This is a genomic window from Burkholderia sp. BCC1208, assembly GCF_902833095.1.
In the GTDB taxonomy this organism is placed as follows: Bacteria; Pseudomonadota; Gammaproteobacteria; order Burkholderiales; family Burkholderiaceae; genus Burkholderia.
In genome coordinates, this window is record NZ_CADFDY010000003.1 from 1 (window position 1) to 57240 (window position 57240).

The following is a 57240-nucleotide window of genomic DNA, read 5'->3' on the forward strand; positions in this document are numbered from 1 at the left end:
CATCTGTATTTAGCTGGCGCTACGACATCTGAATCCGGGTATGACATTGGTTGTAGTGGCTAGATTGAAATGTCCGCTTTTGGCTACATAGAAATGTCCGCTTTTGTGCCGCGTAAGCTGTTCGGCCGCCGGGTGTCCGCCGCCGGAGGCTGCGATGGCTGCAACGGAGCGGATCACGATGACGATGCGCGAACTGGACCGGTTCAAGGTCATTCAGGACGTGGCGGATGGCAGGCTCAAGCCGTGGCGGGCGGCAGAACGGCTGGAATTGACGACGCGGCAGGTTCGTCGGCTGGTTGCCCGGCTTCGGGAGCATGGCGCGGCGGGATTGGTATCGGGACACCGATCGAAGCCCGGCAATCGTCGGCTGGATCCAGGAGCCGCCGACCGGGCGCTGACGATCATCCGCGATCGCTACGCCGATTTCGGGCCGACACTGGCCTGCGAGAAGCTTTGGGAATGCCACGGCATTCGGCTGGCCAAGGAGACGGTCAGGAAGCTGATGACGGAGGCTGGGCTGTGGATTCCGCGCCGGCAACGGCCGCCGAAGGTGTATCAGCCGCGAGCACGCCGGGCGTGTCTGGGCGAACTGATCCAGATCGACGGCAGCGACCATCGGTGGTTCGAGGAATCGACCTTCAGCTACTTCGAGGCGACGCGAATGTATATCGAGTGCCACGGCAAGCCGGGGGCGTTCTATAGCGACAAGTACAGCGTGTTCCGCAACGTAACGCCAGGCAAGACTACGTAGGAATACTTCGACTCAAATTTGACACTCAGTGTCGAATATGCTTGATCCCTGACGCCGGCGATCATTACTGGATCCCGTTGACGATATCAGGGGCTATATCGCTAACAAAGCCACTCGCAACCCGAGACAACATTTCCCAATTCCACGTTGGATTTTCCGATAATTTTTGGGTATAAACCGTTATGAGATCATCCAAAAATCCATCTGATTCGTTTGGGCTTGCGCCATAATACACGGCCGTTCCGTTGAATTTTGCCCCGACCATTGATGACAAAGTATTCCGATCATCGATGATATTTCCGGAATTATTCAAAATTCCATTGCTGTATACAATTTCATAAGGCGAGTCACACGTATCGTCCGTTTGCTGGGAAAATGCAACTGAAGAAAAGAGAGGCAGAATTACCAGAATTAATTTTTACATGGATCTCTCAATGTTTCCATGTAAATGTGCCCGGACATATTCTTCATTGCCACCGAATATGCTTGCCACCGCTCCTTTGTATTCAGCATCATCGAAAGAACGATTTGAGAATCGTCCATCCCGCTGCGCCCTATCAACTTGCTTATACAATCAAGAGATTTGAATACATTTGTCATATCCGCGACAGCTCGCTCACGGGTCCCGCCATTTATAATGAAATCTCGTTGAGACGCGGCGTAACGCATCATCGCGGCCCGTTGCGCCGGATCTTGATAATGGTTTTCGATATATTTTTCGACATCGTCACGGACGCCGGTGCCGGTCGAATCGATGCCGCCGACGGATGCCGAATGGTCAGTTGAGAGTTCAACCGGGGTAGTTCCTCTCACACTCGGATGTGGTGTGCGCGCTGCGGCTGTTTGTCCGAATGAGTGGAGGCGAGACGCCCCTTGCAAAGCAGATTCGGCGCTTGATGTCAGTAAAGCAGTCGATTGATTACTTCCACGCAAGTATGCGTAGGTGCATCCGATAACCAATCCCCCGACGGCTATCGCAATTACAAGATCCCTGGTTTTCATTTTTATCGGTCTCATGCTTATGATTGAGCTTTCAAGGCTATAGTTACTATCAATAGATTTGCAAGAGAATTGTGGGGCTATTCGAAGGTCGTCATTCTTCCCAGCGGGACGATGCAAACCGATTCGCCACGATGCAATCGACCCGTGCCCCTTCCCCGGACCATCGGTAACTGATGGCCGGGTTGTGCGGCAGTGGCCAGCCGGCACACTGTTGTTAAGATTGATCCCGACTTCGGAGGCAAATTGGGTGATGCCGCCCTGTTTACGTAACGATGCGTTATCGTCTGATGTGGTTGCAGTGGCTAGATTGACCGTCCGCTTTCGGGCCGCGTAAGCTGTCTGGCAGCTGTTGCTCCGATTGCCACAACCGTGAGCATCAATAGCGCGTACGCATGTCCGGCCTCGCGCCCCTGGCACAGTCGCGGTGTGCCGGCTGCTCCGAACGCATCGTTCGGCGACTCGTGCACAAATTTCAAAGTACGGAATACGTAAGCGTTAACCATTGATAGCGACCCGTGACGCCCGGAATAATCCGCCGTGACGGTCCCTCGGCGATGGTCTGCGACGGCTGCAATCGTTCGACATGCGCAGTTGGCGCCGCCGTCGTCTCTGGACGAAGACGCGCCGAACGATAGCCGATGACAGTTCGCGGCCGCCATTTGCGCCACGGCCACTTTCGCCGAAGCGTCAGCGTCCGCGACAGCCGGCGGCCAGCCGCCGAGCTACCGCGCCGCGCCAACTTGAACCTGTCCATGTAGCTCTGCGGCACGCCGGGTCATTACTTGCGGAAGCGACCGAGAGCACCAGGCCGCGGCTTCTCGCAGCCACACGCGCAGCCGTCATGAAAATCGCCACCTGGACCTTCAACCGGTGGCACCGTCAAAGATGGTTTCATCTGCTTTTCCAGCCCGGGTTTTTCATCCGATTCATTCCGGAGTCCAGGTGTCTCTTCACGTTCGTACCGGCGCCGCGCCCCACGCGCGCGCCCTTTCCCCCATCGTATCCGCGCGCGAGCAAATGCGCCCGACGCCGATGCCTGAGGCCGCGGCATCATGAAAATCACGCCCGCCCGCGCCCGCCTGTTCACGCTCAGGCATTTGCGCAGCGACCTACTGCCATGGGCGATCGCGCTATCGGTCGGTATCGACTACTTCGACAACACGATCTTTTCGTTCTTTACGAGCTATATCGCGGGCGGCCTCAATGCATCGCCGGACGAACTGGTGTGGTCGTCGACGGCCTATGCAACCGCTTCCGTGCTCGGCATCGTGCAACAGCAGTGGCTGATCGAGCGTCTCGGGTTCCGTCGCTACCTGAGCGGCTGTCTGCTGATGTTCGCGGCAGGATCGCTGGCCGCATCGCTTAGCGAATCGTCGCTTTCCCTCGCAATGGCGCGCGGCTTTCAGGGCTACTTCATCGGGCCGATGCTCGGCACCTGCCGCATCATGTTGCAAACCGGTTTCGCGCCACAAGATCGCGCAGGGGCCACGCGTATTTTCTTGATCATGATCCTGCTCGCGAGCGCGCTTGCGCCAATGGCGGGCGGTTATCTCGTTGCCTACTTCGACTGGCGCGCGCTATATACGTGTTCGACAGTCGGCGGCGCCGCGCTATCGGTATTTGCCTTCCTGGTGGTGCCGCACATCGGCAGGCGGCCGGTCGAGCGGCGCAGCGCCGCTCACCTATGGCCGTATCTCGTGTTCGCCATTGCACTGGGAGCGCTGCAGATTGTCGTACAGCAACTGCGTTTCGAAGTGTTCAGCACGACACCGCTGATGCCGCTGGTCACCGTTGCAGGGTTGACCGCGATCGGCTGGTTCGCCTGGCAACAGTGGCACCATCCGCGTCCGCTGGTGCGCCTGAATGCGCTGCGTGAGGGGCCTTTCCGCCAAGGGATGGTGCTCTATGCCTTCTACTACTTCATCAGCAATGCGATCAGCTTCCTGGTTTCGCGGTTGCTGCAAGGCGGCCTCGGCTATCCGGTCGAAAATGCCGGCCGTCTCGTCGGGATCACGTCGCTCGCAGCGATTCCGATGGCGATCGCGTATTTCCGGTACTCGCGTCTCATCAAGCGCAAATTGCTGATCGTCCCGGGCTTCATCATGGCGGCCGTGATCGGCATCTGGATGCTCAACCTGCCGCCTGACGTCAGCATGGGTTGGCTGCTGCCGCCGTTGGTCTTGCGCGGATTCCTGCTGATGTTCATCGCGCTGCCGACGGCGAGCGCCGCGTTTCAAATTTTCTCGAACGACGAATTCACGCACGGATACCGATTCAAGAATGTCGTCAAGCAGATGGCCTACTCGGTGTCGACCGCGACGTTCATCATCGTCGATCAGCATCGCACGGCCGTGCATCACACGCGTCTCGTCGAATTCGCAAACCCGTATAACGCGACGTTCCAGAACGCGCTTGAAACGATGACGCATGCGTTCGAGGCGCAAGGCCTCGACGAGAACGCGGCGCGAGGCCTGTCGCTCGGCCGACTGGCGATGATGGCCGCTCATCAGGCCAGTTTCCTGAGCGTGCTGGACGGCTTCGAGATGATAGTAGGCCTAGCGATCGTAGGCGGCGTAATCGCCTTGGTGCAGCGGCAAATCAGATGATCGATGCAGATCGCTTATACACATTGCCGGCGCGTTCTCAATCCCGCAGCATTTGAGCCGGCCGGAGCGTGACGGCGCAATCAACATCGAAAGCCGCCCGACATATGACGGCTTGCCGCTCAGTCCCACATCAAGCCATTGTCGACGTTGATTGACTGACCGGTAATGCTGCTCGACAAATCCGAGGCCAGAAACAGAACGGCGTCGGCTATGTCGCGCGGGCTGGCGAACCGGCCGAGCGCGGTTTCGTCCAGCATCTTGCGAAAACCGACCGGATTGGCTTTTTCCAGATCCTCCAGCAACGCGGTACGCGTGGCGCCAGGGCAAACCGCGTTCACCCGTATGCCGCTGCCGCCGAGTTCGTTCGCGGCCACACGCGACATCACGATGGCCGCGGCCTTGGAGGCAGCATAGGACGCATTCGAGGTGGCCTTCGCACCCTTGCCCGCAATCGACGCGATGTTGACGATCACGCCGCCACTCGCCTCGGCCATGTGACGCGCGAAACCCTGCATGGTGAAGAACAGTCCGCGCGTATTGACGTTCTGGATCCAGTCCCAATCCTCCGGCGTCAAGTCGAGCAGTTTGATCTTCCGCGTCACGCCTGCGTTGTTCACGAGCACATCGACCCGGCCATTTTCTGCAACGGCTCGGGCCGTCATCGCGGCGATCGATTCGAGGTTGCCGCTGTCGCAATGGAGGTAGCTCACCTTCCGGCCGCGGTCGATCAGTCGTGTTGTGAGTTCGTTGCCGCGCGCGTCGTCCACGTCGGTCAGGATCACATGCGCGCCCTCTTCCGCCAGACGTTCGGCGATGGCCGCGCCGATCCCGGACGCAGAGCCGGTCACCACTGCCGTTTTGTTCCTGATCAGCATCGTTTCTTCTCCCTTCGTTGAAACCGGGCGGTTTTTACGTGGATGGTGTTCTTGCACGAGATCGCTCGTCGTCATTCGATCGTTAGGGTGGGCGACCGTCTCGATCCGTCACACGGAATGAAATCCGCACAGTTTGTTGCCGTCCGGATCGCGCATATACGCCAGATAAAGCTGTCCTACCGGCGTGTCCCGGACTCCCGGGGGATCCTCGCAGGTCGTTCCACCGTTGGCCATGCCCGCTGCGTGCCATGCATCGACCTTCTCCCGGCTGTCGATACGAAATCCAATCGTTCCGCCATTGGCACCATGTGCCGGCTTGCCATTCAGCGGTATGGCGATGGTCAGTAACGTATCGCCGTGCGTATAGTAGATGCGAGGCGAATTGAAATTGATCGTTATCGCAGGTCCAATGCCGAGCACTCCCATCACGGCATCGTAGAATTTCCTCGAGCGCTCCAGATCGTTGCTGCCCAGGTTCACATGACTGAACATGTCACTTTCCTCAGTATCGATGGACCAGGTTCAAGAGATCATCTGATGGGCCTTCTTGATGCCAGCCCCGGCGGCAAGGAATCCACCATCGACAGCCAGGCATTGCCCAGTGATGTAAAGCGATTTTTCAGAGGCTAGATACGCGACTGCATTTGCAACTTCGTCGGGTTCGGCCATGCGATTGAATGGAATGTCCTCGAGGTACGCTTCGAAGTCTTCCATCGACAGCTGTTTGCGCACCATGTCGCTATTGACCGGACCCGGGGCGACTGCGTTGCAACGCACGCCCAACGGCGCATATTCCAACGCCGTTTGTCGCGTAAGCTGAATGAGGCCCGCCTTCGACGCGCCATAGGCAACCCGGCCGAAACCTGCCCGGAGTCCCGCGATGGATGCAATGTTGACGATGGCGCCGTGCCCGCTGCGCACCAAAAGGTCGGTTGCGAGTTGCGTCAGAACCAATGGTGCGGTCAGATTGAGTTCCAGTATCCGGTTCCAGTCCTCCAGCTGCATTTCACGCACCAAGGACAGCTTGGCCGTGCCTGCATTGTTGACCAGCACCGACAGTTCCGTCAGCCCGGCAAAATAGGCGCGACAGGCCGCGAAATCCGTCACGTCCAGCACATCGGTCCGTATCCCTTCGGGCGGGACGAAACCCTCAAGCGCCTCTTGTCGATCGAGGATGATCACGTTCCATTCGTCGTTCCTGAGACCTTTCGAAATTGCCAGACCGAGAACGCCGGCGCCTCCGGTCACGATTGCGGTTCCTTTGCTCATTGTCTGCCCTTCAGAGAATTCGTATATCGAGCCAGTCATGTCCGCCGGGTGAGTGGCATATATGCCGTTCATGGCAAGGATCGCTACCCCCTGCCGTCGCGATGCCACGTCTACGCGGGTAGTCAGGCAGGCGGGGAGCGTCGGTCAATAAATCGTGACGCCGCTATCCACGGGAATGATCTGCCCGGTCGTATGTCGTGACTCGTCGGAAGCCAGATAGACCGCCACATGGGCCATATCGATGGGCTCACACGGCCCCAGCAGGCACTGGTCCGCCAGCTTGCGCAACTCCTCCCGCTCATCCACCAGATGACGCACGCGCTCCGACAGCGTCAGTCCCGGTGCGATCGCATTCACGCGGATGCGATCGCGCGCATACTCCGGCGCCATTGAACGCGTCAGTGCATGAACGCCGCCCTTCGCCGCCGTATAGCAATCGCGATCGGTGAGCGCCATCAGTGCGACCATCGACGAGAAGTTGATGACCGAACCGCCACCCGCTCGTTGCAGATAGGGAATGCCGTATTTACAGACCAGGAACGTACCGAAGAGATCCAGTTTGATCGCCCGCCAGAACTCTTCCTCCGATGCATCGGTCACGCGCGCGTCATGCGGCGTAGATCCGCCAGCGGTATTGCACAGCACGTCGATCTTTCCGAACGCCTCTGCGGCACGCGCCAAGCCGGCGCGGACGCTCTCCTTGTCGGTGACGTCGAGCCTCAGCGGGATGGTCCGTTCCGCGCCACCGCTCGCTTCGGTGGCCGCTTGGGCAAGATCCAGATGAATATCGCCGGCCAGTACGCACGCGCCTTCGGCGATGAACTGCTTGCAGATGGCGGCGCCGATGCCACCGCCCGCACCGGTCACGAATGCAATCTTGCCGTCAAGCCTTCCCATTTCACGTCTCCTTCATGTTGTTCGGACGATTCCCGTCTGAGCGCCGATCGCGATAGCCGATCCGTTCGCGCACACGCATGTACCGTATGCAGCATCAATAGGTCGTCGAGTTCGTGATTCTCGACAGGCCGCCCTCGCGCTTGCGATACCCGGGCGGCCGTCGGACCGCTCAGCGATGATGTCGTTACGCCTGATGTTCGACCGTTGCGTTTAGCGACTCGGTATTGCGCTCTTCCGCGCCCGTCAGCACAAACCCTGTATAGCCGGACGCCGCGACTGCGTCGCATTTTTTCCGGTAGGTGCCGTGCCCGCCCAGATACGGCAGGAACACCTGCGGCTTGCCCGGCACGTTCGCGCCGACATACCAGGAGTTCGCCTTCAGATAGAGCGTCTTCGACACGACGTCCTGGACGTGCTGCATCCAGCCCTCTTCCGCCTCCGGGTCGGCGTCGATCCGCACGATGCCTGCGTCGCGCAAATCGGCCATGCAACGCGCGATCCAGTCGACGTGCTGCTCGATGCTCATCGACATGTTCGCGAGCGGCCCCGGGCTGCCGGGCCCGGTCACCGTGAACAGGTTCGGAAAGCCGCTTGTCATCAGGCCAAGATAGGTCTTCGCACCGGCCGCCCACTTGTCGTTCAGTCTGACGCCGCTCACGCCACGCACGTCGATATGCGTGAGTGCGCCCGTCAGTGCGTCGTAGCCGGTCGCGTAGATCAGCACATCGAGTTCGTGCAGGTCGTCGCTCGTCACGATGCCCTCCGGCACCACGCGCTCGATCGGCGTCGCCTTCAGGTCGACGAGCGTCACATCGTCGCGGTTGTAGACGCTGTAGTAGGTATCGCCGAGACACGGGCGTTTCGTGCCGAACGGGAACCCGCGCGGCATCAGTTTCTCGGCAGTCACCGGGTCCTTCACCGTCTCGCGGATCTTGCCGCGAATGAACTCGGCCACGGTTTCGTTGGCGGCCTCGTTCGACAGAATGTCGCCGTAGCACATACGAAAGCCGAGCAGCTGGCTGTTTTCCCACGCGTTTTCATATTTCCGCTTGCGCTCGTCGGGCGTGGCGTCGAGCGCGGACTCGACCGGGAACGGCACGGCGATGCCGAAGCGCGTGAGGCGGCTGATCTCGCGCCGTTCAGCGTAAGTCGCCCGCACGCGGGCGCGCATTTCGGGCGTCAGCGGATGATTCTTCGCCGGCACGACATAGACGGCCGTGCGCTGAAACACGGTCAGGTGTTTGCACTTGCCGGCAAGTGCCTGAATCACCTGGATACCCGACGAGCCGGTGCCGATGACGCCGACCCGCTTGTTGCTGAAATCGACTTCGTGGTGCGGCCAGCGGCCGGTGTGATGACTTTCGCCCGCGAACGTCTCGATTCCCGCAATCTCGGGCGGCTTCGGCACCGACAACACGCCGGTCGCCGGTACGAAGAAACGTGCACGCGTGACCTTTCCATCCGACGTCGTCACGTTCCAGAGATTCAGTTTTTCATCGAATACGGCGGACTCGACACGCGTATTGAAGCGTATGTGCCGACGCAGGTCGAAGCGATCGGCCACGTGATTCAGGTATCGCATGAGCTCCGCAGCGGTCGGATAGCGCTCGGGCCAGTCCCACTCGTCCTGAAGCTCCGCGGAAAACGAATAGGAGTAGTCCCAGCACTCGAGATCCACCCGCGCGCCTGGATAGCGATTCCAGTACCACGTTCCGCCGCCGCCGTCTCCCGATTCGAATGCCTGGATGCGAAAGCCGGCATCGGTGAGCCGCTTGATCGCATAGAGTCCGCCAAAGCCGGCGCCGACAATGACGGCGTCCAGCACTTCCGAGTTCTGGTTCATTGGGTTGTCTCCTGAAGATTGGTGCTTGTCAGGAACCTATTGAATGACCGCACGCCGGTCCGCATCAATTGCGGCAGCGATGCCTTCCCGTACATTGAAATCGGCGCCGACACCGCGTTCGTGCGTGCCGATGTCGGGACCGACGTGCTGTGCGTTCAGGCAGATCGGCATGTCGGGTCGCACGATCCGTGGGAGATTTCAAAGTACGGCAGACGCGCATCGCGCGAATTGACGCGAGACAGGCAGGCTCTTCATCGTTGAGGCAGGAAAACGAAAGGAGCGCAACGCCATGTCTGCCGCCATGCAACGCCTGATCGAGAAGGACCTGATCCGGGACGTGATGCTTCGTTACGCGCGCGGCGTCGACCGCCGCGACTGGGAGCTCGTCCGCTCCGCGTTCTTCGAGGATTGCCACGACGACCATGCCGACTTCAAGGGCACCCGCGACGCGTTCATCGCGTGGGTCAGGGAGCGGCACGATGCGCCGAGCCTGCTGACGTCCACGCACTTCCTCGGCAACTGTCTCGTGGAATTCGCGTCCGATAGCATCGCCGCCGTCGAAACGTATTTCGTCGCGCGGCTGGAGCTCGCGCCGCAGGCGAGCGAACATCGGTCGATGCTCGACGCGAAACACGCCGATAGCACGCACAACAGCCGGGTCCAGGTATTCGGCCGCTATGTCGACCGCTTCGAGAAGCGCAACGACGAGTGGCGCATCGCGCGTCGCCGAACGGTGTTCGATGCGATCGAGTCGCATCTCGTCGATGCCGCAGACAACAAGCTCAATCCGACATGGCTGCTCGGCAGCCGAGATCAGCGCGATCCGGTGTTCGCGCTACGAGCCGAGGTCGGGTTGAACTGACTCGTCGGGCGCACTGCCGAGCGCTTTTGCGGGCAGGCAATGCATCGGCAGACGCGCTCACTGAGACATCACATGCACTGCTCGACTGCGTCAAGGAGTCGACCGCTTACTCGTAACGGCGCCACGCCGCATCGCGCCGCTGAAAAGTCGCCATCATGAGCCTCGATACCGAAACCCGCGCCTTCATGGACAAGCTCGCCGCGACGGCGTCGAAACCCCGTCATTTGATGACACCGGAAGAGGCGCGCACCGCGTTTGCGCGAATCAGCACGATCCTGTCCGCGGGCGCCGACGTGCGTGCCACCATTCCGCTCGATGTCCCGGTCGACGGCGGCACGCTCCGCGCGCGCTTGTTTGTACCGGACGAACGGCCGCAAGCGTTGCTCGTGTATTTTCACGGCGGCGGCTGGGTCGTTGGCGGCATCGAGGAATTCACGCCGCTTTGCCGCGAAATCGCGGTCGGTGCAGATGTTGCGGTCGCGCTCGTCGAATACCGGAAAGCGCCGGAACATCCGTTTCCGCGGCCGGTGCTCGATGCATGGCAGGCCACGCAATGGCTGGTCGCCGAGCAGGCCGCCCTGCTTGGTACGACGCTGCCGGTGCTCGTTGGTGGGGATAGCGCGGGGGCGAACCTCGCGATTGCGGTGACGCTGCTCGCGCGACGCGAACGAGCTGTGTCGTTCGCCGGCCAGCTGCTCGTCTATCCGGTGACCGATTGCGTATTCGATCGGCCTTCATATGTCTCGCCCGACAATCAACTGCTGACCAACCGCGACGCGATGACGTGGTACTGGACGCACTATGCGCCGACCGATGAGGCTCGGCACTCCAGTCTCGCGTCGCCGCTCAGGGAAGCAGACCTGTCGGCCCTGCCGGAGGCGATCGTCGTCACCGCGGAGCACGACGTGTTGCGCGACGAAGGGGAAGCTTACGCGCTGCGTCTCGAGGAGGCCGGGGTGCCGGTTCATCATCTTCGCGCGCACGGGCAGATGCACGGCTTTCTTATGATGATTGGCATTCTGCCCGGAAGCCGTATCGGATTGGAATTCATCAGTGACCGGCTCCGCCGCGTCGTCGCGCACGCGTCGCGCTGATCCGCGACATTGCACCAGCCGTCTGATCTCGGGCACGTCCCGACTCCATGGTTCGCGCGATGGTAGTACGATCCGCATGGACGCGCGCACGCGCGTCGGACCAAATATGATCCGCCATCGAGAAAACAGACGGAGACACGCATGCAACCCGGTAGATCCTTGCCGACGCACGTCGACACGAGGTCCGGCAATGGCCCGCATGGCGTCGACACCGCGTGGCCGAAATTGCCTCGTGGCGAACGCGCGCCGAGCAACGCGATGGTGACCCCACTCGCGCGCGGGCTGGCGATCCTGTCGGCGTTCGCCCCGGACAAGGCCTGGCTCGGCAACCTGGAAATCGCGCAAGCAACCGGCATTCCGCCGCCGACGGTGCTGCGCCTGCTTCGCTCGCTCGTCGCACTGGGCTACCTGCACCACGACAAGAGCAGCCGGAAATATGCGCTCGCGGCCGCGTCGCTCGCGCTCGGCTACGCGGCCGTCATCGACCCGAACCTTCAGCGCCTCGCCAGCAGCGAAATGCGGAAAGTGGCCGAGGCGACCGATACCTACGTGCTGCTCGGCACGCGCGACCGTCTCGACATCCTGATCCTCGACACCCAGATCGGGAGTCGCACCGTGCTCGATCTGCGGCTGCGGCCCGGCATGCGCATGCATATCGCGTATTCGCTGATGGGATGGGCATTGCTGGCCGCCCTGCCCGAAGCGGAATGCAGCTACTTGCAGCGCGAGCTCGAGCAGCGTGCCGACGACAACTGGCCCACCATCGGACGCCGCATGGTCGAAAAAGTCGCGCAGGTGCGCGAACTGGGATTCGGCATGTTGCACGGCGACTGGGAACCGGAACTCGCGTGTGTCGCCGCGCCCGTATCGCTTCCCAATCGCCCGCCACTGGTGCTCGGCTGCGTCGGCCGCACAGCGCGCCTCGCGCAGGCGAGGCTCGAACGCGAACTCGGCCCGCGGCTCGTCGCGATCGCGCAGACGCTTCGCGAGCGCGCGCCGCTCGGTGTCTGAAAACAAGGGATCGCGATGGCGACGCAACCCGATCGTTCAGGAGCCCCAATGCCCGAAGCCACTCATGTCACGCTGACGCTCGATCGCGGCCTGCAGATATTGCGCGCGTTTCACGCGGAGCGGGCACCGCTGACCAATGGAGAACTGGCGCAGCGCGCGGGAATGTCCCGATCGGCCGTTTCGCGTTTGACCTCTACGCTGATCCATCTGGGATACATTCGTCGCGTCGCGGGCGGCGCGCGATTCGAGCTCGCGACGGGCGTGTTCGGCATCGGTTACGCCTACCTCGAAACCAATCCTGTCACGCGACTCGCGAACCCGCTGATGCAGCGGCTCGCCGATCAGTTGAACGTGTCGGTCGCACTCGCCGCACCCGATGGGCTCGACATGCTGTATATCGCCCATCGGACGAGCGCAGGCATCGCCACGCTGCGGCTCGGCGTCGGTTCGTTACTGCCGATGGGCTGCACGGCGATCGGGCGGGCGTGGCTCTGGACGCTGCCGCAACCGGAACGGCAACAGTACGTCGCGCGGCTGCTCGAAGCTGCCGGTCCGCAGCGAGAAGCGATGCGAACCGGCATCGACAACGCGTTCGATGATCTCGACACGAACGGCGTATGCATGTCATTCGGCGAGTTCCAGCGTCACGCGTATGGCATCGCGCTGCCGATCAGCATCGGCCACGCCGCCACACCGATGTCGCTGAGTTGCGGCGCGATCCGGTTCGAACCGGATATCGGCGCCGTCAGGCAGCGCATCGTGCCGGCGCTCAAACAAGCCGCACACGAACTCGAGATCGTGCTTCGCGACGTTCGCTTCGAACCGTGATGGCATGCAGGCGTCGCGCTACCGCGACTCAAGCGGTCCGCCCTCGCACGCGCGTGCCGCCCTGCTCCGCGACGAACGTCAGAATCGAAGTAAAGTCCTCCGCCTCGTGCCCCGCTTCGTATGCCGCATGCCAGACATCGCGCGCGCGGTCGATGGTCGGCGTCGCGATATTCAGCAGACGCGCTTCGTTGAATCCGAGCGACATGTCCTTTTCGATGATGGCCAGCGCTGCGCCATAGTCGAACCGACCCGACACGGCGCGGCTCAGCATCTTCGAGCCGGCAAAGCTCTGCGCCGTACCCGCATCCAGTAGTCGCATCATCATGTCCGCGTCCAGGCCGGCCTTCGCGCCCATCGCGAGCCCTTCCGAGCAGACGACGAGATTGGTCGCCATGATGATGTTGTTGACGATCTTCATGACCTGCGCCATGCCTGCGCGTTCACCCATCACGAACACGGCTTTCCCGATCAGCGACAGCAGCGGCATGACCTGCCCGACCGCGGCTGGTGCGCCGGCGGCGAGCATCGCGAGCGTGCCGGCCCGCGCAGCCGGGGCGCCTCCCGAGATCGGTGCATCGACGATGTCGATCCCTTTCTCGGCCAGCCCGGTGCCGATTCGTTCGATCATGTCTTGACCGATCGTCGACATCTCCGCGTACACGCGAATCGCTTTGCCATGCACGACGCCGTCCGCGCCGAGGCCGACCGCGAGCGACACATCGCGATTCGGCAGGCACGCAAAGACGATGCTGGCCGCATCGGCGACCTCGCGTGGCGAATTATGGATGACCGCGCCGCCTTCGATAAAGGGCTGGAGGGCCGCAGGCGACGGATCGTAGACATGCAGGCGGAACGATTGTCCGAGCAAGCGCTCGGCCATCGGGCCGCCCATCTGTCCGAGGCCCAAAAAGCCGATATGTTTCAAGGTTTCCATTCGAAATTCCGGATCGGTTCATCAAACAGGCGAGACGTGTCAACGCGCCATCGCATCGCTTATCCAGGCCGCAGCCGCCCTCAGCGCTTCCTGTGCGGCCGCGCATGCGAGGCCCATCCGAAAGAAGCCGTGGATCATGCCCTCGTAGTGCCGCAACGTGACGGGCACGCCGGCGTCGAACAGGCGATTCGCGTAGGCGTCGCCTTCGTCGCGCAGCGGATCGAAACCGGCCGTCACCACGAGGGCGCGCGGCAATCCCGCGAGCGACTTCGCGCGCAGCGGGCACGCATGCGGATGAAACGCGTCCTGCTCGTTCTCGACGTAGTGGCGCCAGAACCACACCATCGCCGCGCGCGTGAGCACATAGCCGGACTGGTTCTCGACGTAGGAACGCGTAGGCGGCGTGTGATAGTCGGTCACCGGGTAGACCAGCACCTGCGCGCATAGTGGAGGGCCGCCTTCGTCGCGGATTCGCAGCGCCGTCACGGCGGCGAGGTTGCCGCCCGCGCTGTCGCCGGCCACGACCAGGCGCGACGCGTCGAGCGACAGCAGGGGGGCGTGCTGCGCGATCCAGCACACGGCATCGAAGCAATCGTTGACCGCGGCGGGAAAGCGATGCTCGGGTGCAAGCCGGTAGTCGACCGCAATCACGGCGGCGCCGCTTCCCGCGCAGAGGTCGCGGCACACGTGATCGTGCGTATCGAGATTGCCGATCACGAAACCGCCGCCGTGAAAGAACACGGTCACGCCGTCACTTTTTCTCTCCACCGGCCGGTACAGGCGCGCCGCGAGCATTCGCCCTTCGAGCGGTATGTCGAAATCGACGGTCTCGCCCACGACCGTGCGCCGGTCGAGCGGCGGATACGCAAGCCCCTCGCGGAGCGCCTCGACGGACAGGCTCTCCATCGGCGGCGCCGATTCGAGGCTTTTCAGCATCGTCGCAATGTCGGGATCCAGCGCCATGCGCGTTACTCCGCGGCGCGCGAGGCCGTTACAGGGCCCGGCGTGACGCGATATTCGACATCGATGCCGAAATCGTCTCGACGATTCGATCGCAAGCTGTTGAAAAGGGGCATGAGTCGTCTCCATAGTGGTCTCCGTCGCGCGTCGATCGTGCGCATGGAACGATTGAGATTGCGCCAACCGCGCCGATCGGAACGACGCCGACAGGTGCGTGTAAAGCGTGCAGGCGTGTCGGGGGCCGGTCAATTTTGGCGAGCGGTCATTTCCGTACAACGGAACCCGGCTTCCGAGCGAGATCGGGCGCGCAACGGACGCAGCCGCTTCGTCCGCCCGCACCTCGGCAATCGTCGCATCCAAATAGTCAGGCTCGCGGCTGAATCGCGGCTGGGACAGCACTTCGTCTCGAACCGACCATGCGGATACAAGGAACAAGGTCCGCGCGCACCGCCGCATCGACGATCGCCGGAAGCCAGCCGGGCAATCGATACAGGAAGATTTTCAACGTACGGAAGGCTCGAACGAAACCGATTCACGCACGGCAAGTCGGCCCTTATCCTGCTTTCGCGGCCCATCTTCGGCGCCGAATCTCAGGTAGACGACCATCATGAGCGATCCCGTCTCACTCAAGGCCCGGTTCGAACGACTTCACGGCTTCTGGAACGACGCCCTCGATATCGGTCTGAACGAGGATCCCGCGTTCTTCGACCGTTATCTGTCCATGGCGGAAGTCGCGCTGGGCTCGCCGCACCTGGAGCCGAAGATCCAGCATTTCGTCCTGATCGCCGCGAACGCAAGCGTCACGCATCTGAACGCCGAGGCCGTCGGGCAGCACATCGACGCTGCCGTCAAACATGGCGCCACCCGAGCCGAACTGCGCGAGGTGCTACAGATCGCCTCCGTGCTCGGGATCCATGCGTACATGGTCGGTGTGCCGATCCTGCTCGACGAACTCGCCGCCGCCGGTGAATCGGTCGATGCCGCGTTCCCGCTCGACAGTGCGTTCGACAAAGTACGCACCGAGTTCTGCGAGCGTCGTGGCTACTGGAGCGACGAACTGCAAGGCATGGTACGCAGCTCGCCCGCATTCTTCGACGGCTATACGGCCTTTTCGTCGGCGCCGTGGCAGACCGCATCGCTACCGCCCGTCGTCAAGGAGCTGTTGTATGTGGCAATCGACGTATCGACGACGCACCTGTTCGAACCGGGCGTCCGCATTCATATGCGCAACGCGCTTCGCTACGGCGCGACGCCGGCACAAGTGCTGCAGGTCATGCAAATCGTCAGCTGTATCGGGATGCAGAGCTTTCTGCTCGGCGCACCGCATTTGAGATCGGCGACGCCCTGACCACGCGTTCATGGCCGTATGCACGGCCGCTTCCCTGCTTCGGCGCACGCGTCGCTCCTTACTCATTCGACACATCGTGAGATTTTCGACGAAACCCTCGCTCCGGTTTTTGAATGGGCACGTGCGCAGGGCTGGAAATGCCGAGGCGCGGAGTGCGGCCTGCGTCTGCATACTCATTGTCGGTACATGGGAGTCGAATTCGATCCCGTCGAATCGCGGCTTCATGAAAACTCAATTGGTTCGCCGGCGGCATGCTCTTACGCTCCCCATCACGGATTACAGCCGTGGCAAACGCGATACGCGTGCATCGGCACGAGGCTGCGGCAGCATCGAACTGCACGGCAGACATCGCGCTCGCCGGCCGGCCATCCCGGCGACCGGGAGGCGGTGTCCGTCATCACCGGCAAGGCGTGCACGCACACGCCCATTCCAACGTTCGAGCGGGATCCGACTCGACGTATAAGAAAAATCCGGGACGTTTCCGGAATAGGTCCTTCCGGCATTCATTGCGTGAAAGGAGGATCGCCATGCTTGGGAATCCGGAAGGATTCGTCAGGCAATACATTTACAACAAAGGTATGGAGACAACATGAATCAAGCAACGCCGCCGGTCCGCAGCAGTCTATTCGTCGTGCTTCTATGCTTCCTCACGATCGTGGCGGACGGCTACGATCTCATCGTCTACGGCGCAACCGTTCCGCATCTGCTGGCCGAGCCCGGCTGGCATCTGACGCCTGCCGCCGCCGGCATGATCGGCAGCTGGACGCTGGTCGGGCTGATGGTCGGCCTCGCGGTGGCCGGTCCGCTGACCGATCGTATCGGCCGACGCCGCCTGCTCATGGTGGGCGTGCTGTGGTTCTCGGTCGGCTCGTTCGTCTGCGCGTTCGCGACCTCCCCCACGTTTCTGGGCGCGGCCCGCTTCATCACGGGAATCGGCATGGGCGGCGTGGTGCCGTCCGCCGTGGCGCTGGCGGTGGAGTACGCGCCCAAGGGCCGTCGCCAGTTCTACAACGCGCTCACGCTGACCGGCTACTCGGTAGGCGGCATCGTCAGCGCGCTGCTGGCCATCGTGCTGCTTCACGAGCACGGCTGGCGCACGTTGTACGCGCTCGGTGCACTGTATGCGCTGATCCTGCCCGTCATGTACTTCCTGCTTCCCGAGTCGGCGGATTTCCTCGTCAATCGCGGCCGTATCGACGAGGCGCGCACGCTCGCGGCCCGCTATTCACTCGATCTCGACCAGATCCTGCGCGACAAGGATGACCAACGCGTATTGCATGGCACGGCGCGGCAGGCCGGCGGTTACCGGCTGGTGCTGTCGCGCCAGTTTCGCGCCACGGCGCTGCTGCTCGCGTTCATGACGTTCTGCGTGCAGCTGATCGTGTATGGGCTCAATGCGTGGCTGCCGCAGCTGATGCGAGCGGCCGGCTATCCGCTCGGCTCATCGCTGCAGTTCCTGCTGGTGATGCAGTTCGGGGCGGTCGTGGGCATGCTCGGCGGCGCGTGGCTGGCCGATCGTGTCGGCACGCGACGCGTCATGTTTGCGTTTCTCGTGCTCGGCTGCTTGTCGCTGATCGTGCTGAGCCAGAAGCTCGATTCCACCTGGCTGATGCTCGCCGTATTCGGCGCGGGACTCAGTTCGATCGGCACCAGCAGCCTGATCTACGGGTATATCGCCGCGCACTTCCCGACTTCGTGCCGCGGGTCGGCGCTGGGCGGCGCACAGGCCGTCGGGCGTTTCGGCTCGATCCTCGGGCCGATGATCGGCGGCTGGATCGTCGGTGCCAATCTCGGCCTGCACTGGAATTTCTATGCGTTTGCGATCCCCGCGATCGTCGCGGCGACGGTCGTGCCGCTGATCCCGAGATCGGCATGAGGTGTCGCACGTGATGGAAACGTACGACTACATCGTAGTGGGGGCAGGCTCGTCGGGCTGTGTGGTCGCGAGCCGCCTGTCCGAGGATCCCGCGGTGCGCGTGCTGCTCGTCGAAGCCGGCGCGGACATGAACAACTTCTGGGTGCGCACGCCCGCCGGTGCGGGCAAGCTGTTCATGGACAAACGGTTCAACTGGGCATTCGATACCGAGCCCGTGCCGACGCTTGGCGGCCGCACCGTGTACTGGCCGCGCGGCAAAGGCCTCGGCGGCAGCAGCGCGATCAACGGCATGATCTACATGCGCGGCCAGCCGAGCGATTTCGACCATTGGGCGGCGCTCGGCAACGACGGATGGAGCTGGGCCGACGTGCTGCCCTATTTCATCCGGTCGGAAGCGAACCAGCGCGGCGCAAGCGACCATCATGGTGCACAGGGCCCGCTGCATGTCAGCGACGCGGCCATCTCGCACCCGAGCGCCGACGATTTCATCGCCGCCGCGGAGCAGGCCGGCATTCCCCGCAGCGCGGATCTGAACGGGCCGCCGTACGAAGGCGTCGCCTATCGGCAATACACGATCCGCGACGGGCGCCGCCATTCGTCCTATGACGCGTTCATCGAACCTGTGCGTCATCGCCGCAACCTGTCCGTGCGCACCGGTGTGCGCGTGATGCGCGTCGTTCTCGAAGCCGCTCATGCCACGGGCATCGAGGTGCTGGACCGCGGCGTGCGGCGGCACATCGCTGCCGCGCGCGAAGTGATCCTGTCGGGCGGCGCACTGGCTTCGCCGCAATTGCTGATGCTATCGGGAATCGGCGACGCCGCGGCCCTGCATCGCCACGGGATCGCGGCGACGGTGGAGTCGCCCGATGTGGGCCGCAACCTTCAGGATCACTGGTTCGGCTCGTTGGCATGGCATGTCACGCCGGACAGCTCCTATAACCACCGGCTGCGCGGGCTACGCAAGTATCTGGAAGGCGTGCGCTATCTGCTGACTCGCCGCGGGTATCTTGCACTAGGCGCGGCGCCCGTGACGGCTTATGCGCGCAGCGAGCCGGGGCGACCGGAAGCCGACCTGCAACTGACGGTGAGCCCGATGACGTTCAAATTTTCGGCGTCCGGCGAGCCGGTCGTCGACGATTTCCCGGCCATCGGTGCGGCGGTCGTTCTGTTGACGCCCGACTCGCGCGGCCATATGGAGCTGAAGTCGCCGGACCCTTTGGATGCGCCCGCGTTTCATCCGAATTACCTGAGCGATCCCGGCGACATCCGGCGTTCGATCGCGGGTTTGCGGCTGATGCGGCGCATCGCGAACACTGCCCCGCTCGCGTCGCGGATCGTCGAGGAACGCGTGCCGGGCGCGGCCGTCACGACGGACGAACAGTGGCTCGCCCATCTCAAGACCTACGGCAACAGCGGCTGGCACCAGGTCGGCACCTGCCGGATGGGTGTCGATGCGCAGGCTGTCGTCGATCCGCGGCTGCGCGTGCGCGGCGTCGCGCGGTTGCGCGTCGCCGACGCGTCGATCATGCCGAAGATTGTCGCGGGCAATACCAACGCGGCCTGCATCATGATCGGCGAAAAGGCCGCGGACCTGATCCGCGCGGACGCGACACCCGCCCGTGCGGTACCCGCGTGATTACAGGTGCTTGCCGAAGAACGGCGCCAGCGTCGACACCGCTTCGCGCATCTGCTCCGGCGTGTCGTAAAGCGACATGTGCGTGCCGCCCCGGATCACGTGAAGGTGCTTGTCGGTGCTGGCCGCTTTTTCAAGGAGGTCCTGGCTGTGCCAGAGCGAGCCGGCTTCGCTGCCGGCGACCAACTGGAGCGGTTGCGTCAGCAGCACGTCGGCCAACGCGAAGGCGTCGTAGGTCACGAGTTGCGGCAGGCTGCTCGTCGTGAACTGGCTCGGCGTGTTGGGGTGCTGCGCACGCGGCGTACGGTAGTAGTCGTACGCTTCGCGCATGTCGCGATCCTCGACGCCATCGAGGCTCGTCGGCGAGAACGGGATATAGGCGACCGGCTCGCCGGCGGCCTCGCGCGTGCGCGCTGCGGCGCCGAGCTCGAGCAATGCGATCGATTTGGCCGGCGCCTCGTTGCCATGCCAGCCGACGCGGAACATGCTGCCGATATTGACCGCGCTGACGGCGCCCACTGCCTTGATGCGCCGGTCGGTCATCGTCGCGTGGATCGCATAGCCGCCGCCTGCGCATACGCCCAGCGCGCCGATCCTGTCGCGATCGACGAAGTCTTGCGTCGCCAGAAAATCGACCGCGCTGCGCACGTCGTTGACGCGCGCATAGGGATCCTCGAGGAACCGCGGCGTCCCGCCGCTTTCCCCCTGGAACGACGCGTCGAACGCGAGTGTGACGTACCCCTCACGCGCGAGTTGTTCCGCATAGCGGCCGGCCGTTTGCTCCTTGACGCCGCCGCCCGGGTGAACGCAGACGATGGCCGCGTACTGGCGCGACGCATCGAAGCCTTCGGGGAAATAGAGGTTGCCCGCCATTTCGAGCGAGCCGTTGCTGAATTTGACTGACTTCATGGATTCTCCGCTAGATGTCTTGCCGGGGCGATTCGACGTTTGCATCCCGGACTGGTTCGAATATAGCGGTCGATATCGTCAGCAACTAGACTGCTTAAAGCACTTACGCCAATAAGCGGGGCTTATCAATCGCGGTCGAACTTTCGCGATCGGAAATGTGCGTCGGGACGCTGGCCGACGGCCGATCCGGGCAGGTCGACGCGCAGGGAAAGGCATGGAAAGGACGAACGTCACCGGGCGTGCCAAGCGGCCGGTGACGTGATGAAGGCTTGCAGCGAGCGCTTTGCCGCGCCCGCCGGCTAGCTTCGATTCGGGCGGTGAAACGCCGGCCAGCGCTGCAGGACGAGCTCGCGCGACGCGCCGTATGCGAAGCAACTGTCGATCTTGAGCGGTTTTCCGCTGGCGTCGGTCGCCTCGAGCAAGGTTTGCGAACGCAGCGGATTGACGGTCTGAATGGCCGCGGTGGCGAGCGGAATCAGGATTTCCCGCAAATGCGTACACGTGTCGCCGGGCGGCAGGCGCTTGCGTACCTCGCCGCTCCAGCCCGCACCGATGCGCAGCCCCACCAGCGCTTGCAGCGTCGCGCCGCCGCCCGGGCATTCGCGGTACGGATACGCGCGGATGAAGGTGTCGACCTGGTGGACGACCATGTCGAGATCGAACACCACCCGCAAGCCGAGATCGTGGATCGGCTCGTTCGCCGGTACCACGCGCGGGCTGCTCGGCGGCGCGAAATCGTGTGGTTTTCGATCGGTCAGATAGCCTTCGATCTCAAAGAGACCGTCGCTTCGTCTGAACCCATCGAACGTGATCTGCCTGGTGTGCAGCGGCTCGCGCGTGACGCGTTCCGTTGTCGCGGCATTGTCATGGACAGTCATTCCTCGCTCCCGTTTGCATGGATCTCGCACGACACGGCTGCCAGCGCCTGCGCGAGCATTCGGCCATCGCTGCGATCGTCGTGAACGAGCGCGGCGAACTGCTTGCCGGCCGACGCGCACACGCCATGCGACGTCAGACTCTCGCCTTTCGCGATGATCTGATCGAGCGTCAGCGGCCTGGCAGGCGTACCGACGCTGTCGATCACGACGCTCGACTGTGCGCTGCCGTCGTCGCGCACGATCCGTACGCCTGTCGCGAAGCGGGTCGGGTAATACTGCGTCAGCGCGTCGCTCGCCTCGAAACGCACACGCTCGGCAATGCGCCGGATCTGCGGATCGCCGAGGAACGCGTCGTCATAGGCGTCATAGCGGGTCGGCCCGTAGCTCAGCGTCGCGCCGACGATATAAGGGCAACTGTATTGGGCCGCCATCGTCGATTCGGGCTGCGCGAGCATGTGCTGATCCGCGATGAGCTGCGGGCCGCTGATCACGATCTCGCGAATGTCGTCGGTCCGCATCGTAAAGTTGGTGGTCAGTTCGGCCAGCGCGTCGATCGTCGAATGGAACAGGCGGCAGCATGCGTACGGTTTGAGGCTGATCGAATGGATCTGCAGCGGGCCGCCCAATTCGACCGCACGCAGCGGACCGCCGAACAGCGCGGCGAGCCCGTAGGTGCCTTCGACGACGCGCCGCGGCGCCGTTACGGCGTCCATTCGCGCGAATTCCGCAGCGAGCACGCCGTTGCGTGCCGCGATACCCGCATGAACGCGCTTGACCTCCCCGCCCGACGCTTCCGCCGAGAACTGCATCGCGCCGCTTGCCTGCGACAACGCATGTCCCCACGCACGGATCAGCGATTCCGGCGTGACGGGCGTGTCGTCGCGGTAGGCATGTAGCGCCACGCAGGCGGTGGCCGCACCGAACGTGCCGAAAATCGCCGTGGGATGAAAGCCGCGATGCACGGTTTCCATTCCGCCCGCTGCGGCGCCGACCAGCGCCATCGCTTCGTATCCGGCCGCCACGGCCCGGAACAGCATGGCTTGCGACGCGCCCGTGCTCGCCGCGACGGCCAACGCGGCGGGAATGACGACCGCGCCGGGATGGCTCAGCGTCTCGTTATGTGTGTCGTCGAGCTCGTAGCTGTGCGAGGCCGTGCCGTGTACCAATGCGGCAACGGATGCGTCGGCCGTCCAGTCGGCGCCGAGCACCGGGCTCGCGCCCGTGCCGGCAAAACGACGCGACCAGCGCGCGATCTGGCCGGTCCACGGCCGCGTCGCGCCCCACAGCGACACGATGAAGTTGTCGAGGAAAAGCCGGCGCAGTGCTGCCGTATCGGCATCGGTCGCGCACCGGTTCGCGACGGACGCGACATGCGCGGCGATGGCCGCGGTGACATCCGTCGGTGCAGGCGCCGATTCGCCGGTGCCGTTGGGGGATTGCATGCTGTCTCCTGTCGTGACGCGGCCAGGGCGGCGCGCGCTGCGGCATCGCGCGTGCGGCCGCGATACGCGGGCACGCGGTGCACATACCGTCACGATGCGCGGGCAACGGTGCACCGGTCAATTCGCGCCGAGCGTCCCTTCCGTACTTCGAAATGCCGCTGGCGACACCGAGCACGCCCGATCGTCGATCAGATGGATCGGGCGCGGCACGAACGGTCGCAGCGAACGCCCGGTATCTGCCGACCTACGCGGAAAGGGACTCGATCGACGTCACTTCGACGCCATCGTAGGCCGTGGCTTCGCCACGATCGCGCCATGCGGCCAGATCGGCCTGACGCGCGGCGACGGCGGCGTCCCATGCGCGATACGCGTCCTTGCCCAGCATCAGCCGCAACGGCGGCACGTCGCTGTTGACGGCATCGGCCATCACGCGCGCGGCCTTCGCGGGATCGCCCGCCTGCTTGCCGGCCTCCCGTTCGAAATAGTCGAGCATCGGCGCGACGACCGGGCGATAGGCATCGAGCGACTGCTCCGGCCGCATGTTCGCGTCCCCTGCGAATTCGGTTCGGAATGCGCCGGGCTCCACGAGCGTGACGCGGATCCCGAGCGGTGCGACTTCGTGGTGTAACGCCTCGCTCCACGCTTCGAGCGCGAACTTCGCCGCGCAATACGGACCGCATGCCGGGAACGTCACGAGCCCGGCGACGCTGGTCAGGTTCAGCACGTGGCCGCTGCCACGCGCGCGCATGTGGGGCAACACCTCGCGCGTCAGCTCGGCGGCAGCGAAGAAGTTGAGCTCCATCTGCTCGCGCAGTTGGGCCGGCGAAAACTCCTCCACCGCGCCGCACGAACCGCGGCCGGCGATGTTCGCCAGCACGTCGATACGGCCGAACGCCTGCAACGCGGCCTGCAGTGCGGTTGCCCGAGCAGCTGCGTCGGTCACGTCCATCGACAGCGCCAGCGCGCGGTCGCCGTAGCGGCCGGCGATGGCTTCGAGCGGCGCCAGTCGCCGCGCGGTCAGGACTGCACAATCGCCACTGGCCAGCACGTGTTCGGCCAATGCCTTGCCGAAGCCCGACGAGGCGCCGGTGATAAACCAGATCTTTGCCATGAAAACTTTCTCTTGATGGATCGACGTCGTCACGCCGCGCCGCAGCGCGCGGCACAGGCGTGACCGCCGGATGATGAAAAACGGAGACGCGCGCGGGAATGCCCGCCGGCGTCAACGCGCGGACGCGAGATTCTCTTGAAAGAACGGCCCGAGCTTCGACATGGCCTGCTCGACGTACTCGGGTTTGTCGTACAGGTCGTAGTGGCTCGCGCCGTCGACGACGAACAGGTTCTTGCGGCTCGAACGCGCGCGCTCGAACAGTTCGTAGCCGTCGCGGTACGATCCGAACGCGCCGGGTTTGCTGCCGATGACGATCTGCAGCGGCTGGGTCAGCAACTGCTCCGCGAGGTGAAACGCGTCGAAGCCCACCGCCGCCTGCAGGCCAGAGAAGCGCAGCTTGTTCGGCGAGCCCGGCTGCTGTCCGCGCGGCGTCGTGTAGTAGTCGACGGCTTCGACGATGTCGATGTCCTTGATGCCGGCCTGTTGGCGCTCGGCCTCCGACGCGGGAATGTAGGTGACGATCAGCGGGTCGGCGCCGCGCGCCTCGGCGGTACGCTGCTTGCCGATCGCGTCGAGCGTGGCGAGCGCCGCGTCGGCCGACAGGTTGCCTTCGCGCATGATGCGGCCGTAGTTGGCCGCGACGACGGTGCCCACCGCCTTGATCCGGCGCTCCGTCATCGCCGCGTTGACCGCATAGCCGCCGCCGCCGCAGATGCCCAGCACGCCGATACGCGCGTCGTCGACGTAATCGAGCGTCACCAGATAGTCGACCGCGCAGCGGAAGTCCTCGACGCGCGACGCCGGATCCTCGAGGTAGCGCGGCTCGCCGCCGCTCGCGCCCTGATGGGAGGCGTCGAACGCGAGCGTCACGAAGCCGAGCGCGGCCAGCTTCTGCGCGTAGATCGACGCGGTCTGCTCCTTGCAGCTGCTGATCGGGTGGCCGCAGATGATGCCCGGATACTTCGTGCCGGCGTCGAAGTTCGGCGGGACGTACAGATCGGCAGCAATGTTTGCCGAGCGGTTGGGGAACGTGACGGATTGCGGCATGGCGTTGTCCTCCATTGCGATCAGAAAGTCGAAACAGCAACCATGTTAGAGGCTGGTCCGTCGAGTGATAATCCTGCAAAATCTGCTTAAAGTCATAAGCAGGAGTTCTCAATGGCCGGCAATAACCTCAAGGATCTGTCCGCGTTCGTGATGGTGGCGGAAGAGCGCAGCTTCACGCGTGCGGCCGCGCGGCTCGGCGTATCGCAATCGGCGCTGAGTCAGACGATCCGCGGGCTGGAAGCGCGGCTCGACCTGCGGCTGTTTGCGCGCACGACGCGCAGCGTGTCGCTGACCGAGGCCGGCGAACGGCTGCTGAACCGCGTCGGCCCCGCGATGAGCGAAATCGATGCCGGGCTGGAGGAGATTGGCGAACTGATCGGCAAGCCGACCGGCGTGATCCGGCTGACGGCCGACGAATTCGCGGTGCAAAGCGTGCTGCAGCCGGCCATCGCGCGCTTCCTGCCCGATCATCCGGGCATCCGGATCGAGATCACGACCGACTACGGTCTGGCCGATATCGTCGACGGCCGCTTCGACGCCGGCGTGCGGCGCGGGCGCCTCGTCGCGAAGGACATGATCGCGGTGCGGATCGGCCCCGATATTCCGATGGCCGTCTTCTGCGCGCCCGCGTATCTCGACCGCCATCCGGCGCCCAAGCGCCCGGCCGATCTCGTGTCGCATGCATGCATCAACCTGCGCCTGCCGACGCATGGCGAATTTCTCCCGTGGATTTTCACGAGGGCCGGCAACGAGCAACGCATCAAGGTGGACGGCCCGCTCGTGTACACGAGCATCGCACCCGTGCGGGACGCGGCGCTCGCCGGCCTCGGGCTTGCCTATCTGCCCGTCGAATACGTGCGCACGGCGCTGGCGTCCGGGCAACTGGTCGAGGTGCTGGGCGCATGGCGCAAGACCTTCGAGGGCTATCACCTCTATTACGCGAACCGGCGGCACGCGACCTCCGCGTTCTCGCTGCTGGTCGACGCGCTGAAATACCGCAAGCCCTGACGGCCCGCGTTGCGTCACGCCGCCGGCGCGTCGCCGGCCGGCCGGTCCAGCAGTTGCCGGATCAGCGCGCGCGCGATCGGGCCCTGCTCGCGGCCGCGCGCGGTCGCGATATGGATGCGGCGCACGGCCCACGGTTCCGCCAGCTCCATTACGGCGACGCGGCTGAACAGTTCATGACTGACGAGGCACTCCGGCTGCACCGTCACGCCGAGCCCCGCCTGCACGAGGCTGACGGCGACGCCCGCGCTTCTGACGCCGTACCGCGGCTCGAAATCGATGCCGACGCGGCGCGCCGCCGCACGGATCGCACCGAGCATCGCGCCGACGACGATCAGGTTTTCCGACAGCAGATCCTGTGTCGTCAGGCTGGCGCGTGCCGTGAGCGGGTGGCCCAGCGGGACGACCGCGATGAGGCGATCCTCGCGGTAAGGCGTCACGTCGACGCCGCCGAGATCGAGTTCGTGCGCGGCCGCGAACACGCCGATGTCCGCGTCGCCGCGCGCGACGGCCTGCACGATCTCGGCGTTCTCGAGTTCGTTCACCACCAGATCGACGAGCGGATACTCGCGCTTGAACTCGCCGATCTCGCGCGCGAGAAACGGCACGATGATCGAGCGCGCCGACGCGACGGAGAGTTCTCCCCGCATGCCGTCGGTAAACGACGAAATCTCGGAACGCATGTCGTCGAGGTCGTCGAAGATGCGGCGAATATAGCGGACCAGCACCTCGCCGGCCGGGCTCGGCGCCACGCCTTTCGGGCGGCGTTCCAGCAACTTGATGCCGGCGATGTCCTCGAGGTCCTGGATGCGCTTGGTCGCGGTCGATGCGGCGACGTTCTCGCGGATGGCCGCAAGCCCGATCTGCTGCTCCTCGACCGCCGACAGGAACAGCTTCAGCGTAAACAGATCGACCTGCCGGATCAGATGCAGGCGATTGAATGTACTCATGTCTCCCCTCATGCACGTCTCGATGACGTTGTCGCACGTCGCGGCCGGTCGCGCGCGGTCTCGTGCCGGGCGCGTCGTACAGGAAACGAGGCGTGGCGGCGAGCGCGCGGCGCGTGAAGGATCGCGGCGTTCGACGCCGATCGTACACCCGATCGATGCGAACGGCGCGACAGGACGCGGCCGCGCGATCACGCACGGCCGCGCGCGTGCGGCGGTTTTCGTGAACGCGGCGGCACAGCCGCGACGGTTGCCGCGTCGCGTCGCGCCGCCAATCGTCAGACGGTTGCCGCGCGCCTAGCGGCCGGTGCGCAGCAGCGCGTCGAGCGACGCGTTGTCGGCGCCGATGTCGTGCGCCGCGTGCAGCGGCGGCGGGCGCTTGCCGTCGAACGACAGCGGCAGTCCGACCAGGCCGATCTCGTCGTCGGACGGTTTCTCGATGATGCCGAGCGCGTGCGTCTGCGCATGCGCGACCACCTCCGCGGTGGTCTGGATCGGCGCGACCGGAATACCTGCCGCCTGCAAACGCGCCTGCCACGTCGCGCGGTCGTCCGTCGCGAGCCGCTCGCCGATCAGGCGGTCGATCTCCGCGCGATTGCGCAGGCGCGCCGCATTGGTCGCAAAGCGCTCGTCGCGCGCCCATTCGGGGCGCTGGAGCGCCGCACACAGCTTGGCGAACAACGCGTCGTTCGCGGCGCTGACGATCAGATAGCCGTCGGCCGTCGCATACGCGCGATGCGGGACGATGAACGCGACGCCCGATCCGTGCCGGCCGCCGGTATCGCCGTCCGCGCTGTAGTTCGCGATCGCCACGGTCATCCAGCCGATCGCCGTTTCCAGCAGCGAGCCGTTGACGGTCGCGCCGCAATGCTTGATCTGGCGGCGATACAGGGCCGACAGAATGCCGATCACGGCCCACAGCCCCGAGCCGAAATCGACGATCGACACGCCGGCACGAACCGGCGCCTGCCCTTCCTCGCCGGTGATGCTCATGATCCCCGAGAACGCCTGCATCAGCGGATCGTAGCCTGGCAGCGTGTTCAGCGGCCCGAGATGGCCGAACGCGCCGATCTCGCAATAGATCAGTTCCGGCTTGGTCACGCGCAGGCTGTCGGCATCGAGGCCGTATTGCGCGCTGGAGCCCGGCCGCAGGTTATGGATGAACACGTCCGCATGCTCGGCGATCAACCGGTGCAGCGTCGCCAGTTGCTCGCGGTCCTTGATGTCGATGCAGACGGAACGCTTGCCGCGGTTCAGCGCGTGATACGCCGCACCGCTGCCCTTCCATTCGCTCGGCCCCCAGCCGCGCGCCGAGTCCCCGGTCGGGCGTTCGATCTTCCAGACTTCGGCGCCGAGCGACGCCAGGATTTTTCCGGCGAACGGCGCCGATGCGCTATCGCTCAGTTCGACCACCACAACGCCCGACAGCGGCAGGTCACGCAACATGTCGCTTCTCCTGATTTCGTTTTACTGCGATTGCGGCGAGCCGCTCGCGTCCGGCGCATACGCGCCGCCGGAGCGCAGCATCCGGTCGATTTCCTCGGCACCGAAGCCATACTCGGCCAGCAGCGCCGCGGAATGCTCGCCGAGGCGCGGCGCCGGATAGCGCAACTCGGGCGTGCTTTCGCTCCACTGCTGAGGGATGCCCAGCGTCCGGATCCGGCCTTCGGACGGATGATCCTGCTCGGCGAAGAAGCCGACCGCCTTCATGTGCGGATCGTCGATCAGCGTTTCGGGCGTATTCATCTCGATCACCGGAATGTCGGCTTCGGTCAGCGCGTTCACCCATTCGGCCGTGGTCCGCGTCTCGAACACGCTCGCGAGGAACGCGTACAGCTGCGCGATATGCTCGGTGCGCCCGCCGATGTTGTTGAAGCGCGGATCGTCGGCCATCTCCGGATGCCCGGACAGCACGAAGAAACGCTGCCAGTGATGGTCCGCATAGACGTTCACGCCGATATAGCCGTCGCGCGTGCGATACGGACGGCGGTCGGGATTCATCATCCGCGCATAGCCCCAGTCGCCGAGCGGCGGCACGAACGTGTGCCCGTACAGATGGTCGCCGAGCACGAAATGCACGAAGGTCTCGAGCATCGGCACGAACACCTGCTGTCCGACGCCCGTCTTCTCGCGCCGGTACAGCGCCATCGCGACCGCGTTGCTGGTCGCCATACCGACCACGCGATCGGCGACCGCCGTCGCGACATAGGTCGGCGGCCCCGCCTTACGGCTTTGCAGCACCGGCATCCCGACCGCGGCCTGGATCAGGTCGTCGTATGCGGGGCGCGATGCATACGGGCCGTTCTGCCCGAAGCCGAACGCGCCGCAGTAGATGATGCGCGGATTGAGCTTGCGCACGTCCTCGTATGCGATCCCGAGCTTCGCCATCGTGTGCGGCCGCATGCTGTACAGCAGCACGTCGGCCGATTCCGCCATGCGCTTCAGTGCGGCGATCCCGTCCGGATGCTTGAGGTCGAGCACGAGGCTGCGCTTGTTGCGATTCAGGTGCAGGAAGATCGGGCCCATGCCTGGATGGCGGCTCGGGCCGATGTGGCGCGTCGTGTCGCCGTCGCGCGATTCGATCTTGCAGACGCCGGCGCCCATGTCGGCGAGCAGCAGCGACGCGTACGGGCCCATGAAATTCGACGTCAGGTCGAGGATGCGTACTCCGTCGAGCGGTCCGGCCATGTCAGCCTCCGTCGACGGGATGAAAATCAATGCGCTTCACGATGTCTCCTCCGTGAGCGGGCACGCCGCGCGGGCGCCGGTGGGCCGGCGCGCCGCGTGCGGCCCTCAGGTTGTCGACGGCACGAATACCGGCAACTTTTGTTCGCCGCGCTGCACGAAGCGGACCTCGACGCGCTGGCCGATCGCGATCGTCTCGGCCGGCGCATCGATCTGCGCGAACAGGTAATAGCCTTCGTCCATGCGGATGAAGCCGACCGTGTACGGCACGATGCCGGCCCACACCGGCGTCGGCCCGCGCATGATCGTGCTGTGCGAATAGATTTCGCCGCGGCCCGACGATTCGGTCCAGTCGAGCGATTTCGCGCCGCAATGCGTGCAGAACGAGTGAGCCGGCCACACGGCTTCGTGGCAGGACGTGCAGCGCTGGTACGTCAGCTTGTCTTCGGCCAGCGCGTCCCAGTACGGTTGCGCATCGAGCAGCCGGTAGGGTTGCGGCCAGGCATTCGGGGAATGCGTTTCGGTCATGGAATGCTCCGGTCGGATATCACGTTGCGGACGACAGCAGCAGCACGGCGCCGGCGGCCAGCATCCCGCCCGCGCCCTGCACCAGCACGGTTTGCGGCCGGCGGGCCGGCGCGAGCCCGAGCGCCTGCCCGCGCAGCTGCCGGACGGCCTCGATCATGCTGTCCATGTTGCACGAGATGCCGGGCTGCCCGAACGACAGCCACCCGCCGTTGGTGTCGGTCGGCAGGTCGCCGTCGACGCCGGTGCGGCCTTCGCGATAAAGATCGATGCCGCGCCCCTTCTTCGCGAAGCCGAGATCCTCCATCACGATCGGCCCCATATGCGCGAAGTTCACCGAGATCTGCGCCATGTCGATGTCGGCGGGCGTCAGCCCCGACATCGCATAGGCCTGGCGCGCCGCCTCGGCGGTCGCGGTGGTCGTCAGGTTCGGCAACGCGCCGAGACTGTCGAACCGGCAGCGACGCAGGTTCATGCGATCGGTCAGGTACTCGTGCGTGGTCGCCGATCCGTAGCCGAGCAGGTAGACCGGATCGCGCGCGTGACGCGCGTTCTCCGGCGACGTGACGATCAGCGCCCCGCCCGTGCCGCCCCCCCAGGTGGAGCACATCCAGCGGCGCAGCGGTGTGGCGACGTACGGCGACGACAGCACCGCCGCGCGATCGATCTCGCCGAACTTCGCCTTCGCCGCATGCGGATGATGACGTCCCCAGCGCTGGTTCGCGATCGCGACATCGGCGAGATCGTCCTCGGTGATGCCGAACTCGTGAAAGTAGCGCTGCGCGGCCTGCGCGTAGAGCGCCGGAATCGTCGGACCGTACGGAATCTCGAACTGCGGATCCGCGTCGGCTTCCGCGCCCATCGCGACCGCGTCGACGAACAGCTCGGTCGCGTCGCTCTGCAGGCACAGCACGTACTCGGCGCGGCCGGCCGCGATCATCTGCGACGCGATCGCGAGCGTCGACGTCAGGCCCGCGCCGTGCATCGTCAGCTCGCTCGTGATCGTCACCGGCATCTGCATGTGCGAGATGAAGATGTTGCTCCACTGCGAACGCTTGTCGGCCCACGGCGAACGTCCCGTGAATACCGCGTCGACCTGGTCCTTGCCGATGCCCGCGTCGGCGAGCGCGTTGAGCGTCGCCTCGGCGGCCAACTGCAGCGGGTCCTTGCGATTCGCGCGCGACGCGTAGGCATCGCCCATGCCGACGATCGCCGCAACCGGACGAGGAGTCATGGCTGCGCTCCTCAGACCTTGAAATCGGGCTGCGCTTCGGCGATCAGCGCGTCGAGGTCCGCGCGCTTGCGCAGCATCAGCAGGCTCCATTCGCTACGCTGCACGACTTCGCCGCGCTGGTTGTACGCCTGGATCAGCATCGTGCCGACGCCGAACTTGTCGTCCTTGTCCTTCTTCGCGATGACTTCGGCGGTCGCATAGACCGTGTCGCCGATCTTCACCGGATTCAGGAAGCGCATCTTGTCGACGCCGTAGTTCGCCTGGATCGCCGGACCGAACTGCAGCAGGCCGGAAATCAGCGAGAACGTCAGCATGCCCTGCACGATGCGCTCGCCCCAGCGCGTCTTCTCCGCATATTCCTTGTTCGAGTGGATCTCGATCCAGTTGCCGGTGAACATGCAGAACATCACGACGTCGCTCTCGGTCACGGTGCGGCCGGGCGAACGGAATTTCTGGCCGACTTCGAGCTCGTCGAGCGGAATGTTGATGCTGTTGTTGATGCCGCTCATGGCGGTGTCTCCTGATGATGGAATGGCGGGGTGCGGCGCGGCCGCATGCGCGCCGCACCGATGAAAACCGGGGGGGCCGTTACTGGCGCATCGACTTCGCGATGATCGTGCGCTGGATCTGCGACGTGCCGCCGCCGATCGTCGACTGGATACTCTCGCGCAGGTAGCGCTCCATGTCGGCTTCCGGCAGGTTCGCGTAGCCCCCGAGGATCTGCATGCCGGCCAGCGCGCATTCCTTCAGCGTCTCCGAGCCGTACAGCTTCGCCATCGACACCTCGCGGCTGCACGGCACGTGATCGGCTGCCATCCGCGCAGCGCGGTAGCACAGCAGGCGCGCGGCGTCGACCTTGGTCTGGCAGTCGGCGAGCATGTGGCGAATCACCTGGAAGTCGTACAGCTGGTGGTCGAACTGGATGCGGTCGTGCGCATAGCGCGTCGCCGTATTCACGGCTTGCTGCGCATTGCCCGTATAGGCGGCTGCGACCGCGCAGCGTTCGAGCTCGAGGTGCTCGGTGATGATGCGCCAGCCCTGACCCTCTTCGCCGAGCAGCGCGTCGGCCGGCACGCGCACCTCGTCGAGGAAGATCTCGGTCGTGCCCGTCGCGTGGCGCGACAGCGTCGGCAGCTTGTTGATCACCATGCCCGGCGTGTCGTTCGGGATCAGCAGCACCGACAGGCCCTTGTGCTTGTCGTCCGTGCTGGTGCGCACGAGCATCGCGATCACGGTGTCCTTCGCCGCCGCGCCGCTGCACCAGAGTTTCTGGCCGCTGACGATCCAGTCGCCGTTGGTGTCGCGGCGCGCACGCGTCTTCGTGTTCGCGGCGTCGGAGCCCGCGTCGGGTTCGGAGATCGACACCGAGAAGCGGATCTTGCCGTCGATGAACGGCTGCACGTATTTTTTCTTCTGCTCGGGCGTGCCGAACTTGATGATGTTCATCGCGGTAAACGTCGGCACCAGCACCGAGCACGCGAAGTCGAAGCCGAACTTGCCGAGGCCTTCGGCCATCAGCGAATAGTCGAAGATGTCGCCGCCCGAGCCGCCCTCTTCCTCGGGAATCAGGATCCCGAGCCAGCCTTGCTTCGCAATCTTTTCGTAGGCCTCGTACGGGTAATCGCGATTCATGTCGCACTTGCGCACGTATTCGACCGTGATCTCGTTGTCCATGAACTTGTTCACGGTGTCGAGCCACATGCTTTGCGATTCGTCGAGAAAGTTAGCCATTTGTCTTCGCTCCAGTTATCGGCGTCTGCTCGGGCAGCCGCGCTGTTCATCCTGGAATCGAGCTTAGGGCTTGCGGCGTCGCGAACCAACTGGCCATTTTTGAAGCGGCGATTCGAAAATATCGAAGCGTGGTTGGGTGCGGTGCACAAGCGATGTCGGGGGCATTGCGAAGACAGGGATGCGACAGGCGTGTCGCCGCACCGCGCGACGTTCACGTGATGCGCGGGAAGGATGAAGGTCTCGCCTGAAGAACGGCAGCAACGCGCCCGCGTGCGGTGCGGGCGCGTCATGCACGCATCGTTCGGATCACGCGATCGCGCCGGCGTCGCGCAGTGTCGCGAGTTCCGCGGCGGTGAATCCCCAGTCGCCGAGCACCGCGTCGGTATGCTCGCCGGGCCGCGCGGGCGAAGACTGGATGGCGCCGGGCGTCCGGCTGAAGCGCGGCGCGGGTGCGGGCTGCACGACCCCGTCGCGTTCGACGAAGGTCTGTCGAGCGCGCAGGTGCGGATGAGTGGGCGCTTCGGTCAGCGACATCACCGGTGCGATGCAGACCTCGCGGCCTTCGGCGAGCGCGCACCATTCGTCGCGCGTGCGGGTGCGGAATATCTCGGCGAATTTCGCATGCACTTCCGGCCATCGCGATCGGTCGTGCTGATCCGGCATGTCCTCTTCGTGCAGCCCGAGCAGCGCCAGCGTATTGCGCCAGAAGCGTGTTTCGTTCGATCCGACGCTGACCCAGCGGCCGTCCTTCGTCTCGTAGACGTTGTACCAGGGCGCGCCGGAGTCGAGACGATTGCTGCCGCGCTCGTCCTTCCAGTAGCCGCTCGCGAACATGCCGTAGAACAGTGTCATCAGCGACGCCGAGCCGTCGACCATCGCGGCATCGACGAACTGCCCGTGCCCCGAGCGCCGGCTTTCGAGCAGTGCCGACACCACGCCGAGCGCGAGATAGAGCGAGCCGCCGCCGAAATCGCCGACCAGGTTCAGCGGAATCACGGGTGGCCCGCTGGCCGCGCCGACCGCGTGCAGCACGCCGGTCAGCGAGATGTAGTTGACGTCATGGCCCGGCGCCTGCGCGAGCGGGCCGTCCTGCCCCCAGCCGGTCATGCGGCCATAGACGAGCGCGGGATTGACCGCGAGGCACGCGTCGGGCCCGAGGCCGAGCTTTTCGGCGACGCCGGGACGGAACCCTTCGACGAGCGCATCGGCCCGCGCGACGAGCTTGAGCACCGCGTCGGCCGCTTCGGGCTTCTTCAGGTCGAACGCGGCGCTGCGCCGGCCACGGTTCAGCAGATTGAAGCGCGGATCGCCCGGCTGGCCGCCGTCGTAGCCCGGCGGGCGATCGATGCGGATGATGTCCGCGCCCAGATCCGACAACAGCATGCAGCAGAACGGCACCGGCCCGACGCCGCCCAGCTCCACGATCCTGATGCCGGCCAGCGGCCCCTTTGCATTGCCCATTCCGATTGTCTCCATGTGATGACTGTCTTCGATCCAGCTTACGCGGGTCGCGCCGACAGTCCAATTCCGATTAATCGAAGCGTCGATTCGGCCGGATCGAACCGGTCCGGCGCCGGCGAAGTCCGTTTCGCACCGCTGCGTCAGCCGGACAGGCCGGCCTCGCGCGCGAGCCGTTCGCGATGATCGGGATGCGCGATCGCAATCATCTTCGGCACGCGCTGCGCGAGCGACAGGCAGCGCAGATCGGCGATCCCATATTCGGTGACGATCACGCACGCGTCGCTGCGCGGCACCGTTACCGGGCCTGACAGTTTCGTCACGATGCGACTGTGCGGGCCCGCGGTGGACGGTAGCGCCACGATCGGCACGCCGCCGCGGCTGGCCTGCGCGGCCCGCAGAAAATCGCCGACGCCGCCGACCGCGCCGACATACGTGCCGCCGACGACTTCCGCGTTGACCTGCCCCGTCAGGTCCACCTCCACCGCGGAATTGATCGCGGTGAAGCGATCGATCCGGCGCAGCACGTGCGGATTGTGCGTGTATTCGGTGGCGCGCAGTTCGAGCGCGGGATTGCGGTGAGCAAAGCGGCGCACACGCGCGGAGCCGATGATGACGCCGCCGACGGTGATGCCCGCGTCGATCGTCTTGCGCGCATTCGTCACGACACCGGCTTCGCACAGCGCCGCGATGCCGTCGCCGATGCTGCCGGTGTGCACGCCGAGGTCGCGCTTGTCGTGTAGCGCGGCCATCACCGCGTCAGGAATCGCGCCGATGCCCGTCTGCAGCGTCGCGCCGTCTTCGACGATCGACGCGACGTGCTGCCCGATCGCCTGCTCCACCGGCCCGGGCGTCGTCGCGGCGGCATCCGGGAACGGCATGTCCGACGCCACCAGCAAATCGATGTCGGCGGCGCGCAAGTAAGGACCGCCGTAGGTCCACGGCACGTCGGGATGCACTTCCGCGGCGATCGCCCGCGCATGTTTCAGCGCTTCCACCAGATACTCGCGCGCGAGCCCGAGGCTGTAACGACCGTGCTCGTCCGGCGGCGACACCTGCAGCATCACGACGTCGATCCGCAACGCGCCGCTGCGGATCAGGTCCGGCAGCTGCGAATAGTGCGCGGGCAGAATGTCGAGCACGTTCGCGCGCGCCAGCCTGCGGTTCGCGCCGCTGCCGCAGTACGCGAGGAAATCGATGGCGTCGGCATGCTCGGGTGCCAGGACGTCGGTGAGGCCGATGCCGAGAAAGACGCGAATGCGCTTGAAGCTGTGGCGCTGGGCGACCAGCGCGCGCATCAGCGTTACGGGCTCGGCGTGCGACTGGCCCCACATCATGGTGTCGCCGGGGCGAATCAGCGAGGAAAGCGCATCGCAGTCGCCGGCCTGACGGGCATCGGGCGATGCGTGCGCGGTCGCGCATGCTGGATGGTTCATGGATGGGCGAGATCGAGGGTCACGTCGGGCGCTCCGGCGTCGCATGCGCCATCCGGAATCATCGTCATGACGGGTTGAAGTTCGCGCGCGTCGCGATAGCGTCCCGGACGGGCGCCTGTCCGAAGCGACGAAGATCGACGGACGATGCGACAGGCATCGCTGCTCATCGTGATTCGCTCACCGGGGAGCGTCAATGCGCACCCGCAGCCTGTTCCGTACGTCGGAACGCCTGCATCGCGGGTTTTGGTTCGGTATGCGATGCGCGTCATGCGGCGTGCGCTCGGCGTGGCGCGACCGGCTTCCGAAGTACGGAATCGTCGCCCGCGCACTATTGACGCTGCGGCGGTCGAGCCGACACTGTTGACGCTGCGGCATGGTGCGTCCCGGTCGAATGCGCTCCCCTTGAGACTGACATGACGCGGTGCCGGAACCGACGGGCCAACGTGGCTCATTGCAGGGCTCAGACAATGCAGAAGCAACGAATCGAGGATCACGGATCGAGCATGACGGTCGCGCGTGCCCGCGCGCGGGAAAACGCCAACGCGGAAGATGCCGCGCTATGGCGATGGTTCGCCGCCTTGCTCGATGAGCGGCGGATCCGCTGGTGTCACAGCGGGCGCGGATGGCTGGTGAGCGTCGACCATCGTCACGTCGCCACCGGCACGCAGTTCGATCAGGCGATGCGGATCGCCAAGGAAAACGTCGAGAGCAGCGGCTCGCGCCGCATCGATGCGGCGTCGAAGTCCGACGGATCGGGAAGAAAGATTCATCTCGTGAAGTAACTGAGTCTCGGGCCTGCCGACGCATCATCGCGCCATGAGTCGGCACTCCCACCCACACGTGTATGTGATCGATCGCGACTGACATCGCGATCGAACCATCGCCCTGCGGCTTTACCCTTAAGGGTCTCCACGCTGTCCACGACGCATCGCGCGGCACCTCTTTCACTGCACGGAATCGGATTGCCCGACCGATTGACGGTGATATCGGCCACGCATCTAATCGACCGAACGTTGCGGCAATCGGGCGTTTCTTGTCGTATCAATTAGTTTTCCATATTAATTGACGCCGATACCGATCGCGACGTCACGATACGTACATTCAGAAGAAACTTTGGAGACAGTCAATGAAAAGGACGATTGCGCTTTGCGCAGCGGTGGGTTGCGTCGGCGGTACGGCACATGCGCAGAGCAGCGTGCAGTTGTACGGGATTATCGACGAAGGGGTCAACTACGTGAGCAACGCGTCCGGCCACCATTTGTATAGTCTCGCGAGCGGCGTGCTCAACGGCAGCCGCTGGGGGCTGCGCGTGAAGGAGGACCTCGGCGGCGGCTACGGCGCGATCGCGGTGCTGGAGAACGGCTTCGACCTCAATACCGGCAAGCTCGGCCAAGGCGGCCTCGAATTTGGCCGACAAGCGTATGTCGGCCTGTCCGGCCCGTACGGAACCGTCACGCTCGGGCGTCAGTACGATTCGGTCGTCGATTCGGTCGGCCTGCTCGAAGCGGGCGATCAGTGGGGCGGCTATCTCGCCGCCCACCCGTCCGACAACGACAACTTCAACAACACCAATCGCGTCAACAACGCGATCAAATACACGAGCCCTGTCTTTCACGGCTTGACGGCGACCGCGCTGTACTCGCTGGGCGGCGTGTCGGGGCACACGGGCCGCAACCAGATCTGGTCGGCCGGCGCCAGCTACACGAACGGCCCGCTTTCGATGGGCGCGGGCTACCTCAACGTGCGGAACCCGAACACATCGTTCTATGGCGCGGGCGGCACCGTCGCCGCGACCGTCAACGGTGTGCCCGGCTCGAACTTCGGCGCGTCGCCGGTGATTTCGGGTTACGCGTCGGCGCATACGTTGCAGGTGATCGGCACGGGCGCGGCCTACACGATCGGCTCGCTGACGCTCGGCGCGACCTATTCGAACACGCAGTTCCGCCATCTCGGCGATACCACGTCGGGTCCCGTGCCCGCCGGCGGCATCAGCGGCACCGCGAAGTTGAACAACGCCGAACTGAACGTGAAATACCAGATCACGCCGGCTTTCGTCGTCGGCGCGAACTACGTGTACACGAAGAACAGCGGCGCCGATGCGACGGGCAGCGGGCACTACAACCAGGCATCATTCGGCGCCGACTACTTCCTGTCGAAACGCACCGACGTCTACTTCGTCGGCACCTATCAGCGCGCGAGCGGAACCGATTCGACCGGACGCCGTGCCGTCGCGTCGATCAACCAACTCACGCCGTCGACGTCCAATCATCAGATCGCGCTGCGCGTCGCGATGCGGCACAAATTCTGATGCGCCGCGACGACTTCGGTCGTCGTATCGAAGCGCCGCGCCGCACGTATCCGTCGGAAATCTGTCGGCGGATGCGTGCGGCGCGTCTGTTTTTTGCGTCTGCTGCGACGATGGTTCGGAACCAGCCGTCGACGCCGGCCTGCCCGCTACAGATCCAGAACCAGCCGCGCCGATTTCGAGCGGGAGCAGCACGGCATGAACTGGTCGTTCGCCGCGCGTTGCTCGGCGGTCAGGCAATGATCGAAATGCTCGGGCTCGCCCGCGAGCACGCGCGTCGCGCAGGTTCCGCACAGGCCCTGCTCGCACGAGGTCTCGATCTCGATACCGGCCCTCGCGAGTGCCCGCACGACCGATTCGTGCTTTTCGATGACGATCACGCGGCCCGAACTCGCGATCTGCACTTCGAACCGGCCGTCCCGTTCCGTCTGTCGCGCCTCGGCCGCAAAAAACTCGTAATGCAGTTGCGCTTCCGGCCATCCGTTCGCACGCGCGGTCGTCAGCATTGCATCCATGAAGCCCTTCGGTCCGCAGACGTACAGATGCGTGCCTGCTTCGGGAACGGCGAGTCGCGCCGCGATATCGAAGCGCTGCTCGGCGGCTTCATCGTCGAAATGAAGCTGCACACGGCCCGCATAGGGTGCACGTGCGATGTGGTAGAGAAACGCCGTGCGCGTGCGCGACCGCGTGCAGTAGTGCATGTCGAACGACGCGCCGATGCGCGCCAGCCGTTCCGCCATGCACAGGATCGGCGTCACGCCGATGCCGCCTGCGAGCAACAGGCTGTGCTCCGCGTCATGCGCGAGCGGGAAATGATTCTTCGGCGCGCTGATCGTCAGCGTGTCGCCGATCTTCACGCGATCGTGCATGCCGGCCGACCCGCCGCGCGAGTTCGGATCGCGCAGAACGGCAATCCGGTATCGGTGGCTTTCGTCGGGTGCATTGCACAGCGAGTACTGGCGCGTCGGGCCGCCGGGCACGGCCACGTCGATATGCGCGCCGGCCGAGAACGGCGGCAGCGGCCGGCCATCCGCCCGAACCAGTTCGAAACTGCAGATGCCGGCGGCTTCGTCGTGCCTCGCCGCGACGCGGACCGTCAGTCCGTCGATCATGTTCGTCACCTCCTCCCCTCGATGGGGGCGATTACAGAGGCGAGGCTGACTCGTGTCAATCAGGCGTCTTTCGGCGTTCCGTACTTCGGGGACCTGCGTTGCTGGCGACAATCGACGCCTCCGGGCGCATACGCATTCACGCGTGTGCCGGTTCGAACGCCTGCGGCTACGTCACTCGCAGACAACGCGATTCCGTACGATCGCGCAAGAAATGCGAACGCTGCAGCATGGCCCGTTCGGCGTCCGCTACTTAAGATCGGCACGCGACGCCTTCCGCCGGCACACCGCTTGCCGCTTGCAGCTCGCTGCACGGAACGAACGACCGCGACGCGCCGACAGAATCGACCATATTAGGCAAGGAGACATCATGCAGATCACGCTGGACGGCAAGCTTGCCGTCGTAACGGGCGCCGCGCAGGGCATCGGCCATGCGATCGCGAAGCGGCTCGCGCAGTGCGGTGCCGAGGTCGTCGTCAACGATCTCGACGAACGGCGGATCGCAACCGCCGTCGACGCGATCCGCGCCGCGATCCCCGGCGCAACGGTGCGCGGCGCGGCGGCCGACCTGTCGTCGGCCGCCGGCTGTAACCGCCTCGTCGAACAGGTGCCCGATTGCGACATCCTCGTGAACAACGCGGCCATCTACGAGACCGCCGATTTCTTCGAGATCCCGGATGCGACCTGGCAGAAATATTTCGAGCTCAACATCCTGTCCGGGGTCCGGCTGGCGCGGGCCTACCTGCCGAACATGGGCGCGCGCGACTGGGGGCGCGTCGTCTTCATCAGCTCCGAGTGCGGAATCAGCACGCCGCCCGACATGCTGCATTACGCGGTGACCAAGACGGCGCTGCTCGGCCTGTCGCGCGGCCTCGCGAAACGCATGTCGGGCACCGGCGTCACGGTGAACGCAGTCCTGCCGGGCCCGACGCTCAGCGAAGGGGTGGTGGATTTCCTCGAAGCGGAAATCCGCCGTACCGGCAAGACGATCGAGGAACAAGGCGCCGAACTCGTCAAGGCGCTGCGTCCGTCGTCGATCACGCGGCGCTTCGCGTCGGTCGACGAAGTGGCGAACCTCGTGCTCTACACGTGCTCGCCGCTCGCGTCGGCGACGACGGGCGCCGCGCTGCGGGCGGACGGCGGCGTCGCCGACACACCGATCTGAGCGGCGGCAGCCGTTGCGGCTACTCACCAACCGGCGCGACGCACGCGCGACCTCGACGCCATCGCGCCGCATGCGCTGCGCGCTTACATGAACCACGCCTGACCTGACCGGAGTACCGAATGTCGAACGCCTCACCACACGCGACGACGGATGACACATCATTGCGCCGCTACGAGCACCTCTATATCGACGGCGCATGGGTGAAGCCGATCGACGGCGAGCTGGTCGAAAGCATCGATCCGGCGACCGGCCGGCCCTGGGCGATCGCGCCGATGGGCGGCCCGCAGGACATCGATCGTGCAGTCGTCGCGGCGCGGGCCGCATTCAACGGCCCGTGGCGCCGCACGCCGGGACATGAGCGCGCGGCGCTGCTGCGCCGCCTCGCGGAGCGCTTCAGCGCGGCGGTTCCCGAGCTGGCGATCATCGAATCGCGCGACAACGGCAATCTCGTGCGCGAGCATCGCGCGAGTCTGACTGCGCAGGTGCAGTGGTATCAGTGGTTCGCATCGCTGGCGGACAAGGCACAAGGCACGACCATCCCGATCGACGATAGCGTCCACGCATTCACGACGCGCGTGCCGATCGGCGTGGTGGGCGCGATCATCCCGTGGAATGCGCCGCTGCTCGCTACCTGCCTGAAGATCGGCGCCGCGCTCGCGGCCGGCTGCACGGTCGTCGTCAAGCCGGCCGAGCAAACGCCCGTGTCGGCGCTCGAGCTTGCGCGCCTGGTCCACGAAGCGGGCTTTCCGCCGGGCGTGTTCAACGTGGTGCCCGGTTACGGGCGCACGGCCGGCGCGCATCTGGTCAAGCATCCGGACGTTGACAAGATCTCGTTCACGGGCGCGAGCCAGACTGCCAAACAGATGGTTCGCGACGGCGCTGATAACTTGAAGCGCTTCACGTTCGAACTCGGCGGCAAGGCCCCGCATATCCTGTTCGCGGACGCCGACCTCGACAACGCGATCAACGCGGCCACCGCATCCGCGTGGCGGCTGACCGGGCAGAGCTGCGCGCTCGGCTCGCGCGTGCTCGTCGAGCGGTCGATCTACGGTCGCGTCGTCGACGCGTTCTGCGCGCGCGCGAAGTCGGTGCGCGTCGGCATGCCGTCGGTCGACACGAATCACATGGGCCCGCAGTCGCATCAGGCGCAGTTGGACAAGACGCTGTCGTACATCGAGATCGGCAAGCAGGACGGCGCGGAACTCGTCGCCGGCGGCCATCGTATCGCGACGCCCGAACTCGCGGCCGGCTACTTCGTCGAGCCGACCGTGTTCGCCGGCGTCACGAACCGGATGCGCGTCGCGCGCGACGAGATCTTCGGCCCGGTGGCCTCGCTGATTCCGTTCGATGGCGAAGACGAGGCCGTCGCGATCGCGAACGACACACCCTACGGGTTGACGGCAGGCCTGTGGACGCGCGACGTCGGCCGCGCGCATCGCGTGTCCAGCCGTATCGACGCGGGCATGGTGTGGGTCAATACCTACTCGTTCCTGCGCTGGTCGACGCCGTATGGCGGTTTCAAGGCCAGCGGCTGGGGACGCGAAAACGGGATCGATGCGCTTGCCCCGTATCTGGAAACCCGCACGACGGTGATCAGCACGACCGGGCAGTTTCCGAACCTGTATGCGGACTGAACGGGTGGCGCGCCGGCGATGCGCGGACTCACCGCCTGCGCATCGCTTTGGCGCAACCCGCGCGTATCGGCGAAGCATCGGCGGCGAATCGCCGCCGATGCGTCAAGCGACGAGCTTCTTCCCCATCGCCTGAAGTTCTTCGAGGATGTGAGCCGGCGTCGTTCGATACGCGCCGGTCACGGCCTCCGACTTGGTCAGGCCGACGCTTCTGCGCAGGTCGACCATCGCTTCGGCCAGTTTCACCATCGCCGCCGGCCCCATGATGACCGGCACGCCCGTGTCGCGCACCTCGCGATAGCCGGCCAGCCCCAGCAACGCGCCGCCGGGGTTGCAGCCGCACAGCACGGTATCGGCGCCGTCGCGCACGCAGGCCTGGGCTGCCTCGTCGAACATCTCGATCCAGCGCTCGGGCCGCCCTCTCGCCGCGTCGACGATCGCCAGCCAGCACGACGGATCGAGCGCGCGCACCGGCCGGTCGCGAATCGCGCGATCCGCCCAGCCGTGCTGACGGATATGGGCTTCGAACGGCTCGATGAACGACGGCGCGATCGTGACCCATGCGAAGCGCTTGCCGACCAGTTGCGCCATCAGCATCGTCGATTCCGCGCCGCCGAGTACCGGCATCCGGACCGTCTGCCGACATTCCTGCGAATACGCGTCGATGATACAGACGCCGGCCAGCGCCGCATCGAATCCTTCCCGCTCGGCCTCGACGACGCGGTTGACGACCTGCACCTTCGTGACCGCGCGCGGGTAGATCAGGTTGTTCGCAAACGAACGCGGCGCTTCCTCCATGTAGCGCAGCGTGATCTCGGTATCGGGCCTCGCCACCTGATGCGCGAACTTCAGCATCGCTGCATAGGTTTCGGTGACGCCCTCGAAGTCCGCATCGTTCGAGCGGTTTTCGGCCTGCCACAGTATTCTCGTTCCCATCGTCCCCTCCTTTTCACCGCACTGGATAGCTGAAATCCGGCCGACCTACGCGAGCGCATCCTTCACCGTCGCGGCATTCGACCATTTGACGACCTGCTCGAGCGAATGCCGGCACAGGACTTCGCTCTCGTTGAAATGAACGAAGGGCTTCGCGCCCGACGCCATCCCGACCTGCATGCTCTCGATGTTGCCGAGATCCTCGAGCATCGAATCGGTGATCTGCGACGTGAAGTGCTCGAGTTGAAGCCGATCGCGCACGGTCGCGGCCTTCTTGTAATAGAAGCGTGCTTCCCAGACGGTCGTCGATGCCGACGTCGGCCAGAACTCGTGCGTCCAGAACTGGTTCGCGGAAATCTGCAGATGCCAGTTCGGAAAGAACCAGTTGACGTCGCTTGCCCAGTTCGCGTCCTTCGTCGGATTCACGTGCTTGTGCTCCACGACCGCGTTGGTCTGCCCGGCCTTGCGCGTGCCCGTCACCGAGTGGTCCGCGGAGAACAGCCATTTCGCGACCTTCGAATCGGCGAACGGCTGCGCGAGCGGGTTCAGCCACCACGACATCGAGCGGTGCGGGCCATGGAGCCGCACGCTGATCGGACACCCGAACGGATTGGCTGGCCCGGTGTAGAAAGGCGCCAGTGTCCTCGGGTGAATCGACGCGACGTGATAGGCCTCGCTGAAGTTCTCGGCGACGGTCTTCCAGTTCGCGTTGAACTCCCCGCGCAGCACGATCGGATGATCGGGATGCTGGTATGCAATGCCGGTCAGCGCGTCGGCGACCGGCCCGAGGAATTCCCGCAGCGTGACCTCCGGCTCCGGCGCCACGTTGATGAAGATCCAGCCCTCCCAGCTCTCCAGTGCCACCGGCGTCAGCCCGCATTTTTTCCTGTCGAGGCCGAAGAAGCCGGCTTCGTCGGGAACGTTCGCGAGCGCGCCGGCATTGTCGTAGCTCCAGCTGTGATAGCGGCACACGAAGCGCTTCGCGTTGCCGGACGCGCGATGTTCGACGATGTTCGCGCGATGCGCGCAGACATTGTGGAACGCACGGACTTTGCCGTCCGACGCGCGCGCGACGATGATCGACGCATCGACGACCGCGAGGTCCTTCACGAAGAAATCGCCGGGATTCGGAATGCGTTCGACGCGGCCGACCATGAGCCATGCGCGTCGGAAAATCTGCTTGCGTTCGAGCTCGAACTGCGCCGCGTCGGTATAGAGCGAGGTAGGCATCGCGTCGGTGCCGAGGCCGACGGCACGCGTCAGGCCCGGATTGAAACCGGTCGGATGATTCATGCTGACTCCTGCTGATGAATGAAGGCCGTCCACTGCGACGGACGATCGGCTGTTTCTCAACCGTGCGGCTGAAAGCCCGTTACGATCCGCAGCGCATGCTCGGCCGGCGCGTGGCGAATACTCGGCGCCTCATGCATTTCGACGGCGACGGACGCGTGGCACAGCGACAGCAGCAAGCGAAACAGGTTGTTCGCCGGTGCCGGCATGTCGTCGAGCGGGAACTGCTCGAGATAGCGTGTCGCCTCTTCCGCACGCGCGAACATCGCATCGTAGAAGCGGACAATCTCGGCGTAAGGCATCGCCGCGCGCCGGATCCATCGCTGGTGCGAGGTGGGCGCGTTCCAGTCGGCGAGAAACGGGGCGAGTTCCTCGAAGCCTTCCGGCAAGCATTGCGATTCATCGGTTGCGCAATCAGTCATTCGATGACTCCTTCTTCATTTTGATGATTAAATCGTTATCCGAATCATTTGGCATGTTGCTTGTCGCGAGACGGTCCGTCACGGCCGTCCGCTTCGCCAGCGGATTACACCCTCACCCGCCGATGTTTTCCTTGAAGACCGGGCTGACCGTGCCGAAGCTGGAGAATTTCAGATACGTCGTCTTCCATACTCCGGCGATCCTCGCGAACCGGAATGCATAGGTTCCCGAAAGCAGCTGCAGCACGCCGTCGTCGGTCTGCCGGTAATAGATCACGTCGGTGGCCGCCGTGGCGCGATCGCCATCGATCTCGATCAGCGGATTGGTGATGTGATGGTGGCACTTCGGCACCTCGCGCCAGACTTTGTGGACCAACTGCCGGATCCCCCCGATGCCGGCCGTCTGTCCGCGCGGCAGCTCGTAGATGCCGTCGTCCGCCCAGATACTCATGAAGAGAGTCTCGTCGTGCTTGTCGATACCGTGACAGTACTTCGACATCAAGGTACGGATCACGTCGGTATCGACGAGTCGCCGCAATGCTGCGTCGAGGCTGGAATCGCTGGAGGTCATGCCGGTTGTCTCCCGTTATAGGCTGATGCGTGTCCGGACAGCGGCCGGGCACGGTTTCCGATGCACATGCGTGCGTGGCGAAGCGCGACGATCTAGATCGGACACAGCGTCATGTTATTTTTCCCCCGCCGCTCGGACCTATCGCCGCCGTGCGCTTCTGTTTCGAGATCGTACGGATCTGCCGCGCGCGCCCGGCGGCGATACTGCGTCGGCGAGCAACACATGGTTCGCTTGAAGGCCGTGCAAAACGCGCTTTCGGATTCGTAGCCGAGCGAGAACGCGATCGATGCGATGGTCTCGTGCCCGGCGTGCAGGCGGTCGGCCGCGATCAGCATTCGCCAGCGTGTCAGATAGTGGATCGTGGTCGCGCCGACGAGGCGCTTGAAGCGCTGCGCGAAGACGGTTCGGGACAGCCCGGCGATGCGCGCCAGTTCGTCAAGCGTCCAGTGGCGCGCGGGCTCCGCATGGATCGCACTGATGGCCGCGCCAATCCGCCGGTCGGACAGCGCCATGAACCATCCGGCGGGCGTGGCCGCCAGATGAAGGCGCAGCACCTGCACGAGCATCAGGTGCAGCAGATGGTTCGACACCAGCGCGCCGCCCGGCTGCGGGTCGCGCAGCTCGGCGGTCAACTGGTCGAGCGACCAGCGCAGCACCTCGGCCTGGCTCGACGCGCGCGGCACGCTGACGAGCGGCGGCAGCGCATCGAACGGCAGCGCGGCATGGTCGCCCGAGAACGCGAAGAAGCCGCTGATCAGCAGCACGTCGCCGCCGCCGCCGTGCACGGCGATGCCGTCGCGCGCGACCGCATCCATGATCGCCGTCGAATCCTGCGGCTCGAGCGCGAGGTCGGTCGACAATACGATGCTGCGCCGGCTGTTCAGCAGGAAACAATCGCCCTTCTCGAAGCGGACCGGCTGCGCTACGCCTTCGATCACGGCCCAGCATGCGCCCTGCAGCACGGCGGCAAACTTGATTCCCTCATATTCCGGAAACGCGAACGACCACTCGCCCGCCGCGTCGAGTCCCGCATAGAACTGGCTGTGCGGTTTGAGCCGCGCGAGCACATCCGAGAGCGAGTCCATAGGCCATCCATCCGTGAACGATGCCTGGCGCACCGTCCATCGGACCACGGCGGACCCGCATCGTCTGTCTCCTGGCCGCACTGCCGGTCCCGGCTGTTGCGACGCTGAATGTGTTCTGGTGTCCGCCGGCGACAATCGACGCTCGTCCTGCAGCGGGCGCGGCGTCGAAGCCGGCAAGGGCGTCGCGCACGGCCGGACGCGATGTGAGCCAGCCTGATTCCGCCGCGAACGCAAGTCAATTCACGCGGCGATTCCGTTCCGTACTGTGAATGCCGCATGAGCCGTAGTCGAGTGCGCCACGCACGGTACAGCAGCAAAACGCGCCCGCGCCGAATCTGTAAGCCTCCCCTTAACACTGAGGTCGATTTTGAGCGGTATATCCGCATCAATTTCTTGCCTACCATGGAATCACGCACTTCACTGAACCCACAACAGGAGTTACCCGTCATGCAGAAAGTCAACTTCAGGAACCTGAACGGCCGAGGCATCACGATGGCCGCCGTGATCTACTTTCCGGCCCGTTTCGATTCGAACGCGAAGTATCCGGCCGTCGTCGTCGCGCATCCGGGCGGCGGCGTGAAGGAACAGACGGCCGGGCTCTACGCCCGGAAGCTGGCCGAGCACGGCCTCGTCGCAATCGCGTTCGACGCGTCGTATCAGGGCGAAAGCACCGGCGAGCCGCGTCAGCTCGAGAACCCGTATATCCGTACCGAAGACGTCAGCGCCGTGGTCGACTACCTGACGACGCTGCCGTACGTCGACGCCGATCGGATCGGCGCAATGGGCATCTGCGCGGGCGGCGGCTACGCAGCCAACGCGGCGATCAACGACCGGCGCATCAAGGCGCTTGGCACGGTCAGCGCGGTCAACATCGGCTCGATGTTCCGCAACGGCTGGGAAAACACGGTCAAGGACGCCGATGCGATTCCGTTCCTCGCGCACGGTTCGCAGGCGCGCTCTGCCGACGCGTCGGGCGCACAGCTCGCCACGTTGCCGCTCGCACCGCTGCGCAAGGAAGATGCGCCGGACAAGGAACTGGAAGAAGCATGGGAGTACTACCATACGCCGCGCTGCGAACATCCGAACGCACCGGGTTTCATGACCGCCCGCAGCCTCAACCAGGTCATTACGTACGACGCGTATAACAAGGCCGAAGCGTTCCTGACGCAGCCGCTGCAAATCGTGGCCGGCAGCGTCGCGGGCAGCAAATGGATGAGCGACGACCTGTTCGCGCGCGCGGCCAGCGCCGACAAACGCTTCCATGTGGTCGAAGGTGCGAACCACATGTCGCTGTACGACGTGCCGCAATACGTCGACGAAGCCGTCTCGGTGCTGGCGCCGTTCTTCGCGAGCACGCTGTAACCTGGCGCGCGGCAGGCGCGCGACGGCGCGCTCGCCGCCGAAACCCGAACGGACGGCTCACCGCCTCCGCGCGGCGAGCCGTTCGTCCGATGAATGCCGCCTGCCTGCCGTCAGCCTAACTACTGTTAGTATGTCGACATGACTCACCATCGGCAGGCTGCAGGAGCATGGCAAAACGACCGAAGTCGAACTCCGTCAATCCGTGCGAGACGCGCGAATCGCTGATCCGTTTTGCCGCGCGCACGTTCGGCACGCAGGGCTATTCGGCCACGACGATGCGCAACGTCGCCGATCAGGCCGGCATCGAGGCCGCGAGCATCTACTACCACTTTTCGTCGAAGGAAGAACTGGTCGAGGCGGTGATGGAGCAAGGCGCGGCACACATCCTCCATCACCTGAGCGAGCGCCTGAACGCGCTCGGCCCCGACGCGACGGCCGAACAACGGTTCCGTGCCGCCGTGCTCGGGCAGATGCGCGGCCTCGTCATGCATGGCGATTTCGCCGTCGCGCACGGCCGGTTGCTCGGTCAGCTGCCCGACGCGATCCGCGAGCGGCAGGTCATCAGGCGCGAGCATCATCAGACCCTCTGGAACGGGCTGCTCGAAGACCTGCGTGCCGAAGGCCACCTGCGCGAAGACGTGGACATCGCGCTCGCGCGAATCCACATCCTCGGCAGCATCAATTCGATCCAGTCGTGGTTCAACCCACAAAAGGGCTCGCTGGAACGCATCGCCGACCAGCTCTGCACGATGTTCTTCTACGGCGTGGGGCCGTCGTCGCGGCCCTGATCGCGCCGCGCCGGACAACGCCGCACACCACCCTCGCGCCGCCGCCGGTGTGTTCCCGCGATGCGTCACGGCAATCGTGCTCGGTATAAACCCCAATGACGGTCCCGGCATTTGCACATCAAACTAACTACCAGTTGTTAGATTAAACCTAACGGTAAAGCAGCCGATCCCATCAACAGGCCGAGACAGTCATGACGATGCAGATGAAACCGATCCGTTCCTTCCTTTTCGTTCCGGGCAACAAGCCGACCTGGATCGAGAAGTCCATCCAGTCCGGGGCCGACGCGCTGATCCTCGATCTCGAGGACAGCGTGCCGCCGGCTCAGAAAGTCGAGGCGCGCGAGATCGTCCGCTCCAAGCTGGCCTGGCTGGCCGAGCAGCAGCAGCGCATCTGGGTGCGCATCAACCGCAGCGCGCACCTGTACGACTTCGACGACATCCTGGCGATCGTGAACCCGGTGGTCGAGGGCATCGTGATTTCGAAGCCGTGCGGGCCGGAGGACATCCATACCGTCGCATCGATGCTGGCCGAAGCGGAGTACCGCGCGGGCATCGACGTCGGTCACACGAAGGTGATCCCGCTGCTGGAAACCGCCCGCTCGTTGCAGCTCGCCTACGAAATCGCGCAGCACGAACGCGTGCCGGCGATCGTCGGCGCGACGGCCAAGAACGCCGACGTGGCGCGCGCGCTCAAGACCGTCTGGTCGCTCGAGGGCCGCGAAACCCAGTTCCTGAAGTCGCGCATCGTGATGGCCGCGCGTGCGGCCGGCAAGCTGCCGATCGGCGGCGTCTGGCAGCAGGTGCACGACCTCGAAAGGCTCAAGGTCTCGTCGGCGAACGACCGCCAGCTCGGCATGAGCGGCGAACTGGTGCTGCATCCGTCGAACGTCGAGATCGTCAATCGCACCTACAGCCCCACCGAAGAGGAAGTCGCGTTCTACCAGGGCATGATCGACGCGCTCGACAAGGCCCAGGCCGAAGGCCGCGCATCGTGCATCTACGACGGCGAACACATCGACATCGCGCATGCGAAGACGGCGCGCGAAATCATCGCGCTCGCGCAGTCGTTCAACCGCTGATCGCTCACCCCAATACCTCAGGAGACAAGAAATGGCAGGCCTTTACTTCGAAGAATTCAAGCCCGGGATGGTGATCGAGCATGCGATCCGCCGCACGGTGACCGAAACCGACAACGTGCTGTTTTCGGCGATGACTTACAACTGCGCGCCGCTGCACATCGACGCCGAATACAGCAAGAACACGATGTACGGCCAGCGTCTCGTGAACAGCATGTTCCTGCTCGCGCTGGTGGCCGGCATCACGGTGTACGAGACCACGCTCGGCACGACGCTCGGCAATCTCGGCTTCGGCGAGATCGCGTTCCCGAAGCCGACCTTCCACGGCGACACGATCCGCGTCGAGACGGAGATCGTCGACACGCGCCTGTCGAAGAGCCGCAAGGATTCGGGCATCGTCACGTTCAAGCACGTCGCGCGCAACCAGCGCGACGAAATCGTCTGCACCGCCGTGCGCACGGGCCTGATGATGCTGCGCCCCGCCGCCGCCCAGGCTTGACCTCGTTCCCGCAGGAGATCCGGAAATGGACTACCAACTGAGCGCCGACCAGGTCGCGATCGTCGATGCGGCGCAGAAGATCTGCGCGGACTTCCCGCTCGAATACTGGCGCAACAAGGACAAGAACCACGAATTCCCGCACGAATTCTTCGCGGCCGTCGCGAGCGGCGGCTGGCTCGGCATCTGCATGCCGGACGATGTCGGGGGCGCGAACCTCGGCGTGACGGAGGCGGCGCTGTTCATGCGCGCGGTCGCCGAATGCGGCGGGCAGGCGGCCGCATCGACCATTCATATGAACATCTTCGGGCTGCAGCCGGTCGTGCACTTCGGCACGGACGCGCAGAAGAAGGCGTGGCTGCCGCCGTTCGCGCGCGGCGAGCACAAGGCCTGCTTCGCGGTCACCGAGCCGGACACCGGCCTCGACACGACCAAGCTCAAGGTGGTCGCGAAGAAGCAGCCCGACGGCAACTACCTGCTGTCGGGCAAGAAGGTCTTCATCTCGACCGCGCAGGTGGCCGATCACATGCTGATCCTCGCGCGCACGACGCCGATCGAGGAAGTGAAGAAGCACAGCGAGGGCCTGAGCCTGTTCTACACGAAGCTCGACCGCAAATACGTCGAAATCCGCGAGATCGACAAGCTCGGCCGCGCGGCGGTCGATACCAACGAGCTGTTCATCGACGACATGCCGGTGTCGAAGGACGCGCTGATCGGCGAGGAAGGCAAGGGCCTCAGCTACATCTTCCACGGGATGAACGCGGAGCGCGTGCTGGTGGCGGCCGAGCAGATCGGCATCGGCCGCGCGGTGCTCAAGCTCGCGACGCAGTATGCGAAGGAGCGCGTCGTGTTCGGCCGGCCGATCGGCCAGAACCAGGGGGTGCAGCATCCCCTCGCGCGCAACTGGGCGGAGCTCGAAGCGGCGAACCACATGATCTTCGCGGCCGCGGACCTCTACGACAAGGGGCTGCCGTGCGGCTCGGAAGCAAACGCGGCAAAGCTGCTGGCATCCGAGGCCTGCATGAACGCGTGCCAGACGTCGATCCTCACGCACGGCGGCTTCGGCTACGCGAAGGAGTATCACGTCGAGCGCTTCATGCGCGAGGCGTGGATCGGCTACATTGCCCCTGTCACCCCGCAACTCATTCTGTCAAACATTGCCGAGCGCAAGCTCGGGTTGCCGAAATCGTACTGAACCCGGCAAATCGCCGGCGTTGCCCGAACCGGGCGGCGCCGGCTGTCGAACCGGCATAAAGAAATGTCTGCGGGCTGCGCCCCGGTCGCGCGCCCGTTTCAGGAGACAAGCATGTCAGCTGCAAGACCGTTGGAAGGGATCCGAGTGCTCGATCTGACCGTGGCCCTGGCCGGTCCCTATGGATCGCTGCTGCTGGGCGGCATGGGCGCGGAAGTCATCCGGATCGAATCACCCGGCGGGGGCGACATCGCGCGCAACAACCCGCCATACGTCGGCCGAAACGGCGTCCACTTCGGCGTGAAGGGCGACGACGAGGTGTCGCTGACCGTCCTCAATCGCGCGCGCAACAAGAAAAGCATCACGCTCGACCTGAAATCGGCGCAGGGCAAGGCGCTGTTCATGGAACTGGTCAAGGAATCGGACGTCGTCATCGAGAACGCGAGCGAAGGCGTCACCGCGCGGCTGGGCGTCGACTACGAGAGCGTGCGCGAGGTCAATCCGAAGATCATTTATGCGTCGATCAAGGCGTTCGGCGAACCGAGCCCGTACAAGAACCTGAAGGGCATGGACATCATCGTCCAGGCGCTGTCGGGGATCATGGACGTGACGGGCTTCGCCGACGGCCCGCCGACGCGCTCGGGCCTGCCGATCGCCGACCTGATCGCGCCGCTGTACGCCGTCAACGGCATCCTCGCCGCGCTGATCCACCGCGGCCGCACCGGCGTGGGCCAGTGCGTGCAGGTGTCGATGCTCGACTGCCTGTCGTCGCTGGTGGCCGAAGAGCACTTCGACGTGTTCCTCAAGCACGGCTACTCGAAGCGCTCGGGCAATTTCCAGGACCGGCTGGTGCCGTTCGGCGTCTATGGCACGCGCGACGGCCACGTCGCGATGGTGGCGTTCCAGCCGGACTGGTTCCGCAACCTGATGGAAGCCGTGGGCCGGCCCGAGATGGTCACGGATCCGCGCTACGCGACGCGCGGCCCACGCATGAAGCATGCGGCCGAGATCAACGCGATCATCGAGGCATGGACGAGCCGGCGCAGCACCGCGGAGGTCGTCGAAGAACTGCAGATCCGGCGCGGCGTGCCGGCCGCGCCCGTGCGCTCGCCGCTCGACGTGCTGAAGGACCCGGTGCTGCAGGAACGCGGCGCCGTGGTGCGGCTCGAGCACCCGGGGCTCGCCGACGTCGACGCGATGGGCATGGGCCTGCCGATCAAGCTGTCGCAGACGCCCGTGCAGTTCGATCAGCCAGCGCAGGAACTCGGCGCCGCCAACGACGAGATCTATCGCGGGCTGCTGAAGCTGCCCGAGGATCGCCTGCAACAACTGCGCGACGAGGGAGTGATCTGATCATGTCCGCTGCGTCATCCCGTCATGGCCCGCTCGCCGGTGTCCGGATCGTCGAGATCGCGGGCATCGGTCCCGGCCCGCTGGCCGCGATGTTCCTCGCCGATCTCGGCGCGACCGTGATCCGCGTGGACCGCAAGGAACCGTCAGGGCTCGGCGCGCCGCGCCCCGTCGAATTCGACCTCGGCCTGCGCAACCGCAAGTCGGTGCGCGTCGACTTGAAGGATCCCGCCGCCGTCGAGATGGTGCTGGAACTGATCGAGCAAGCCGACGGCCTGATCGAGGGCTTTCGCCCCGGCGTGATGGAGCGTCTTGGCCTCGGGCCCGAGCCCTGCCTCGCACGCAATCCGCGACTGGTGTACGGGCGCGTGACCGGATGGGGGCAGGACGGCCCGCTGTCGCAGGTGGCCGGGCACGACCTGAACTACATTTCGATCACCGGCGCGCTGCATGCGATGGGCCGCGCCGGGCAGGCGCCGACGCCGCCGCTCAACGTGCTCGGCGACTATGCGGGCGGCTCGCTCTACCTCGCCTTCGGGCTGCTCGCGGGCATTCTCGAAGCGCGCGGCTCCGGGCGGGGCCAGGTCGTGGATGCGGCGATGGTCGATGGAGTCGCGTCGATCATGACGGTGACGATGGGCCTGCATGCGGCCGGCATGCTCGACAAGGCGCGCGGCACGAACCTGCTCGACACGGGCGCGCCGTTCTACGAGGTGTATGCGTGCGCCGACGGCAAGTACGTCAGCGTCGGGCCCATCGAGGGGAAGTTCTACCGGCTGCTGCTCGAACAGCTCGGGCTGCAGGACCATCCGGCGCTGCAGGCGCAGATGGGCCGCGCGCAATGGCCCGAAGCAAAGCAGGTACTCGCCGCGAAATTCCGCGAGCGCACGCGCGACGAGTGGGCGCGGTTGCTCGGCCATCTCGACGTGTGCGTGGCGCCCGTGCTCGACTTCGACGAAGCGCCGCACCATCCGCACGTGAAGGCGCGCGGCACCTTCGTCGAGCTCGACGGCGTCACGCATCCGGCGCCCGGCCCGCGTTTTTCGCGCACGCCGGCCGCGCGGCCGGAACCGCCCGCAGCGCCGACGACCGACAACGCGATCGCCGCGCTGCGCGACTGGCTGCCCGACGCGCGCATCGAGGCGTTGCGCGCGCAGCAGACTTTCATCTGACGCAGGCGACCAGCGTCGCGCGCCGCGGCCGGCGCGCTGCTCGCCGCCGTTTTCCGCCCGCGCCCGTCGCGCCTCGCAGCGCGCGGGCCGGGCACTGGCAAGGACTGTAGACATGACATCGCCCTCTCCCGAACTCGTCGCGCTCGATCGCCTGACGAGCGGCCGTTCCACCTGCCGCGCGTATCGGCACACGGCGCTGGACCGCGAACTGATCCGCAGCATCGTCGGCATGGCCGGCCGCTCGGCGTCGTGGTGCAACGTGCAGCCGTGGCAATTGGTCGTCACCGAAACGCCGGAAAGCACCGAGCGCTTTCGGCAGGCGCTGATGCAGCGCGTCGCCGCGCATCCGGACAACGAATCGGACCTGCCGTTCCCGCCGAGCTACGAAGGCATCTATCGCGAACGCCGGCGCGGCGCAGGCCTCGCGCTCTACTCCGCGCTCGGCATCGGTCCGAAGGACAGCGAGCGCAGCGCCGAGCAGGCCTTGCGCAACTTCCGCCTGTTCGACGCGCCGCACGTCGCGATCGTCACGGTGCCGGCCGAGCTCGGCCCATATGCGCTCGTCGACGCGGGCGGCTTCGTGTCGTCGTTCCTGATCGCGGCCTATGCGCATGGCGTCGCGACCACGCCGCAGGGCGCGCTGGCGCGCCATGCGCGTTTCGTGCGCGAGTATTTCGGCATTCCCGACACGCAGCACATGATCTGCGGCATCTCGTTCGGCTATGCGGAAGACGCGCATCCGGTTAACCAGTTCCGCACCACGCGTGCCGCCGTCGATGATCTGCTGCACTTCGCGTGAGGCCGCCGCTCGCGTATTGCGCGAGCGCCGCGGTGCGCGCATCGTTTGCGAGGACAAGGAGAATCGAACATGGCCGCACGCATTCATGAACTGCTGGATCGCTGGCTGTCCGAGGCGCCCGCGCGAGCGTTCATCCATCTGCCCGACCGCAGCGTCAGCTACGCGGATCTCGGCGCGCTCGCCGACCGGCTCGAACGCGAGCTGCACGCCGACGGCGTACGTCGCGGCGATCGCGTACTGGTCGTCGCCGAAAACTGCCCCGAACATGCGGCGCTGCTGATCGCGTGCAGCCGGATCGGCGCATGGTCGTGCGGCGTCAATGCGCGCATGGCGCCGGGCGAAGTCGACGCGTTCGCCGCCAGGGCCGACGCGCGCGTGCTGTATTTCACGTCGGGCGTCTCATCGGCGGCCGGCGCACATGCGGCGCGGCACGACGCGCACCCGTCGTGCGTGAGCGCCCTCGCGCGCAGCGCCGTGCGCGCGGCGGCGCGGCCGGAGCCGGAGCCGCTCGCGAGCGACGTGGCGGCCATCATCTTCACGTCGGGGACCACCGGCGCGCCCAAGGGCGTGATGATGACGCACCGCGGCGTGCTGCATTTCGCGCGCGTATCGGCCGAATCGCGCGCGCTCCGCCCCGACGATCGCGTCTACGCGTATGCGCCGATGACGCATATCTTCGGCCTCGGCACCGTGCTGCTCGCGTCGCTGCATGCGGGCGCGGCGCTGGAAATGCGCGCGCAGTTCGAGCCGGTGCAATTGTTCGACGCGCTGGCGCGGCGGCGCGTGAGCCAGGTGCAAGGGCCGCCGATGCTGTTCTCGCGGCTGCTTCGGCATTGCGCGGAACATCGCATCGCGCGTCCCGACTCGCCCTGCCTGCGCTATCTGTATGCCGGCGCCGGGCCGCTCGACCTCGCGCTCAAGCAGCAGGTCGAGGCGTTGTTCGGGCAGACGCTGCATCACGGCTACGGGCTGTCGGAGTACGCGGGCTCGCTGCACGCGACGCGCCTTGGCGAAGCGCGCGCCGATACGAGCGCGGGCTACGCGTTCCCTGGCGCCGAGCTGCGCATCGTCGATCCGGCCGACGGCCGCCCGCTGCCGGCAGGCGAGCGCGGCGAAATCTGGGTGCGCGGCGTCGGTCTGATGCCCGGCTATTTCCGCGATCCGCAGGCCACGGCCGACGTGATGCGCGACGGCGGCTGGTATGCGTCGGGCGATCTGGGCGAGCTGCACGACGACGGCGCGCTGTTCATCGTCGGCCGGCTCAAGGAGATGATCATCCGCTCCGGGTTCAACGTGTATCCGGGTGAAGTGGAGCAGGCGCTGAACCGCTTTCCGGGCATCCTGAATTCAGCCGTCGTCGGGCAGCGGGAGGCGGACGGCAACGAGGCCGTCGTCGCGTTCGTCGAACTGGATGGCGGCCGGCCGCTGGACGAAACCGCGCTGCGCCGGTATCTGCGCGAACAGCTTGCGCCGTACAAGCACCCGGGCCGCATCATTGCCGTCGACGCACTGCCGTTCAACAGCAACGGCAAGCTGATGCGGCGGAAGTTGCTGGAACGACTGTAAGCCGCGACCGCACTACCCGAGCCAGCGCGCATCGGGCCACTGGCCCTCGTCGAACGTGGCCTTCACGCAGTCGAGCAGCACGCCGACCACGCAGCGCACCGGCGCGGTCGCCTGCCGGCTGCTGGGCGCCGCCAGCACGATCGTGCGCTTGATGCCCGGTGGCGCGAGCGGCGCCGCGCTCAGCGTGCCCTGCTCGACTTCCCGCGTGACGCCGACGGCCGGCAGGATCGTCCAGCCGTGGCCTTGCGCGACCAGATCCTTCTGCACGCTGAGGGCATTGGTTTCGGTGACGACGCGCAGCGTCACGTCCGCCTCGGCCGCCGCGTGCTCGATCGCCGCACGCAGGCCCTGCGGCGCGGACGGCAGGATGAACGGCTCGCTCGCGACGCGCGACAGCGCCAGCGGCCGCTTGCGCGACAGCCCGACCGACGGCGCGGCCACGGCCCACAGGCTTTCCTCGATCAGCGCCTTCACGTGCAGCGCGGGCGTTTCCTTCTGCCCGTACAGCAGCGCGGCATCCACGTCGCCGGCTTCGAGCCAGTCCTGCAGGTGGCCCGCATAGCCGATCGTGAGCCGCAGCCGGATATGCGGGTAACGGCTGGCGACCTCGCTCGCCAGTCGCGTGGCGAGCAGGTCCGACGTGCTGGCCAGCAGGCCGATACTGACGATGCCGGCGACCGGCCCGTCGGTCGGCTGAATCTCGGCCTTCGCGCGCGCGACCTCGTTGAGGATGC

The 57240-nt window shown here is 65.2% G+C and carries 52 protein-coding genes and 1 pseudogene (1 of these 53 only partly in view); 24 read left to right on the forward strand and 29 right to left on the reverse strand.

The genetic code is table 11. From position 1 onward, the window contains the following. Positions 1-154: 154 nt before the first annotated feature. Positions 155-724 (forward strand): annotated as a pseudogene (locus HWX09_RS07705) (helix-turn-helix domain-containing protein); the annotation flags it as partial. Positions 725-1162: 438 nt separating this feature from the next. On the opposite strand, the gene HWX09_RS07710 reads toward HWX09_RS07705, so the two are convergent. After that, complete coding sequence (locus HWX09_RS07710; RefSeq protein WP_143751691.1) at positions 1163-1753, reverse strand: hypothetical protein; 591 nt, start codon at positions 1751-1753, stop codon at positions 1163-1165. A 1052-nt stretch (positions 1754-2805) separates the two neighbouring features. Here HWX09_RS07710 and HWX09_RS07715 point away from each other — a divergent pair. Beyond that, entirely contained in the window at positions 2806-4359 is a 1554-nt protein-coding gene (locus HWX09_RS07715) for an MFS transporter (protein ID WP_027785875.1), read from the forward strand. A 119-nt stretch (positions 4360-4478) separates the two neighbouring features. On the opposite strand, the gene HWX09_RS07720 is transcribed toward HWX09_RS07715, so the two are convergent. The 5 genes from HWX09_RS07720 to HWX09_RS07740 all read right to left on the reverse strand — a co-directional run bounded on the left by HWX09_RS07720 (position 4479) and on the right by HWX09_RS07740 (position 9243). Then, on the reverse strand, positions 4479-5309 hold the full coding sequence (locus HWX09_RS07720; protein ID WP_080681399.1) for a glucose 1-dehydrogenase: 831 nt from the start codon (positions 5307-5309) through the stop codon (positions 4479-4481). A gap of 33 nt (positions 5310-5342) precedes the next feature. Further along, complete coding sequence (locus tag HWX09_RS07725; RefSeq protein WP_027785873.1) at positions 5343-5726, reverse strand: VOC family protein; 384 nt, start codon at positions 5724-5726, stop codon at positions 5343-5345. 30 nt (positions 5727-5756) lie between these two features. Further along, on the reverse strand, positions 5757-6503 hold the full coding sequence (locus HWX09_RS07730; RefSeq protein WP_027785872.1) for an SDR family oxidoreductase: 747 nt from the start codon (positions 6501-6503) through the stop codon (positions 5757-5759). A gap of 144 nt (positions 6504-6647) precedes the next feature. After that, on the reverse strand, positions 6648-7400 hold the full coding sequence (locus tag HWX09_RS07735; RefSeq protein ID WP_027785871.1) for an SDR family oxidoreductase: 753 nt from the start codon (positions 7398-7400) through the stop codon (positions 6648-6650). A 184-nt stretch (positions 7401-7584) separates the two neighbouring features. Further along, entirely contained in the window at positions 7585-9243 is a 1659-nt protein-coding gene (locus HWX09_RS07740) for an NAD(P)/FAD-dependent oxidoreductase (RefSeq protein ID WP_034185495.1), read from the reverse strand. 39 nt (positions 9244-9282) lie between these two features. On the opposite strand from HWX09_RS07740, the gene HWX09_RS07745 reads away from it, so the two are divergent. The 5 genes from HWX09_RS07745 to HWX09_RS07765 all read left to right on the forward strand — a co-directional run bounded on the left by HWX09_RS07745 (position 9283) and on the right by HWX09_RS07765 (position 13038). Further along, on the forward strand, positions 9283-9504 hold the full coding sequence (locus tag HWX09_RS07745; RefSeq protein ID WP_143751690.1) for a hypothetical protein: 222 nt from the start codon (positions 9283-9285) through the stop codon (positions 9502-9504). Between the two features lie 28 nt (positions 9505-9532). Beyond that, entirely contained in the window at positions 9533-10105 is a 573-nt protein-coding gene (locus tag HWX09_RS07750) for a nuclear transport factor 2 family protein (protein WP_027785870.1), read from the forward strand. Between the two features lie 155 nt (positions 10106-10260). Continuing rightward, entirely contained in the window at positions 10261-11199 is a 939-nt protein-coding gene (locus HWX09_RS07755; protein ID WP_027785869.1) for an alpha/beta hydrolase, read from the forward strand. Between the two features lie 258 nt (positions 11200-11457). Beyond that, positions 11458-12210 carry a helix-turn-helix domain-containing protein gene (locus tag HWX09_RS07760; protein ID WP_063831218.1) on the forward strand — a complete coding sequence of 251 codons (753 nt, stop codon included), beginning with the start codon at positions 11458-11460 and terminating at the stop codon, positions 12208-12210. A 48-nt stretch (positions 12211-12258) separates the two neighbouring features. After that, the gene (locus HWX09_RS07765; RefSeq protein ID WP_051421424.1) at positions 12259-13038 is read left to right on the forward strand and encodes an IclR family transcriptional regulator; all 780 of its coding nucleotides are present in this window, start codon (positions 12259-12261) and stop codon (positions 13036-13038) included. Between the two features lie 28 nt (positions 13039-13066). On the opposite strand, the gene HWX09_RS07770 is transcribed toward HWX09_RS07765, so the two are convergent. Together HWX09_RS07770 and HWX09_RS07775 are read right to left on the reverse strand one after the other, a co-directional pair. Then, positions 13067-13972 carry an NAD(P)-dependent oxidoreductase gene (locus tag HWX09_RS07770; RefSeq protein WP_027785866.1) on the reverse strand — a complete coding sequence of 302 codons (906 nt, stop codon included), beginning with the start codon at positions 13970-13972 and terminating at the stop codon, positions 13067-13069. A 39-nt stretch (positions 13973-14011) separates the two neighbouring features. Beyond that, the gene (locus HWX09_RS07775; protein ID WP_027785865.1) at positions 14012-14935 is read right to left on the reverse strand and encodes an alpha/beta hydrolase; all 924 of its coding nucleotides are present in this window, start codon (positions 14933-14935) and stop codon (positions 14012-14014) included. Between the two features lie 604 nt (positions 14936-15539). Between HWX09_RS07775 and HWX09_RS07780 the strand changes: the two genes are divergently transcribed. The 3 genes from HWX09_RS07780 (at position 15540) to HWX09_RS07790 (ending at position 19792) form a co-directional block, all read left to right on the forward strand. Beyond that, the gene (locus HWX09_RS07780) at positions 15540-16280 is read left to right on the forward strand and encodes a carboxymuconolactone decarboxylase family protein (protein ID WP_027785864.1); all 741 of its coding nucleotides are present in this window, start codon (positions 15540-15542) and stop codon (positions 16278-16280) included. A 589-nt stretch (positions 16281-16869) separates the two neighbouring features. Beyond that, positions 16870-18156: an aromatic acid/H+ symport family MFS transporter gene (locus HWX09_RS07785; RefSeq protein WP_027785863.1), complete on the forward strand. Its 1287-nt coding sequence runs from the start codon at positions 16870-16872 to the stop codon at positions 18154-18156. A gap of 13 nt (positions 18157-18169) precedes the next feature. Continuing rightward, positions 18170-19792, forward strand: coding sequence for a GMC family oxidoreductase N-terminal domain-containing protein (locus tag HWX09_RS07790; protein ID WP_027785862.1), 1623 nt, complete (start codon positions 18170-18172; stop codon positions 19790-19792). Here HWX09_RS07790 and HWX09_RS07795 read toward each other — a convergent pair whose 3' ends face one another. The 5 genes from HWX09_RS07795 to HWX09_RS07815 all read right to left on the reverse strand — a co-directional run bounded on the left by HWX09_RS07795 (position 19793) and on the right by HWX09_RS07815 (position 25176). Continuing rightward, positions 19793-20743, reverse strand: coding sequence for an alpha/beta hydrolase (locus HWX09_RS07795; protein WP_227789674.1), 951 nt, complete (start codon positions 20741-20743; stop codon positions 19793-19795). It abuts the gene before it with no gap. Positions 20744-20997: 254 nt separating this feature from the next. Beyond that, a complete protein-coding gene (locus HWX09_RS07800) occupies positions 20998-21576 on the reverse strand; it encodes a DUF2889 domain-containing protein (RefSeq protein ID WP_027785860.1) in 579 nt (192 codons plus the stop codon). Continuing rightward, a complete protein-coding gene (locus HWX09_RS07805) occupies positions 21573-23018 on the reverse strand; it encodes an MmgE/PrpD family protein (protein ID WP_027785859.1) in 1446 nt (481 codons plus the stop codon). Before HWX09_RS07805 ends, HWX09_RS07800 begins: the two co-directional genes overlap by 4 nt. A gap of 244 nt (positions 23019-23262) precedes the next feature. Continuing rightward, complete coding sequence (locus tag HWX09_RS07810; RefSeq protein ID WP_034185494.1) at positions 23263-24129, reverse strand: oxidoreductase; 867 nt, start codon at positions 24127-24129, stop codon at positions 23263-23265. Positions 24130-24240: 111 nt separating this feature from the next. Further along, positions 24241-25176, reverse strand: a complete 936-nt coding sequence (locus tag HWX09_RS07815; protein WP_027785858.1) for an alpha/beta hydrolase — start codon at positions 25174-25176, stop codon at positions 24241-24243. 111 nt (positions 25177-25287) lie between these two features. On the opposite strand from HWX09_RS07815, the gene HWX09_RS07820 reads away from it, so the two are divergent. Continuing rightward, positions 25288-26184: a LysR family transcriptional regulator gene (locus HWX09_RS07820; protein WP_027785857.1), complete on the forward strand. Its 897-nt coding sequence runs from the start codon at positions 25288-25290 to the stop codon at positions 26182-26184. Between the two features lie 14 nt (positions 26185-26198). Here the strand turns inward: HWX09_RS07820 and HWX09_RS07825 are convergent, their stop codons facing one another. The 9 genes from HWX09_RS07825 to HWX09_RS07865 all read right to left on the reverse strand — a co-directional run bounded on the left by HWX09_RS07825 (position 26199) and on the right by HWX09_RS07865 (position 36098). Then, complete coding sequence (locus HWX09_RS07825; protein ID WP_027785856.1) at positions 26199-27131, reverse strand: LysR substrate-binding domain-containing protein; 933 nt, start codon at positions 27129-27131, stop codon at positions 26199-26201. Between the two features lie 294 nt (positions 27132-27425). Beyond that, entirely contained in the window at positions 27426-28574 is a 1149-nt protein-coding gene (locus tag HWX09_RS07830; RefSeq protein ID WP_027785854.1) for a CoA transferase, read from the reverse strand. Positions 28575-28595: 21 nt separating this feature from the next. Then, positions 28596-29816 (reverse strand): CoA transferase, encoded by a 1221-nt coding sequence (locus tag HWX09_RS07835; protein ID WP_027785853.1) that lies wholly within the window; start codon positions 29814-29816, stop codon positions 28596-28598. A gap of 105 nt (positions 29817-29921) precedes the next feature. Further along, on the reverse strand, positions 29922-30341 hold the full coding sequence (locus HWX09_RS07840) for an OB-fold domain-containing protein (protein ID WP_027785852.1): 420 nt from the start codon (positions 30339-30341) through the stop codon (positions 29922-29924). Positions 30342-30360: 19 nt separating this feature from the next. Beyond that, positions 30361-31572 (reverse strand): thiolase family protein, encoded by a 1212-nt coding sequence (locus tag HWX09_RS07845; protein WP_027785851.1) that lies wholly within the window; start codon positions 31570-31572, stop codon positions 30361-30363. An 11-nt stretch (positions 31573-31583) separates the two neighbouring features. Continuing rightward, entirely contained in the window at positions 31584-32081 is a 498-nt protein-coding gene (locus tag HWX09_RS07850; protein ID WP_027785850.1) for a MaoC/PaaZ C-terminal domain-containing protein, read from the reverse strand. Between the two features lie 79 nt (positions 32082-32160). Beyond that, a complete protein-coding gene (locus HWX09_RS07855) occupies positions 32161-33303 on the reverse strand; it encodes an acyl-CoA dehydrogenase family protein (protein ID WP_009688657.1) in 1143 nt (380 codons plus the stop codon). Between the two features lie 306 nt (positions 33304-33609). Then, complete coding sequence (locus HWX09_RS07860) at positions 33610-34764, reverse strand: CaiB/BaiF CoA-transferase family protein (RefSeq protein WP_027785849.1); 1155 nt, start codon at positions 34762-34764, stop codon at positions 33610-33612. 140 nt (positions 34765-34904) lie between these two features. After that, positions 34905-36098: an acetyl-CoA hydrolase/transferase C-terminal domain-containing protein gene (locus HWX09_RS07865; protein ID WP_051421444.1), complete on the reverse strand. Its 1194-nt coding sequence runs from the start codon at positions 36096-36098 to the stop codon at positions 34905-34907. A 512-nt stretch (positions 36099-36610) separates the two neighbouring features. Here HWX09_RS07865 and HWX09_RS07870 point away from each other — a divergent pair. After that, positions 36611-36979, forward strand: a complete 369-nt coding sequence (locus HWX09_RS07870) for a hypothetical protein (RefSeq protein WP_227789673.1) — start codon at positions 36611-36613, stop codon at positions 36977-36979. A gap of 344 nt (positions 36980-37323) precedes the next feature. Further along, the gene (locus tag HWX09_RS07875) at positions 37324-38505 is read left to right on the forward strand and encodes a porin (RefSeq protein ID WP_027785847.1); all 1182 of its coding nucleotides are present in this window, start codon (positions 37324-37326) and stop codon (positions 38503-38505) included. A gap of 146 nt (positions 38506-38651) precedes the next feature. On the opposite strand, the gene HWX09_RS07880 is transcribed toward HWX09_RS07875, so the two are convergent. Further along, a complete protein-coding gene (locus HWX09_RS07880) occupies positions 38652-39614 on the reverse strand; it encodes a PDR/VanB family oxidoreductase (protein WP_034185537.1) in 963 nt (320 codons plus the stop codon). A gap of 367 nt (positions 39615-39981) precedes the next feature. Between HWX09_RS07880 and HWX09_RS07885 the strand changes: the two genes are divergently transcribed. Together HWX09_RS07885 and HWX09_RS07890 are read left to right on the forward strand one after the other, a co-directional pair. Then, positions 39982-40776 (forward strand): SDR family oxidoreductase, encoded by a 795-nt coding sequence (locus HWX09_RS07885; RefSeq protein ID WP_027785845.1) that lies wholly within the window; start codon positions 39982-39984, stop codon positions 40774-40776. 119 nt (positions 40777-40895) lie between these two features. Continuing rightward, on the forward strand, positions 40896-42410 hold the full coding sequence (locus HWX09_RS07890; RefSeq protein WP_051421422.1) for an aldehyde dehydrogenase: 1515 nt from the start codon (positions 40896-40898) through the stop codon (positions 42408-42410). 102 nt (positions 42411-42512) lie between these two features. Here HWX09_RS07890 and HWX09_RS07895 read toward each other — a convergent pair whose 3' ends face one another. From HWX09_RS07895 to HWX09_RS07915, 5 genes are all read right to left on the reverse strand, one after another. Continuing rightward, entirely contained in the window at positions 42513-43343 is an 831-nt protein-coding gene (locus HWX09_RS07895) for an aspartate/glutamate racemase family protein (protein ID WP_027785843.1), read from the reverse strand. Positions 43344-43388: 45 nt separating this feature from the next. Continuing rightward, on the reverse strand, positions 43389-44633 hold the full coding sequence (locus HWX09_RS07900) for an aromatic ring-hydroxylating dioxygenase subunit alpha (RefSeq protein WP_027785842.1): 1245 nt from the start codon (positions 44631-44633) through the stop codon (positions 43389-43391). A gap of 56 nt (positions 44634-44689) precedes the next feature. Next, positions 44690-45052: a hypothetical protein gene (locus HWX09_RS07905; protein WP_027785841.1), complete on the reverse strand. Its 363-nt coding sequence runs from the start codon at positions 45050-45052 to the stop codon at positions 44690-44692. A 112-nt stretch (positions 45053-45164) separates the two neighbouring features. Beyond that, positions 45165-45620, reverse strand: a complete 456-nt coding sequence (locus HWX09_RS07910; RefSeq protein WP_027785840.1) for a nuclear transport factor 2 family protein — start codon at positions 45618-45620, stop codon at positions 45165-45167. Between the two features lie 92 nt (positions 45621-45712). After that, entirely contained in the window at positions 45713-46705 is a 993-nt protein-coding gene (locus HWX09_RS07915) for an AraC family transcriptional regulator (protein WP_080681397.1), read from the reverse strand. A gap of 447 nt (positions 46706-47152) precedes the next feature. Here HWX09_RS07915 and HWX09_RS07920 point away from each other — a divergent pair, with 447 nt between their 5' ends. The 9 genes from HWX09_RS07920 to HWX09_RS07960 all read left to right on the forward strand — a co-directional run bounded on the left by HWX09_RS07920 (position 47153) and on the right by HWX09_RS07960 (position 56506). Further along, complete coding sequence (locus HWX09_RS07920) at positions 47153-48067, forward strand: alpha/beta hydrolase (protein ID WP_027785839.1); 915 nt, start codon at positions 47153-47155, stop codon at positions 48065-48067. Between the two features lie 167 nt (positions 48068-48234). Further along, entirely contained in the window at positions 48235-48855 is a 621-nt protein-coding gene (locus tag HWX09_RS07925) for a TetR/AcrR family transcriptional regulator (RefSeq protein ID WP_027785838.1), read from the forward strand. A gap of 191 nt (positions 48856-49046) precedes the next feature. Beyond that, positions 49047-49934 carry a CoA ester lyase gene (locus tag HWX09_RS07930; protein ID WP_027785837.1) on the forward strand — a complete coding sequence of 296 codons (888 nt, stop codon included), beginning with the start codon at positions 49047-49049 and terminating at the stop codon, positions 49932-49934. 31 nt (positions 49935-49965) lie between these two features. Next, complete coding sequence (locus HWX09_RS07935) at positions 49966-50430, forward strand: MaoC family dehydratase (protein ID WP_027785836.1); 465 nt, start codon at positions 49966-49968, stop codon at positions 50428-50430. Between the two features lie 25 nt (positions 50431-50455). Next, positions 50456-51622 carry an acyl-CoA dehydrogenase family protein gene (locus HWX09_RS07940; protein WP_027785835.1) on the forward strand — a complete coding sequence of 389 codons (1167 nt, stop codon included), beginning with the start codon at positions 50456-50458 and terminating at the stop codon, positions 51620-51622. Positions 51623-51733: 111 nt separating this feature from the next. Continuing rightward, the gene (locus HWX09_RS07945; protein ID WP_027785834.1) at positions 51734-52972 is read left to right on the forward strand and encodes a CaiB/BaiF CoA-transferase family protein; all 1239 of its coding nucleotides are present in this window, start codon (positions 51734-51736) and stop codon (positions 52970-52972) included. 2 nt (positions 52973-52974) lie between these two features. After that, positions 52975-54141, forward strand: a complete 1167-nt coding sequence (locus HWX09_RS07950) for a CaiB/BaiF CoA-transferase family protein (protein ID WP_027785833.1) — start codon at positions 52975-52977, stop codon at positions 54139-54141. 112 nt (positions 54142-54253) lie between these two features. Next, positions 54254-54940, forward strand: coding sequence for a nitroreductase family protein (locus tag HWX09_RS07955; protein WP_027785832.1), 687 nt, complete (start codon positions 54254-54256; stop codon positions 54938-54940). 69 nt (positions 54941-55009) lie between these two features. Next, complete coding sequence (locus HWX09_RS07960) at positions 55010-56506, forward strand: class I adenylate-forming enzyme family protein (protein WP_027785831.1); 1497 nt, start codon at positions 55010-55012, stop codon at positions 56504-56506. 12 nt (positions 56507-56518) lie between these two features. On the opposite strand, the gene HWX09_RS07965 is transcribed toward HWX09_RS07960, so the two are convergent. Beyond that, positions 56519-57240, reverse strand: partial view of a LysR substrate-binding domain-containing protein gene (locus HWX09_RS07965; RefSeq protein ID WP_027785830.1) — the 3' portion only. Its footprint extends 208 nt past the window's final position; 722 of the gene's 930 nt are visible here — the last part of the coding sequence; its start codon lies beyond the right edge, outside the window; the stop codon is at positions 56519-56521.

Coding starts and splice junctions, on each gene's coding strand:
- HWX09_RS07710 (WP_143751691.1), bottom strand. CDS start 1,753: ATGAAAACCAGGGATCTTGTAATTGCGATAGCCGTCGGGGGATTGGTT.
- HWX09_RS07715 (WP_027785875.1), top strand. CDS start 2,806: ATGAAAATCACGCCCGCCCGCGCCCGCCTGTTCACGCTCAGGCATTTG.
- HWX09_RS07720 (WP_080681399.1), bottom strand. CDS start 5,309: ATGACGACGAGCGATCTCGTGCAAGAACACCATCCACGTAAAAACCGC.
- HWX09_RS07725 (WP_027785873.1), bottom strand. CDS start 5,726: ATGTTCAGTCATGTGAACCTGGGCAGCAACGATCTGGAGCGCTCGAGG.
- HWX09_RS07730 (WP_027785872.1), bottom strand. CDS start 6,503: ATGAGCAAAGGAACCGCAATCGTGACCGGAGGCGCCGGCGTTCTCGGT.
- HWX09_RS07735 (WP_027785871.1), bottom strand. CDS start 7,400: ATGGGAAGGCTTGACGGCAAGATTGCATTCGTGACCGGTGCGGGCGGT.
- HWX09_RS07740 (WP_034185495.1), bottom strand. CDS start 9,243: ATGAACCAGAACTCGGAAGTGCTGGACGCCGTCATTGTCGGCGCCGGC.
- HWX09_RS07750 (WP_027785870.1), top strand. CDS start 9,533: ATGTCTGCCGCCATGCAACGCCTGATCGAGAAGGACCTGATCCGGGAC.
- HWX09_RS07755 (WP_027785869.1), top strand. CDS start 10,261: ATGAGCCTCGATACCGAAACCCGCGCCTTCATGGACAAGCTCGCCGCG.
- HWX09_RS07760 (WP_063831218.1), top strand. CDS start 11,458: ATGGTGACCCCACTCGCGCGCGGGCTGGCGATCCTGTCGGCGTTCGCC.
- HWX09_RS07765 (WP_051421424.1), top strand. CDS start 12,259: ATGCCCGAAGCCACTCATGTCACGCTGACGCTCGATCGCGGCCTGCAG.
- HWX09_RS07770 (WP_027785866.1), bottom strand. CDS start 13,972: ATGGAAACCTTGAAACATATCGGCTTTTTGGGCCTCGGACAGATGGGC.
- HWX09_RS07775 (WP_027785865.1), bottom strand. CDS start 14,935: ATGGCGCTGGATCCCGACATTGCGACGATGCTGAAAAGCCTCGAATCG.
- HWX09_RS07780 (WP_027785864.1), top strand. CDS start 15,540: ATGAGCGATCCCGTCTCACTCAAGGCCCGGTTCGAACGACTTCACGGC.
- HWX09_RS07785 (WP_027785863.1), top strand. CDS start 16,870: ATGAATCAAGCAACGCCGCCGGTCCGCAGCAGTCTATTCGTCGTGCTT.
- HWX09_RS07790 (WP_027785862.1), top strand. CDS start 18,170: ATGGAAACGTACGACTACATCGTAGTGGGGGCAGGCTCGTCGGGCTGT.
- HWX09_RS07795 (WP_227789674.1), bottom strand. CDS start 20,743: ATGCAAACGTCGAATCGCCCCGGCAAGACATCTAGCGGAGAATCCATG.
- HWX09_RS07800 (WP_027785860.1), bottom strand. CDS start 21,576: ATGACTGTCCATGACAATGCCGCGACAACGGAACGCGTCACGCGCGAG.
- HWX09_RS07805 (WP_027785859.1), bottom strand. CDS start 23,018: ATGCAATCCCCCAACGGCACCGGCGAATCGGCGCCTGCACCGACGGAT.
- HWX09_RS07810 (WP_034185494.1), bottom strand. CDS start 24,129: ATGGCAAAGATCTGGTTTATCACCGGCGCCTCGTCGGGCTTCGGCAAG.
- HWX09_RS07815 (WP_027785858.1), bottom strand. CDS start 25,176: ATGCCGCAATCCGTCACGTTCCCCAACCGCTCGGCAAACATTGCTGCC.
- HWX09_RS07820 (WP_027785857.1), top strand. CDS start 25,288: ATGGCCGGCAATAACCTCAAGGATCTGTCCGCGTTCGTGATGGTGGCG.
- HWX09_RS07825 (WP_027785856.1), bottom strand. CDS start 27,131: ATGAGTACATTCAATCGCCTGCATCTGATCCGGCAGGTCGATCTGTTT.
- HWX09_RS07830 (WP_027785854.1), bottom strand. CDS start 28,574: ATGTTGCGTGACCTGCCGCTGTCGGGCGTTGTGGTGGTCGAACTGAGC.
- HWX09_RS07835 (WP_027785853.1), bottom strand. CDS start 29,816: ATGGCCGGACCGCTCGACGGAGTACGCATCCTCGACCTGACGTCGAAT.
- HWX09_RS07840 (WP_027785852.1), bottom strand. CDS start 30,341: ATGACCGAAACGCATTCCCCGAATGCCTGGCCGCAACCCTACCGGCTG.
- HWX09_RS07845 (WP_027785851.1), bottom strand. CDS start 31,572: ATGACTCCTCGTCCGGTTGCGGCGATCGTCGGCATGGGCGATGCCTAC.
- HWX09_RS07850 (WP_027785850.1), bottom strand. CDS start 32,081: ATGAGCGGCATCAACAACAGCATCAACATTCCGCTCGACGAGCTCGAA.
- HWX09_RS07855 (WP_009688657.1), bottom strand. CDS start 33,303: ATGGCTAACTTTCTCGACGAATCGCAAAGCATGTGGCTCGACACCGTG.
- HWX09_RS07860 (WP_027785849.1), bottom strand. CDS start 34,764: ATGGGCAATGCAAAGGGGCCGCTGGCCGGCATCAGGATCGTGGAGCTG.
- HWX09_RS07865 (WP_051421444.1), bottom strand. CDS start 36,098: ATGATGTGGGGCCAGTCGCACGCCGAGCCCGTAACGCTGATGCGCGCG.
- HWX09_RS07870 (WP_227789673.1), top strand. CDS start 36,611: ATGACGCGGTGCCGGAACCGACGGGCCAACGTGGCTCATTGCAGGGCT.
- HWX09_RS07875 (WP_027785847.1), top strand. CDS start 37,324: ATGAAAAGGACGATTGCGCTTTGCGCAGCGGTGGGTTGCGTCGGCGGT.
- HWX09_RS07880 (WP_034185537.1), bottom strand. CDS start 39,614: ATGATCGACGGACTGACGGTCCGCGTCGCGGCGAGGCACGACGAAGCC.
- HWX09_RS07885 (WP_027785845.1), top strand. CDS start 39,982: ATGCAGATCACGCTGGACGGCAAGCTTGCCGTCGTAACGGGCGCCGCG.
- HWX09_RS07890 (WP_051421422.1), top strand. CDS start 40,896: ATGTCGAACGCCTCACCACACGCGACGACGGATGACACATCATTGCGC.
- HWX09_RS07895 (WP_027785843.1), bottom strand. CDS start 43,343: ATGGGAACGAGAATACTGTGGCAGGCCGAAAACCGCTCGAACGATGCG.
- HWX09_RS07900 (WP_027785842.1), bottom strand. CDS start 44,633: ATGAATCATCCGACCGGTTTCAATCCGGGCCTGACGCGTGCCGTCGGC.
- HWX09_RS07905 (WP_027785841.1), bottom strand. CDS start 45,052: ATGACTGATTGCGCAACCGATGAATCGCAATGCTTGCCGGAAGGCTTC.
- HWX09_RS07910 (WP_027785840.1), bottom strand. CDS start 45,620: ATGACCTCCAGCGATTCCAGCCTCGACGCAGCATTGCGGCGACTCGTC.
- HWX09_RS07915 (WP_080681397.1), bottom strand. CDS start 46,705: ATGGACTCGCTCTCGGATGTGCTCGCGCGGCTCAAACCGCACAGCCAG.
- HWX09_RS07920 (WP_027785839.1), top strand. CDS start 47,153: ATGCAGAAAGTCAACTTCAGGAACCTGAACGGCCGAGGCATCACGATG.
- HWX09_RS07925 (WP_027785838.1), top strand. CDS start 48,235: ATGGCAAAACGACCGAAGTCGAACTCCGTCAATCCGTGCGAGACGCGC.
- HWX09_RS07930 (WP_027785837.1), top strand. CDS start 49,047: ATGACGATGCAGATGAAACCGATCCGTTCCTTCCTTTTCGTTCCGGGC.
- HWX09_RS07935 (WP_027785836.1), top strand. CDS start 49,966: ATGGCAGGCCTTTACTTCGAAGAATTCAAGCCCGGGATGGTGATCGAG.
- HWX09_RS07940 (WP_027785835.1), top strand. CDS start 50,456: ATGGACTACCAACTGAGCGCCGACCAGGTCGCGATCGTCGATGCGGCG.
- HWX09_RS07945 (WP_027785834.1), top strand. CDS start 51,734: ATGTCAGCTGCAAGACCGTTGGAAGGGATCCGAGTGCTCGATCTGACC.
- HWX09_RS07950 (WP_027785833.1), top strand. CDS start 52,975: ATGTCCGCTGCGTCATCCCGTCATGGCCCGCTCGCCGGTGTCCGGATC.
- HWX09_RS07955 (WP_027785832.1), top strand. CDS start 54,254: ATGACATCGCCCTCTCCCGAACTCGTCGCGCTCGATCGCCTGACGAGC.
- HWX09_RS07960 (WP_027785831.1), top strand. CDS start 55,010: ATGGCCGCACGCATTCATGAACTGCTGGATCGCTGGCTGTCCGAGGCG.